At 57.3% G+C, this 57671-nt stretch carries 58 protein-coding genes and 1 rRNA gene (1 of these 59 running past the window's edge); 41 read left to right on the top strand and 18 right to left on the bottom strand.

Features of this window, described 5'->3' with window-relative positions; genetic code table 11:
* The 4 genes from BM029_RS11175 to BM029_RS11160 all read left to right on the top strand — a co-directional run.
* Positions 1-347 carry the 3' portion of a crossover junction endodeoxyribonuclease RuvC gene (locus BM029_RS11175; protein ID WP_092436099.1) on the top strand. The gene continues 112 nt to the left of window position 1, outside the view, so 347 of the gene's 459 nt are visible here — the last part of the coding sequence; its start codon lies off the left edge, out of view; its stop codon occupies positions 345-347.
* A 1-nt stretch (position 348) separates the two neighbouring features.
* Entirely contained in the window at positions 349-564 is a 216-nt protein-coding gene (locus BM029_RS11170; protein WP_092435996.1) for a GIY-YIG nuclease family protein, read from the top strand.
* The gene (locus BM029_RS11165) at positions 557-955 is read left to right on the top strand and encodes a DUF6362 family protein (RefSeq protein ID WP_092435994.1); all 399 of its coding nucleotides are present in this window, start codon (positions 557-559) and stop codon (positions 953-955) included. Before BM029_RS11170 ends, BM029_RS11165 begins: the two co-directional genes overlap by 8 nt.
* Before the next feature lie 185 nt (positions 956-1140).
* Complete coding sequence (locus BM029_RS11160; protein ID WP_092435992.1) at positions 1141-2376, top strand: site-specific DNA-methyltransferase; 1236 nt, start codon at positions 1141-1143, stop codon at positions 2374-2376.
* Between the two features lie 87 nt (positions 2377-2463).
* Here BM029_RS11160 and BM029_RS11155 read toward each other — a convergent pair whose 3' ends face one another.
* Positions 2464-3129 (bottom strand): uracil-DNA glycosylase family protein, encoded by a 666-nt coding sequence (locus tag BM029_RS11155; protein ID WP_092435991.1) that lies wholly within the window; start codon positions 3127-3129, stop codon positions 2464-2466.
* Between the two features lie 319 nt (positions 3130-3448).
* Between BM029_RS11155 and BM029_RS11150 the strand changes: the two genes are divergently transcribed.
* The 28 genes from BM029_RS11150 (at position 3449) to BM029_RS11020 (ending at position 25176) form a co-directional block, all read left to right on the top strand.
* A complete protein-coding gene (locus tag BM029_RS11150) occupies positions 3449-3769 on the top strand; it encodes an HNH endonuclease (RefSeq protein WP_170851051.1) in 321 nt (106 codons plus the stop codon).
* A 182-nt stretch (positions 3770-3951) separates the two neighbouring features.
* The gene (locus BM029_RS11145; RefSeq protein WP_092435988.1) at positions 3952-4416 is read left to right on the top strand and encodes a phage terminase small subunit P27 family; all 465 of its coding nucleotides are present in this window, start codon (positions 3952-3954) and stop codon (positions 4414-4416) included.
* Entirely contained in the window at positions 4416-5348 is a 933-nt protein-coding gene (locus BM029_RS26595; protein WP_371329111.1) for a terminase large subunit, read from the top strand. Before BM029_RS11145 ends, BM029_RS26595 begins: the two co-directional genes overlap by 1 nt.
* Positions 5349-6128: a terminase TerL endonuclease subunit gene (locus tag BM029_RS26590; protein WP_371329110.1), complete on the top strand. Its 780-nt coding sequence runs from the start codon at positions 5349-5351 to the stop codon at positions 6126-6128.
* Complete coding sequence (locus BM029_RS11135; RefSeq protein ID WP_092435986.1) at positions 6128-7384, top strand: phage portal protein; 1257 nt, start codon at positions 6128-6130, stop codon at positions 7382-7384. The genes BM029_RS26590 and BM029_RS11135 overlap by 1 nt, the downstream gene beginning before the upstream one ends.
* Before the next feature lie 31 nt (positions 7385-7415).
* Positions 7416-8342, top strand: coding sequence for a S49 family peptidase (locus BM029_RS11130; RefSeq protein WP_092435984.1), 927 nt, complete (start codon positions 7416-7418; stop codon positions 8340-8342).
* A gap of 105 nt (positions 8343-8447) precedes the next feature.
* Entirely contained in the window at positions 8448-9749 is a 1302-nt protein-coding gene (locus BM029_RS11125; RefSeq protein WP_092435982.1) for a phage major capsid protein, read from the top strand.
* A gap of 30 nt (positions 9750-9779) precedes the next feature.
* Entirely contained in the window at positions 9780-10229 is a 450-nt protein-coding gene (locus tag BM029_RS11120) for a hypothetical protein (RefSeq protein WP_092435980.1), read from the top strand.
* Between the two features lie 11 nt (positions 10230-10240).
* Positions 10241-10864, top strand: a complete 624-nt coding sequence (locus tag BM029_RS11115) for a head-tail connector protein (RefSeq protein ID WP_092435978.1) — start codon at positions 10241-10243, stop codon at positions 10862-10864.
* Positions 10861-11211: a phage head closure protein gene (locus BM029_RS11110; protein ID WP_092435976.1), complete on the top strand. Its 351-nt coding sequence runs from the start codon at positions 10861-10863 to the stop codon at positions 11209-11211. Before BM029_RS11115 ends, BM029_RS11110 begins: the two co-directional genes overlap by 4 nt.
* Entirely contained in the window at positions 11204-11677 is a 474-nt protein-coding gene (locus BM029_RS11105) for an HK97-gp10 family putative phage morphogenesis protein (RefSeq protein ID WP_170851050.1), read from the top strand. The genes BM029_RS11110 and BM029_RS11105 overlap by 8 nt, the downstream gene beginning before the upstream one ends.
* Positions 11674-12024, top strand: a complete 351-nt coding sequence (locus BM029_RS11100; protein ID WP_092435972.1) for a tail completion protein gp17 — start codon at positions 11674-11676, stop codon at positions 12022-12024. The genes BM029_RS11105 and BM029_RS11100 overlap by 4 nt, the downstream gene beginning before the upstream one ends.
* A gap of 67 nt (positions 12025-12091) precedes the next feature.
* A complete protein-coding gene (locus BM029_RS11095) occupies positions 12092-12730 on the top strand; it encodes a phage tail tube protein (RefSeq protein WP_092435970.1) in 639 nt (212 codons plus the stop codon).
* Between the two features lie 2 nt (positions 12731-12732).
* A complete protein-coding gene (locus tag BM029_RS11090; protein ID WP_092435968.1) occupies positions 12733-13092 on the top strand; it encodes a hypothetical protein in 360 nt (119 codons plus the stop codon).
* A 32-nt stretch (positions 13093-13124) separates the two neighbouring features.
* Positions 13125-13442 carry a phage tail assembly protein T gene (locus BM029_RS11085; protein ID WP_092435966.1) on the top strand — a complete coding sequence of 106 codons (318 nt, stop codon included), beginning with the start codon at positions 13125-13127 and terminating at the stop codon, positions 13440-13442.
* Positions 13443-13471: 29 nt separating this feature from the next.
* Entirely contained in the window at positions 13472-15889 is a 2418-nt protein-coding gene (locus BM029_RS11080; protein WP_092435963.1) for a phage tail tape measure C-terminal domain-containing protein, read from the top strand.
* The gene (locus BM029_RS11075; RefSeq protein WP_170851049.1) at positions 15889-16515 is read left to right on the top strand and encodes a DUF2460 domain-containing protein; all 627 of its coding nucleotides are present in this window, start codon (positions 15889-15891) and stop codon (positions 16513-16515) included. Before BM029_RS11080 ends, BM029_RS11075 begins: the two co-directional genes overlap by 1 nt.
* Positions 16512-17354 (top strand): DUF2163 domain-containing protein, encoded by an 843-nt coding sequence (locus tag BM029_RS11070; protein WP_092435959.1) that lies wholly within the window; start codon positions 16512-16514, stop codon positions 17352-17354. Before BM029_RS11075 ends, BM029_RS11070 begins: the two co-directional genes overlap by 4 nt.
* Entirely contained in the window at positions 17351-17782 is a 432-nt protein-coding gene (locus BM029_RS11065) for an NlpC/P60 family protein (RefSeq protein ID WP_092435958.1), read from the top strand. The genes BM029_RS11070 and BM029_RS11065 overlap by 4 nt, the downstream gene beginning before the upstream one ends.
* Positions 17779-20229 carry a phage tail protein gene (locus tag BM029_RS11060; RefSeq protein WP_092435956.1) on the top strand — a complete coding sequence of 817 codons (2451 nt, stop codon included), beginning with the start codon at positions 17779-17781 and terminating at the stop codon, positions 20227-20229. The genes BM029_RS11065 and BM029_RS11060 overlap by 4 nt, the downstream gene beginning before the upstream one ends.
* Entirely contained in the window at positions 20226-21134 is a 909-nt protein-coding gene (locus tag BM029_RS11055; RefSeq protein WP_092435954.1) for a GTA baseplate fiber-binding domain-containing protein, read from the top strand. The genes BM029_RS11060 and BM029_RS11055 overlap by 4 nt, the downstream gene beginning before the upstream one ends.
* 13 nt (positions 21135-21147) lie before the next feature.
* The gene (locus tag BM029_RS11050) at positions 21148-21846 is read left to right on the top strand and encodes a hypothetical protein (protein ID WP_092435952.1); all 699 of its coding nucleotides are present in this window, start codon (positions 21148-21150) and stop codon (positions 21844-21846) included.
* A gap of 2 nt (positions 21847-21848) precedes the next feature.
* Complete coding sequence (locus BM029_RS11045; protein WP_092435950.1) at positions 21849-22103, top strand: hypothetical protein; 255 nt, start codon at positions 21849-21851, stop codon at positions 22101-22103.
* Positions 22104-22115: 12 nt separating this feature from the next.
* Positions 22116-23162, top strand: a complete 1047-nt coding sequence (locus BM029_RS11040; RefSeq protein ID WP_092435948.1) for a hypothetical protein — start codon at positions 22116-22118, stop codon at positions 23160-23162.
* Between the two features lie 155 nt (positions 23163-23317).
* Positions 23318-23617 (top strand): DUF6127 family protein, encoded by a 300-nt coding sequence (locus BM029_RS11035; protein WP_092435946.1) that lies wholly within the window; start codon positions 23318-23320, stop codon positions 23615-23617.
* Entirely contained in the window at positions 23614-24090 is a 477-nt protein-coding gene (locus BM029_RS11030; RefSeq protein WP_092435944.1) for a hypothetical protein, read from the top strand. Before BM029_RS11035 ends, BM029_RS11030 begins: the two co-directional genes overlap by 4 nt.
* Positions 24090-24542: a lysozyme gene (locus tag BM029_RS11025; RefSeq protein ID WP_092435942.1), complete on the top strand. Its 453-nt coding sequence runs from the start codon at positions 24090-24092 to the stop codon at positions 24540-24542. Before BM029_RS11030 ends, BM029_RS11025 begins: the two co-directional genes overlap by 1 nt.
* Before the next feature lie 151 nt (positions 24543-24693).
* Positions 24694-25176, top strand: a complete 483-nt coding sequence (locus tag BM029_RS11020; RefSeq protein WP_092435940.1) for a DUF488 domain-containing protein — start codon at positions 24694-24696, stop codon at positions 25174-25176.
* Here the strand turns inward: BM029_RS11020 and BM029_RS11015 are convergent.
* From BM029_RS11015 to BM029_RS10960, 12 genes are all read right to left on the bottom strand, one after another.
* Complete coding sequence (locus BM029_RS11015; protein ID WP_092435937.1) at positions 25130-25960, bottom strand: hypothetical protein; 831 nt, start codon at positions 25958-25960, stop codon at positions 25130-25132. The genes BM029_RS11020 and BM029_RS11015 overlap by 47 nt on opposite strands.
* A gap of 74 nt (positions 25961-26034) precedes the next feature.
* Positions 26035-26466, bottom strand: a complete 432-nt coding sequence (locus BM029_RS11010) for a hypothetical protein (protein ID WP_092435935.1) — start codon at positions 26464-26466, stop codon at positions 26035-26037.
* 93 nt (positions 26467-26559) lie between these two features.
* Positions 26560-29331, bottom strand: coding sequence for a DEAD/DEAH box helicase (locus BM029_RS11005; protein ID WP_092435933.1), 2772 nt, complete (start codon positions 29329-29331; stop codon positions 26560-26562).
* Positions 29332-29338: 7 nt separating this feature from the next.
* Entirely contained in the window at positions 29339-29839 is a 501-nt protein-coding gene (locus tag BM029_RS11000; protein WP_092435931.1) for a hypothetical protein, read from the bottom strand.
* On the bottom strand, positions 29836-33045 hold the full coding sequence (locus BM029_RS10995; protein ID WP_092435928.1) for a DUF1156 domain-containing protein: 3210 nt from the start codon (positions 33043-33045) through the stop codon (positions 29836-29838). Before BM029_RS10995 ends, BM029_RS11000 begins: the two co-directional genes overlap by 4 nt.
* 12 nt (positions 33046-33057) lie before the next feature.
* Positions 33058-34047, bottom strand: a complete 990-nt coding sequence (locus BM029_RS10990) for a hypothetical protein (RefSeq protein WP_092435926.1) — start codon at positions 34045-34047, stop codon at positions 33058-33060.
* A complete protein-coding gene (locus BM029_RS10985) occupies positions 34047-36872 on the bottom strand; it encodes a DUF499 domain-containing protein (RefSeq protein WP_092435923.1) in 2826 nt (941 codons plus the stop codon). The genes BM029_RS10990 and BM029_RS10985 overlap by 1 nt, the downstream gene beginning before the upstream one ends.
* A complete protein-coding gene (locus BM029_RS10980) occupies positions 36872-37126 on the bottom strand; it encodes a methylation-associated defense system helix-turn-helix domain-containing protein MAD1 (RefSeq protein ID WP_092436097.1) in 255 nt (84 codons plus the stop codon). Before BM029_RS10980 ends, BM029_RS10985 begins: the two co-directional genes overlap by 1 nt.
* Before the next feature lie 400 nt (positions 37127-37526).
* On the bottom strand, positions 37527-38405 hold the full coding sequence (locus BM029_RS10975) for a plasmid partitioning protein RepB C-terminal domain-containing protein (protein ID WP_092435921.1): 879 nt from the start codon (positions 38403-38405) through the stop codon (positions 37527-37529).
* Entirely contained in the window at positions 38402-39304 is a 903-nt protein-coding gene (locus tag BM029_RS10970) for a ParB/RepB/Spo0J family partition protein (protein WP_092435919.1), read from the bottom strand. Before BM029_RS10970 ends, BM029_RS10975 begins: the two co-directional genes overlap by 4 nt.
* Positions 39301-40866 carry a recombinase family protein gene (locus BM029_RS10965; RefSeq protein WP_092435917.1) on the bottom strand — a complete coding sequence of 522 codons (1566 nt, stop codon included), beginning with the start codon at positions 40864-40866 and terminating at the stop codon, positions 39301-39303. The genes BM029_RS10970 and BM029_RS10965 overlap by 4 nt, the downstream gene beginning before the upstream one ends.
* Before the next feature lie 168 nt (positions 40867-41034).
* Positions 41035-41502, bottom strand: coding sequence for a hypothetical protein (locus BM029_RS10960; protein WP_092435915.1), 468 nt, complete (start codon positions 41500-41502; stop codon positions 41035-41037).
* Positions 41503-41783: 281 nt separating this feature from the next.
* On the opposite strand from BM029_RS10960, the gene BM029_RS10955 reads away from it, so the two are divergent.
* Both BM029_RS10955 and BM029_RS26095 read left to right on the top strand, forming a co-directional pair.
* Positions 41784-42200, top strand: a complete 417-nt coding sequence (locus BM029_RS10955) for a DUF6884 domain-containing protein (RefSeq protein WP_211482468.1) — start codon at positions 41784-41786, stop codon at positions 42198-42200.
* A gap of 166 nt (positions 42201-42366) precedes the next feature.
* Entirely contained in the window at positions 42367-43536 is a 1170-nt protein-coding gene (locus BM029_RS26095; protein WP_211482467.1) for an HNH endonuclease, read from the top strand.
* A 1385-nt stretch (positions 43537-44921) separates the two neighbouring features.
* Here BM029_RS26095 and BM029_RS10940 read toward each other — a convergent pair.
* Positions 44922-45524, bottom strand: a complete 603-nt coding sequence (locus BM029_RS10940) for a DUF2726 domain-containing protein (RefSeq protein ID WP_092435911.1) — start codon at positions 45522-45524, stop codon at positions 44922-44924.
* Between the two features lie 801 nt (positions 45525-46325).
* Here BM029_RS10940 and BM029_RS26585 point away from each other — a divergent pair.
* From BM029_RS26585 to BM029_RS10920, 3 genes are all read left to right on the top strand, one after another.
* Complete coding sequence (locus tag BM029_RS26585; RefSeq protein WP_092435907.1) at positions 46326-46511, top strand: hypothetical protein; 186 nt, start codon at positions 46326-46328, stop codon at positions 46509-46511.
* Positions 46512-46765: 254 nt separating this feature from the next.
* Positions 46766-47968 carry an ammonium transporter gene (locus BM029_RS10925; protein WP_092435905.1) on the top strand — a complete coding sequence of 401 codons (1203 nt, stop codon included), beginning with the start codon at positions 46766-46768 and terminating at the stop codon, positions 47966-47968.
* A gap of 222 nt (positions 47969-48190) precedes the next feature.
* Positions 48191-50314, top strand: a complete 2124-nt coding sequence (locus BM029_RS10920) for a putative bifunctional diguanylate cyclase/phosphodiesterase (protein WP_092435903.1) — start codon at positions 48191-48193, stop codon at positions 50312-50314.
* A gap of 38 nt (positions 50315-50352) precedes the next feature.
* Here the strand turns inward: BM029_RS10920 and BM029_RS10915 are convergent, their stop codons facing one another.
* On the bottom strand, positions 50353-51144 hold the full coding sequence (locus tag BM029_RS10915) for a flagellar brake protein (RefSeq protein WP_092435901.1): 792 nt from the start codon (positions 51142-51144) through the stop codon (positions 50353-50355).
* Between the two features lie 226 nt (positions 51145-51370).
* Entirely contained in the window at positions 51371-52660 is a 1290-nt protein-coding gene (locus tag BM029_RS10910; RefSeq protein WP_244545005.1) for a GGDEF domain-containing protein, read from the bottom strand.
* 174 nt (positions 52661-52834) lie between these two features.
* On the opposite strand from BM029_RS10910, the gene BM029_RS10905 reads away from it, so the two are divergent.
* From BM029_RS10905 to BM029_RS10895, 3 genes are all read left to right on the top strand, one after another.
* Entirely contained in the window at positions 52835-53650 is an 816-nt protein-coding gene (locus BM029_RS10905) for a transporter substrate-binding domain-containing protein (protein ID WP_092435897.1), read from the top strand.
* A gap of 170 nt (positions 53651-53820) precedes the next feature.
* Positions 53821-55185, top strand: a complete 1365-nt coding sequence (chrA, locus tag BM029_RS10900; RefSeq protein ID WP_092435895.1) for a chromate efflux transporter — start codon at positions 53821-53823, stop codon at positions 55183-55185.
* Positions 55186-55253: 68 nt separating this feature from the next.
* Positions 55254-55580 (top strand): barstar family protein, encoded by a 327-nt coding sequence (locus tag BM029_RS10895; protein WP_092435893.1) that lies wholly within the window; start codon positions 55254-55256, stop codon positions 55578-55580.
* 18 nt (positions 55581-55598) lie between these two features.
* Here BM029_RS10895 and BM029_RS10890 read toward each other — a convergent pair whose 3' ends face one another.
* A complete protein-coding gene (locus tag BM029_RS10890; protein ID WP_092435891.1) occupies positions 55599-56054 on the bottom strand; it encodes a GNAT family N-acetyltransferase in 456 nt (151 codons plus the stop codon).
* A 157-nt stretch (positions 56055-56211) separates the two neighbouring features.
* Between BM029_RS10890 and BM029_RS10885 the strand changes: the two genes are divergently transcribed.
* On the top strand, positions 56212-57057 hold the full coding sequence (locus BM029_RS10885) for a patatin-like phospholipase family protein (protein WP_092435889.1): 846 nt from the start codon (positions 56212-56214) through the stop codon (positions 57055-57057).
* 309 nt (positions 57058-57366) lie between these two features.
* On the opposite strand, the gene rrf is transcribed toward BM029_RS10885, so the two are convergent.
* Positions 57367-57479 (bottom strand): 5S ribosomal RNA (gene rrf, locus BM029_RS10880).
* Between the last annotated feature and the right edge of the window lie 192 nt (positions 57480-57671).

Raw genomic sequence — 57671 nt, 5'->3', positions numbered from 1 at the left:
GTGGTATGCGCTACCTACGATTCAAGCGTTGGCTATCGGAAATCAAGGTGGCTGCGAACGACATCCATGCTGTGTACTTCGAGGAAGTGCGTCGTCATGCCGGCGTAGATGCCGCCCATGTCTATGGCGGTTTGATGGCCACGCTTACCGCCTGGTGCGAGCACCACAACATTCCGTACCAGGGCGTGCCGGTCGGCACGATCAAAAAGCACGCCACCGGCAAAGGCAATGCCGGTAAGGAGGATGTAATTGTCGCCATGCGCGCCAAGGGTCATCCGGTGACGGATGACAACGAAGCGGACGCCCTGGCCTTGCTGCACTGGGCCATCGAAACGCAGGAGGCCTGACATGAAAATTCCAGCGCAACCCTACCGCTGCCCCTTGGGCCGCCTGCACCCTCTATCCATCAATCTCGATGCGATCAAGCAAAACGGCTGGCAGCAGCAACGTATCCTGGTGGTGTCAGAAACCGATGATCGGCTCGATTTCGTCGAGCGTGATTTCATCCGCCGCCTGGGTCAACGGCTGTACGGAACAACCAGCGGCGGAGGACGGCATGAATGATTGGACGATCGAAGCTGTGGCGGAACGGCTTGGCGATGCTGACCAGACAGCAAGACGACTACCACCTGTTCGGGTTCAGGGCTATTTCAACGTATGGCCGCCGTTTGTGCGTACCGTGTACGAGCGCATGGCAGGTGAGCATGCCCCACCCCAGCGATTTCCACCGAGCCCCAAGGATATCGACCGCATGTTGGAAACGATGGCCTGGATGCAGTGGCTTGAGGAAGAGCAGCGTCATCTGGTGTGGATGCGTGCCCAGCGCTATCCATGGTCAGACATCGCCAAACGCAATGGCTGCGTGATCCGCACGGCACAGCGCCGATGGCGATCCGCTCTGTCGGTGGTATGCGGAAAACTGAATCAGTCAGGAATAATTGCGGGTAGTGGATAGGACTTGCGCGCCATAGCTGTTGGGTGAGGAGGATTGCGAAAGTAGCGACGTTTTGAAGGTGTCGCGTTTCCCCAGATTTTTGCTATATTTCTGGCTATGGTTGCGAGAGATGTGCCTCGCATCGAATCACATTCAACAGCCCGCGACGAGCTTTGCTTCTCGCGGGTTTTTTTGTTCGGATCCCCATGCATGCTTTGCAAATCGAGTACCGCCCGATCGAGTCGCTGATCCCCTATGCCCGTAATGCAAGGAGTCACAGCGATGAACAAGTGGCGCAGATCGCAGCCTCGATCACCGAGTTTGGCTGGACCAACCCCATCTTGATCGATGGCGAGCGTGGTGTCATTGCGGGACACGGACGTTTGCTGGCAGCTCGCAAGTTGGCTTTGAAGGAGGCGCCGGTCATCGAGCTGTCGCATCTGACTGCAATCCAAAAGAAGGCCTACATCCTTGCTGACAATCGCCTAGCGGAAAACGCCGGATGGGACCAGGAACTGCTGCGCCTCGAGTTAGGTGAACTCAAACTCGCCGATGTCGACCTTGAATTGCTGGGATTTGGCACCGACGAGCTGGATGCCCTGCTCGCAGCTGACAACACCGAAGGCAAGACCGATGAGGACAAAGTACCCGGTGTCCCTGAGACACCGGTGTCCCGCGCTGGTGATCTGTGGTTGCTGGGTGACCACAAGGTGCTCTGCGGCGACGCGACCAATGCCGATGATTTCCACGCCCTGCTGGGCGATGAGCTGGTCGACATGACGTTCACGGATCCACCATACAACGTCAACTATGCCAACACAGCCAAAGACAAAATGCGCGGCACAAACCGCCCTATCCTGAACGACAACATGGGCGAAGGCTTCGGCGCCTTCTTGCAAGCGGCGTGCCAGAATATTCTGAATGTGACCAAGGGTGGCGTCTACATCGCCATGAGTTCCAGCGAACTTGACACGCTGCAACTGGCCTTCCGGTCGGCCGGCGGCAAGTGGTCAACCTTTGTTATCTGGGCCAAGAACACCTTCACGCTCGGGCGGGCCGACTACCAGCGCCAGTACGAGCCGATTCTCTACGGCTGGCGTGACGGTGCCGAACACTACTGGTGCGGCGCGCGCGATCAAGGCGATGTGTGGTTTATCAAAAAGCCGCACAAGAACGATTTGCATCCGACCATGAAGCCAGTTGAACTGGTTGAAAAGGCAGTGAGGAACAGCAGCAAAAGCCGCGACCTTGTGCTCGACCCGTTTGGCGGATCAGGCAGCACTTTGATCGCCTGTGAAAAATCCGGGCGTCGGGCGCGCCTGATTGAGTTGGATCCGAAATATGTGGACGTGATCGTACGTCGTTGGCAGGAGTTCACGGGCCAGGAGGCGAAACGTGCCAGTGACGGCGTGAAATTTGTGGATCGGGCTACATCTGAATAAGACGAAACTTATTCAATCTACACTCCTCGGCCATTGCGAACATTGCCCATTGGATCACCATCCGCTATAGCCACTTGGTCATATAAATCAAAGACATGAAGCGATATACTTACTCACAGCATCCAAATGCCGGGGTGCCCATGCAGCCCAAGCATTGTACTGTGGCTGTGCGAGGGAGCGAATAGAAATGAATTCGGTCTCGACGCCACTGAAAAGCAGATTTATCTTGCAAATGCCCTGCCCCTCCTCGTCATAAGGTCGCGGCACAGCGATCCCAAACTGTTTCTCGAACTCGTCACATGTACCTTTTCCATGGAGAACCACGATTTTCGGACGAATAGCCTGGGCCAAGGATTGAAAAATGCGACCTCCGACCATGGCACCCAGCCGATGCTCCCTCTTCCTCAGGTCCGCGGCCATTCCCGTCGAATAGCAGACGACATTCGTTTCCAGAACTTCAGTTACCCCCGCAGCAGCGAGGCGCGCCGTGAATCCGTCAATGTTGGGTCGAGAGCGCGAGGGCTTAGGATACAGCTCATCGTAGAGTCCTCGGCAGGATTCGCCATCGCGATTAAACAGAGCATCCATGTGCCGCGTGTGTGAAATTGCCTCGACGGGATACTGCTTGGCCTGATTCGCGCCGACAATGAACACCCTAGCCGCTTGCGGGTCACGTAGGCTGGTCATCCAAGGTCTCGGATATTGGCCGGCAAGCGGTTGAGTCAGGTCCGAGATGAGCAATTCAAAAGACATGGTTTTCGTGTTGGTCACTGAGATAGGACATCGGATTATACGGCCGGGGCCGACATCTAGTTAACTTTGGCTTACTGGAATTATGTCAGCGCGTATCTTTTGTCGGAGACAGTCGCCACGTCGCAGAGGTTGGCTGCGGCAAGCTGGAGGATCAGGCAACGCGGTATACGTGCACAGCATGAGCCTGCCAACCGCGCCCCGTGAACGCTTCATTCAAGCAAAAAGCCAAGCTTGTGCTTGCGAATCGTTGCTAATCGATTGAACAAAAACTGATATGCCCCGCTCCGCCCCTACACCGTGCCGGCACCCTGGTTGTGGCATGGTGCTAGCGAAGCCCGGCTACTGCGACAAGCACCGTGGCGCAGCGTATCGTGACTACGGTCGCACCCGCCGTAGCTTCGATATCGAACGCGGCTTCTATCAGTCGGCGACCTGGCGTGCGGTGCGTGCTGCATTCCTGCGCCAGCACCCGGTGTGCGTGCGTTGTGCGGGGCGTGGGCGCGTTGTTGCGGCGGTGGTGGCAGACCACGTCCAGCCGTTGAAGGACGGCGGTGCACGGTTTGACTGGACCAACCTGCAGGCGCTGTGCGTGGCCTGCCACAACAGCAAAACCGCTGGCGAGACCGCCCGGCGTCGCTGACCTCCCCCATAGGGGGATCGAATCTCTGGAGTCGCGAGCCCGCGATGCGTGCGCCAGCACAGATTTTTGCGCGTGCAAATTGAAATACTTTTTTTGGTGAGGATGCCAATTGAACACAGACTCTTGCACGCTGGCCATCGCGGCGGACGATCCGATCCTGCGCCCCCTCCCTGTGAGCGGCCATGGCCGGACGTAAACCGCTGCCGGTGGCGGTCAAGAAGATCAAAGGGACGTTACAGAAATGCCGGACCAATCCGCACGAGCCACGGCCTGCCGGCGCTCTGTGCACGGCACCCGAGTACATGTCGGACAGTGCCAAAGAAGCCTGGGATTACGCAGTGGCCAATTCGCCGCCCGGATTGCTGTCTGCGCTCGACGGCGCGGTGCTGGAGCGCTGGGCCAACTGCTCGGGCCTGTACCGCGAGGCGCTGTCCAAAATCAACCGTGCCGGCGTGTCTGGGATGATCATCAAGACGCCCAGCGGCATCCTGCGGCGCTCGCCATTGATGGACGTGATCCGGGACCTGGCGTTGGAGATGAAGGGCTACGAGTCGGAGATGGGTTTTACCCCGGCTTCACGATCGCGGATTTCGATGCCTGCGGATGCCCCAAAAGATAACGACCCCTGGTCGGAGATTGCTGGCTGATGACGTCACGCAGCTATGTCGCCACCGCGCGCCAGTATGCCAAGGATGTCGTGTCCGGCAAAGTACTGACCTGCAAGTGGGTGCGCGCGGCGTGCCAGCGCCAACTGGATGATCTGGACCAGTTCAAGGGCAAGGATAGTCCGTACCGCTTCAATCCGAAGCTGACGGACAAGTTGGGCCGCAGTTTCCACCCAGCCGACAATCTGTGCGCGTTCATCGAACGCCTGCCGCACGTCAAGGGACCGCTGGCCGGGGAACCGATCCATCTGGAGCCCTGGCAGGTGTTCATCCTGACCACCGTCTTTGGCTGGATCAAAACGGATGGCAAGCGCCGGTTTCGCCGGGCCTACATCGAGGTTCCGCGCGGCAACGCCAAGTCCACGCTGTCCTCCGCGCTAGCGCTGTACATGCTGGCCGCCGACGGTGAAGGCGGAGCCGAGGTGTATTCGCTGGCCACCACCCGTGACCAGGCCCGGATTGTGTTTGGCGATGCGCAAACCATGGCGCGGCAGTCAGCCGGGTTTCGCAGCCGCTTTGGGGTGGGAGTCGGCGCGCACAACATGCATGTGATGACCAGCGGCTCCAAGTTCGAAGCGCTGTCGGCAGAGGGATCGACACTCGATGGCTTGAATATCCACTTCGGCTGCGTTGACGAGTTGCATGCCCACAAGACCCGCACCGTCTATGACGTGGTGGAAACCGGGACCGGCAAGCGCGACAACTCGCTTCTCTGGGTAATCACGACGGCAGGCAGCAACCGCTCCGGCATTTGCTACGAGATCCGCACCTTCGTGACACGGCTGCTTGATGGCGTGTTCGAGGATGACAGCCAGTTCGGCATCGTCTACGGGCTCAATGACGGGGATGACTGGACTCTGGAATCGTCGCTGATCAAGGCCAATCCCAACTGGGGCATCTCGGTGCGCCCATAAGTGCTGGCGCCGCTGCAAGCCAAGGCCATGCAGATGCCCAGCGCTGTAAACAACTTCAAGACTAAGCACTTGAATGAGTGGGTCAACGCGGACACCGCGTGGATGGACATGCGGTCTTGGGACCGCTGTGCCGACTCATCTCTGGACCTAGACACCTATGTCGGCCAGTCCTGCTGGATCGGGTTGGATCTGGCCAGCAAGACCGACATTGCTGCCTTGCTGCTGGTTTTCGCGCATCCGGAGATCGATGGTGCCTTTGCCGTGTTCGGACGCTACTACCTGCCGGAGGACACGGTGCATGCCAACGGCAACAGTCAGTACCCGGGTTGGATGGGCTCTGGCCGGCTGACGGTCACCCCGGGCAATGTGATCGATTTCAGTTGGATCGAGGCCGATCTGATCGAGTTTGCCTCGCGCTTTGCTGTGCAGGCTGTGGCATTCGATCCGTTCCAGGCCACACAACTTTCGACCCGGATGATGAGCGAGGGCCTGCCCATGATCGAAGTTCGTCCCACGGTCCTGAATTTTAGCGAGCCGATGAAAACCCTCGAAGCCCTGGTCTTGCAAGGAAAGCTAATTCACGACGGCTGCCCTGTGCTGGGCTGGATGGCCAGTAACGTGGTGGCGCATCTAGACGCGAAGGACAACATCTACCCCCGCAAGGAGCGCCCGGAAAACAAGATCGACGGCATCGTGGCGCTGATCATGGGCCTGTCGCGTGCCATCACCCCTGGCACCAGCGTCGTGTTGGGTTCCGACTATGAACTGGTGATGCTCTAATGGGCATGTTCAGTTTCCTGGACCGCTTTCGCGCTTCATCCGGAGACCGCTCGCCCTGGGGCGATTTCTGGTTCGAGCCGGTCACGATGCGCACGTCCAGCGGCATGCGCGTGTCAGCCGACAACGCCCTGCGGGTGGCGGCGGTGTACGCCAGCGTGCGCATCCTGGCAGAGACCATGGCGTCCTTGCCCTTTGTTCTCTACCGCCAGCGCGCCGATGGCGGCAAGGAAAGGGTCACGGACCACTGGCTGTATCGATTGCTGGCCAAACACCCGAATCGATACCAGAACCCGTATGAGTGGCGTGAAATGCTGCAGGGCCATCTGGCACTGCGCGGCAACGCCTACAACCGGATTGTGGCCAACAGCCGGGGCGAGATTCAAGAATTGGTGCCGATCCACCCAGACCGGATCAAGATGGAATTGACACCCGCCGGCGATTACCGCTACCGCGTGATGGATCGACTCGGCGAGGAATCCATCGTGCCGCGCGGCGAGATATGGCATCTACGCGGCCTGTCCTCGGACGGCCTGATGGGCATGAGTCCAATCGACCTGGCGCGTGAGAGCCTGGGCATGGCCTTGGCCGCGCAGGACTACGGCGCACGATTCTTCGCCAACGACGCCAAGCCCACCGGCGGCTGGATCGAGTTTCCGGGTTCGTTCAAGGACACCGAGGCCAAGAAGGTGTTCCGCGAGTCCTATCAGGCAGCGCAGTCCGGTGCAAACCGGGGCAAGGTGCTGGTCCTCGAAAACGGCATGAAGTTCCACGAAGTGGGCGTCACCAACAAGGACGCCCAGTTCCTGGAGCTGCGCAAGTTCCAGATCACGGATATTGCCCGGCTGTTTCGGGTGCCGCCGCACATGATTGCGGACCTGGAGCGCGCGACGTTCTCGAACATCGAGCAGCAAAGCCTCGAGTTCGTGATGCACACCATGACGCCATGGGCCGAGCGCTGGGAAGCCAGCATCGAGTCCGAGCTGCTGTTCGATGGTGACGATCTGGAAGTGGAGTTTGATTTTTCCAATCTGATGCGGGGTGACGCCGCTAGCCGGTCGTCCTACTACCAGAGCGGCATCCAGAACGGCTGGCTCACCCGCAACGAGGCGCGTATCGCCGAAAACCTCAATCCGCTCGATGGTCTGGACGCGCCACTGCGACCACTGAACATGGTCGAGGAAGGCGCGGCCGAGAATCTGGCGGTCGATACCGGACAGACCGAGCCGCCAGCGCAGGGATCCACGGAGCCGGACTGACCGCACCACTGATTTTACTTGGGATGACACCATGAACCATCAATTGCTGATCGCTGAATTTCTGGCGACACCCTGGGCGCTGATGCCCGAACGCTTAAATGCGGTCACTGCAGTGATGGCGCGCTGGTCGCAGAACGTGCCTGCCAGCACGGATGTACTCGCAGGCATCGATGCCGATCGTGCGGTCCGAGAAGCCCGTCGCCAAGCGGCCACTGCAGTATCGAGTGGTGGCATCGCAGTCCTGCCGCTGTATGGCGTTGTCACGCAGCGCGGCAATATGGTCGACGACGTATCGGGGCCCGGCAGCGTTAGCACCCAGCAGTTTGCGTCCACCTTGCGTCAGGCACTGGCCGACGACACCGTGAGCCAGATCCTGATCGACATCGACAGCCCGGGCGGCAGTGTCTACGGCGTGTCTGAGTTGGCCGATGAGATCACACAAGCCCGCTCACAGAAGCCTGTGGTGGCCATTGCCAACAGCCTGGCAGCGTCGGCCGCGTACTGGATCGGCTGCTCTGCCTCGGAGTTCTACGTGTCGCCGGGTGGCGAGGTCGGATCCGTCGGTGTGTGGCAGGCCCATTTCGACCACTCGCAGGCCATGGCTGCCGAAGGCGTCAAGCCGACATTGATCTCGGCCGGCAAGTACAAGGTGGAGGGCAATCCGTATGCGCCGCTGGACGAGGATGCCCAAGGTTTCATGCAGTCCCGCGTGGACGACTACTACGCCAGCTTCACCAAGGCGGTCGCGCGTGGTCGTGGTGTGCCGATCGCCCAAGTGCGCGACGGCATGGGCCAGGGCCGCGTGCTCGGAGCGGACGCTGCGCTGGCGCAGAACATGGTCGATGGTATTGCAACGTTCGATGACGTCATCAGGAAGATGCGCCGCGATGCCAAGGCAATAGTCAAGCCCAAAGCAAACCGCCTCGCCCATGCACAAAGAGCACTCGACATTCTGTAATCCGGCCGGGCTCCGTTGAGCTGCGCCAATCGCTGACACGACCCGTTGGTCGTACCCAAACCACAACCACCTTCGGGTGGTTTTTTCATTTCTGGAGAACCATTCATGAGTAAGCAACTGCGCGAGCTTCAGGCTCGCAAGTCCACCTTGGTCAAAGAGGCACGCAGTCTCACGGATCGCGTCGCCGCCGATGGGCGCGACATGACCGACGAAGAAGTGACCGCCTTCGATGCACTGCGCACGCGTATCGATGCCGCCTCTGCTGCAATCGATCGCGAAGCCGCATTGATCGCTGACGAGGCGCGCATCGGTGTCAGCAGTGCTATTGGCCCGATCGTCACCGATAACCGCGAAGCGGATCCCAAGCGCGGCTTCGGGTCCCTAGGCGAATTCATGCAGGCCGTCTACCAGGCCGATAAGCCCGGCCAGTCGACCGACGCTCGGCTGCTGCTGGGCGGAGTCGGTGCCTCCGCACCCGGCAACTTCAGCAACGAGGCTGCTGGCCAAGATGGTGGTTTCCTGGTGCCGCCGCAGTTCTCGCAAGAGATCTTCAAGCTGTCCCTCGGTGAAGATTCGCTCCTGCCGCTGACTGACAACGTTGAAATCAGCGGCAACAGCATGGCCTTCCCCAAGGATGAGACCACGCCCTGGGGCACGAATGGTATCCGCGCCTACTGGCAGGGCGAAGCCACTTCCGCCGTGGCGAGCAAGCCCGTGCTGGGTCTGGCCACGCTGCGCCTGAAGAAGTTGATGGCACTGGTGCCTACCACTGACGAGTTGCTGGACGATGCCAATGCGCTGACCACCTACCTCCCGGAAAAGGTGGCTCTCTCGATCCGCTGGAAAACCAATGAGTCGATCCTGTTCGGCGCCGGCAATGGTGTGCCGGTCGGGGCGCTTAGCGCCGGTGCCACGGTGACGGTCGCCAAGGAATCGGGTCAGGCCACGCAGACGCTAGTGCCGCAAAATCTCGCCAAGATGATCGCGCGTCTGCCGGCGGGCTCGTTTGCCAATGCGGTCTGGATCGTCAACAACGATGTGCTGCCGGCGCTGTTCACGCTGACGCTGGGCAATTACCCGATCTACCTGCCCACCGGCCTGCCGGTCGGCGGCTTGCAGGTGTCGCCCTACGGCACCTTGCTCGGGCGTCCGGTGTTCGTCTCTCAGCACGCGAACACCTTCTCCAGCCAGGGCGACATCCTGCTCGTTGACCTCAAGTATTACCAGACCATCACCAAGGCCGGTGGGTTGCAGACCGCGACCTCGATGCACCTGTATTTCGATGCCGACCTGACAGCGTTTCGCACGACCTTCCGCATGGACGGCCAATCGAAGATCACCGCTGCGATCTCGCCCGCCAAGGGCAGCACCACGATGTCGCCCTTCATCCAACTGGGCGCGCGCTGATCCGCCGCCTGACTCTCAAGGAGTAATCCAATGTTTCTCAATGCAAAAGGCAGCGAACTGCTCGCCGTCCTCGCCACCATCGATCCTGCCAGTCAGGCCGCTGGCGCCGCCACCACTGGCTGGATCTCGGTGGCCAACCATCACGGTCTGCTGGCCGTCATCCAGTCCGGGGCGCTGGGCACCAACGCCACGCTGGACGCCAAATTGCAGCAGGCCATCGACAGTGCCGGTACCGGCGCCAAGGACATCAACGGCAAGGCGATCACGCAGCTCACGCAAGCTGCCAGCGGCTCCAACAAGCAGGCGCTGATCAACCTGAGGCCGGAGGAGCTCGATACGGTGAATGGCTTTGGCTTCGTGCGCCTGTCGCTCACCGTCGGTGTGGCAGCCAGCCTCGCTGCGGCACAAGTGCTCGGGGTCAACCCGCGCTTTGCCCCGGCTGATGCGGGTAATCAGGCCGCCGTGGCGCAAGTGCTGTGATCGGCTGATCCATGCCCTTGCAACTAGTCACCCCACCTGCCGAGGAGCCGGTGTCGATGCTTGAGGCCAAACTTCACCTGAGGGTGGATTTTGCGGATGACGACGCGTTGATCACGGCGCTGATCTCTGCCGCACGGCAGGCGGCAGAGACGCTGACCGGCAGGCAGATCATCACCGCGCGCTGGAAGATGGTACTCGACAGCTTTCCGGGACCGAGCCTGATGGGCGTGCCCAACGGCGAGGTATTTTCCTTGCCCGGGCACGCCATCCTGCTGCCCAAATGCCCGGTGCAGTCGGTGGTAAGCATCGGGTATTTAGACATGGCCAGCGTGCTGCAAACCATGCCCGCGACCGACTACACCGTGGAGTCTGCCTGTGAGCCGGCCCGCATCACGCCGGTATTTGGTCGGATCTGGCCGATCTGCCTGCCGCAGATCGGTGCCGTGTCCGTCACGTTTGATGCCGGATATGGCGATGCCGCGAGCGTTCCAGAAGGCATCAAGATCTGGATCAAGCTGCGCGTGGGCAGTCTCTATGCCCATCGCGAGGAAGTCGCCCTGATCAATCGCGGCAAGATCGAGCCATTGCCCTTCATCGATGGCTTGCTCGATCCATTCAAGGTGGTGACGGCATGACCTCGGTACGGGCAGGCCAACTGTCCCGCCGCCTGCGCATCCAGAGTCGCAGCAGCGTACAGGACAGCTTTGGTCAGCAGCAGTTGATCTGGACGGATCTGATCACGGTCTGGGCCGATATCCAGCCATTGGCGGGGCGTGAACTGGAAAGCGCACAACGGATGGTCAGCGAAGTGTCCCATCAGATCATTGTGCGCTTTCAGCCACTCTTCTCCGATACGCGCGTCGTCGCCGAGTACCGCGCCCTCTACAAGGGGCGAATTTTCAATATCCAGGCCTGCATGAACGAGGACGAGCGCAATGCGGTCGTCACTTTGCTGGCCAGCGAGGGGCTTAATGATGGCTGAGCTTCAGAATATCTCGGGCCTGAAAGAGCTTCAGGCCGCCATGAAGGAGTTGCCCGCCAACATTGCCCGAAACGTGCTGCGCGGCGCGGTCAACGCCGGCGCAACCGTCATTCGGGAAGAGGCCAAGACCCGCGCACCGCAGCCCTCGGGGCCACCCATCAAGGATCAACCGCCGCCCGGCACCTTAAAGCGGGCTCTGTACCAAAAGCAGATCCGGGAAAAGTCCAGCGCTGTGCTGCAAACGTTTTTCGTCGGTGTACGCCAAGGCAGGAGCGCCAAAAAGACCAAAAAGGGACGCATCGACGCCTGGTATGCACGCTTCGTTGAATTCGGCACCAGCAAGATGGTCGCCAAACCCTTCATGCGACCGGCATTTGAAGCCAAGAAGATGGCTGCCGTTGATGCCATCAAGGATTACCTGCTCAAACGCATTCCCGACGAGGTCGACAAGGCGCGCAAGAAATGACGATCCAAGAGCAACTCTTCGCGCTGCTAAGCAACGCCACGCCGGCCGCTGAACGTGTTTATCCCCTGATCGCGCCCGACGCGGTGGCCCGACCGTATGTGATTTTTCAACGCGTATCTGCCAACACAGAAAACATCCTGTATGGCAGTTCCGGCCTCATCAACACCCGGATTCAGCTGGATGTGTATGCAACCACTTACGCCCAGGCGCAGGACATCGCGGCCGCGATCGATGGACTGATGGCGGCCTGGAATGTGCAAAACGTATCGGTCCTGTCACAGGACTTCTATGAGCCTGACGCCAAGCTGCACCGCGCCTCGATCGACTACTCGATCTGGCATCCCTGAATTGACCTACAGCCCGCATTTCATCATCCACCCGCTTCGGCGGGTTTTTTATTTCTGAAGGAAACCCATGTCCTCCTCTGCAATCTCTGCTCAAGGCAGCGTGCTGGCAATCGGCACCGGTGCCGGCGCCGCCAAAACGCTCACCGCGATCGCGCTCGGCAACCCGACCATCCTAACCAGTACGGCCCATGGCTTCGCCAATGGCGACGTCGTCACCTTGGCTGGTTTCACAGGCACCGACGCCGCCACGCTAAATGGCCAGACCGTGAGTGCGCGCAACATCACTGCCAATACCTTTGCCGTCAACATCGACACCACCGGCAAGACCATCACCGCCGCAGGAAGTGCCACTTCCACGACCTTCACCAACATCGCCAATGTTCGCACGTTCAGCGGTTTTGACGGCTCGGCGTCCGAGATCGATGTCACCAACCTCGACAGCATCGCGAAAGAATTCCGGCTTGGCCTGACCGATCCCGGCCAGTTCACGTTCGAGATCGATTACGACAGTGACAACGCCGGCCATATTGCGCTACGCGCCAGGCAGATCTCCGGCACCCTGAGCAATTTCAAGCTGACGCTGCCTAACGCGACCGTCATCACCTTCTCGGCCTATGTCAAAAAATTCAGCCTGGGCGGTGGCGTCGATGCGGTTGCTAAAACCGCCGTGGACCTGCGCATCTCTGGCGCAGTCGGAGGATTGTAATCATGCTGCTGACTAAAGATCAAATCCTCGAAGCCGCCGACCTCCACAGCGAGGCCGTCGATGTCCCCGAATGGGGCGGCTCCGTGCTGGTGCGCACCATGACCGGCTTTGATCGCGATGCGTTCGAGACCAGCATGATTACCGTGTCCACCGACGGCTCGCGCAAGCCAGACATGACCAATTTACGGGCCAAGCTGGTCGCCCTGACCCTCGTCGATGAGGCCAACAACCGGCTGTTTGATGTGACCGACATCCCGCGCCTGGCGCTAAAATCGGCGGCGGCGCTGGAGCGGGTTTTCGATGTGGCCCAGCGCATCAATGGCATCGGCGCCGCTGCACAAGACGACGCGATAAAAAACTGACGGGCCAGCCCGAGCGGCGGTTTTATTTCCGCTTGGCGCTGGCGCTGGGCAAGACCGTGCGCCAACTGCTCACAGAAATCAACAGTGCGGAGCTGACCGAATGGCGCGCCTATTCGGTGCTTGAGCCATTTGGCGAGCAGCTGGCCGACCAGCGCCACGGTATCGCGCTGTCGGCGCTGGCCAATTTGCACCGCGATCCCCAGCGCAGGCGCGAGCCCTATCGGCCCGAGGATTTCATTCCCTGGCATCAGTCTCACCGCGTAGTCAGAACTGAGAGCGATGGCACGCTGCTGGCAGACCCAGAGGCGCAATCGCGGCTCATCAAACAGTTGTTCAACCGCGACAGCTGACTTCATCCATCTACGTACGGAGTTTTTACATGGCCGCATTGGGTTCTGTTGTCGTCGAGCTATCCGCCAACCTTGCCAAGTTCCAGTCTGACATGGGCAAGGCCGCGCAGATCGCGGAAGACCGCATGAAGCAAATTGACAAAGCCGTCGGCCTGGTCAAGACCGGACTTGGCGCAATTGGGCTGGGCTTTGCGCTTGGGGCAACCGTTGACAAAGTCAAAGAGAAAATCGAAGGTGCCATTGCCTCAGCAGCCGGTTTGCAGCAGCTGTCCGAACGCACGGGTGCCGCCGTCGAGTCCCTGTCCGGCTTGGCCGCTGTGGCCAAGCTGTCGGGTACCGACATGGATTCGCTGGCAGGCGGATTGCAAAAACTCAGTAAAGCGATTGTCGATGCCCAGAATGGTGGCGCGAAAACGACCGCCGCCTTCAATGCCATCGGCATCGCAGTCGATGACCTGAAGGGCAAAGGTCCTGATCAGGTTTTCAAGCTGATCGCTGACCGCATGGCGACTTACCAGGATGGTGTCGAGAAAACCGTCATTGCCCAAACGCTGCTCGGCAAAGCCGGCGCCAACCTATTACCGGTGATGACGGACTTGGCGAAGGTCGGCGACCTGCAGGTCAAAGTTACCAAGGAGCAGGCAGAGGCGGCCGATGAGCTGGAGAAAAACCAGCTGCGTCTGAAGGCGTCGACCGATGCGATCTTCAAGAAAATCGGCCTGGAACTGGTCCCGGTTCTCAATGCCTTCACCAAGGCATTGCTCGAATCCCAGAACGCCAACGACGGCGTGCGCAAATCAATTGACGGTCTGGCCAAGGATGGCTCCATTCGCGATTGGGCCGAAGGGGCGGCGAAGGTGGTGGGCTTCGTGGTGGATGCTTTTGATGGAGTGTCGCGTGCGGTCCAAATCACCGGTAAAACAATCGGCGCAGCGGCGGCACAAGCGGTACTTCTTGGTCAGGGCGAAATCAAAGCCGCCTCGCAGGTGGGAAAAGAGTTGTACAAGGATATCGACGATATCCTCCAAAAGCAGCTTTTCAGTACCCGTCTGGCCAAGCAACTCGAAGACGCGCGCAAGCAGAATCATGAAACTGCACCCAGAGGCCGGATTGACACATCCAAGTTAGGCAATGCCAACGCCGGGCCCAAGGACGATCCCGCCAAAAAGCTGCTCGAGGGCCAGCTCAAAGCCCAGGAAGACATCATTGCTGCCGAAAAAACGCAGCTGCAAACGCGTGAGCAGTACCTGGATTTTTACCGCAATCTCGAATATTTCTCGCTGCGAGAGGCTGAGCAGAAAAAGCAAGCCCTGCTGACAGACAACCTGCAAGTGGTGCAGGCGGCCTACGACAAAGAGATTGCAGCCATCCAGGCCTATGTCAATCAGGCGGAAAAAGAGGTTGAACGGCAAGACGGCCGCAACAAAATTGCCGAGGCCAAGAAAAAGCGCGCCGCTGCCGAGATCGAAGTCAACAAACAACTCGGTGATTCGCAAAACCGTCTGCTGGCAGTTCAGCGGCAATTCGACCTGGCCACAACCGAACGCACCCGGACCGACAGCATTGCCAATGAGCAGGCACTGTTTCAGATCGACCTGATGGGGAGAAACACTCTCGAAGTCGAGAAGCTCACCGCTGCACGAAAAATCCAGATGGACTTGGAAGAGCGGATTTATCGCCTGAAGAAACTCGATCCCGAGGCCGATACCTCCGCAGCCGTCGCGCAGGCAGCCCTACAAACGGCCGCCGCCACGTCCATCATCGAGCTGTCCTACAACCGGCAGCGTGATGCGATATTTGGCGCTTCCGAAGCGGTTCGCAAATACCAGGAGGATGCCACCAACAGCGCCTTGCATATTGAAAATGCGATGACCCGTGCCTTCCAGGGTATGGAGGACGCACTCGTCACCTTCGTCACCACCGGCAAGCTCAGTTTCAAAAACCTGGCCGACTCAATTGTGGCCGACATCACCCGCATCATCATCAAGCAACAGATCGCCGCTGCGATCGGTGGTGGCGGCAACGGGGGAGGCAGTGGCTGGCTCACCAACCTGGCCGGCATGGCGGCGGGCGCCCTGTTCGGGACGTCTGGAACTGCTGCGGTGGCCAGCTCGATGGGTGGCGATGCGTTGGACAACATGATGAATCTCACCAATGCCTTCGGCACCGCGCCGGGGCGCGCTCTCGGCGGCCCCGTCTCATCGGGCGGACTCTACGAAGTCAACGAGAGCGGCCAGCCCGAGTTGCTGGCGTCGGGCGGCAAGCAGTATTTGATGATGGGCAGCCAAGGCGGCACCGTCACGCCGCAAGCAGCCTCGGCCGCACGCGGGGACACCTACGTCACCGTACAGGTCACGCCGCCCGCTGGCTCGTCCCGAGAAACCGCGCAGCAATGGGGCGCCACGGCCGGCCGCCAACTGCAGCATGCCTTGCGAAGGAATGGCTGATGGCCATCACCGTATTTGGCGACGTGATCCTGTCCAGCAGCGTGCTGGCGGCCGGCGTGAAGGGTAAAAACCTGCGCCTCAATGCTCGCGTGCCCACCGATAACGGCTACGAGTCCATCAACATCATCTGGACCCAGACGCTGCGCCAGTACACGCTGGGCCTGGTGCCATTGTGCCTGGAGCAGTGGCAGGCCATTGAGACGCTGCACGAAATCACCGAGGGTGGCGCCTACGGCCTGCTGTTGCAAGATCCCAAGGACAGCACCGTCAGCGACGGCGTCATGACGCTCGTGAGCGCTGGCGTTTATCAACTCCACAAGCGCTATCTGCACGCCGCATCGGCACGGTTCAAGACCCGCAAGATCACCCGGCCCCAAGCCGCTGGCTTTGTGCCCACGGTGGCCAGCATGCCATTGGCACCAACCAGCTACACGCTGGATGTGACCACCGGCCGCATCGCCATCCCGTCCGCACCTGCGGTCGGCACCCTGGCCTGGAGCGGGCCGTTTTACGTGCCGGTGCATTTCATCGACGACGTGATTGATTGGGACCTGGTGATGTCAGGTCCGGCCGAGCAGCGCCTGGTGGCCGGTCCTTCCGTAGTACTGCAGGAGATTCGGGAATGAAAACGATGTCTGCCGCCCTCAAGGCACACTACGCGCTGGGCACCACCACGCTGACGACCTGCTGGAAAGCCACGCTGACCAATGGCACGGTGGTGGCCGCTACCTCGCTGGACCAGGACATCGTTTTTGGCGGCGTCACCTATCTGGCAACATCTAGCTATTCCCCCACCAACATCGACAGCACGGCCGAGCTAAACCCCGACAACTTGGAGGTGACCGGCTTTCTGGCCTCCCCCGCCATCACCGATGCCGATGTGCAGTCCGGTCGTTGGGACTATGCCGCCATCGAGCTGTTCGAGGTCAATTACGCCGACCTGAGCATGGGCAAGAACGTGCTGCGCTCCGGCACACTGGGCGAGGTAAGGGCCGGCCGCGCCACCTTCAATGCGGAGCTGCGCGGACTGACGCAGGCTTACTCCCGCACCATCGTTCGGCTGACCACCAAGGACTGCACGGCTGACCTGGGCGACGAGCGATGCAAAAAATCGCTGGCCGCGTTCACGGTAGTCGGTGCCGTGGGCAGCGTGAGCGGTAATCGTGTCATTAACGATGCGGCACGCACAGAGGCCACCGGCTGGTTCACAGCCGGCAAGCTGACATTTACCAGCGGCATGAACACCGGTCTGGCCATGGAAGTGAAAAACAGCGTCGCCGGACAGCTAGAGCTGCACGAAGTGATGCCTTTCCCCATTGCGGTGGGCGACACCTACAGCGTCTATGCCGGGTGCACGAAGCGGTTTGCCGAGGACTGCATCGCCAAGTTTGCCAACGGCGTCAATTTTCGTGGTTTTCCACACTTGCCTGGCAGCAGCATTTACAAGGTCGGCGGCGTGGCATGAGGCGCGAAGAGATCGTGGCCATTGCCCGCGAAACGCTGGGCACACCTTATCAGCACCAGCAACGCATCAATGGCCTGGCGCTCGACTGCGCTGGGGTGCCGGTGTTTGTGGCACAGCGTCTGGGCATCTCCATTGAGGACGTGGTGAACTACGGCCGACTTCCCGTTCCCGCTGAAATGCGCGCCGCGCTCGACAAAAACCTGGTACGTGTGGCAAAGGCCGCCATGCAACCTGGCGATGTAGCGTGGATTCGGTTTGAGCACGCGCCGCAGCACTTTGCCATCGTCGGCGATTATCCCTACGGTGGCTTTTCGCTGATCCATGCCTATAACGGCTCGGGCCTAAACTGTGTGGTGGAGCACCGGCTGGACGCGTCGTGGATGGCACGCATCGTAGGCGTCTGGCGCTTCCCGGAAGCTGGTCCATGAGCGGCGCACTGATTGGCGGCGTCATCGGGGCCGCCATTGGCTTCATGGCCGGCTCGCCCCAGCTGGGATGGATGATTGGATCCATGGTGGGCGGTACGCTGATGCCTGGCTCCCTACCGGACCAGCAAGGGCCACGCCTGAGCGATCTGCACCCTCAGGCGTCTGAGTACGGCAGGCCCATTCCACTAGTCTATGGCACCGTGGGCATAGGCGGCAACGTCATCTGGGCCAGCGACCTGATCGAGGTTGCGACGACCACCGAACAAGGCGGCAAAGGCGGGCCGTCGCAGAGCACGACGACCTACGCGTATTACGCCAATTTCGCCATTGCCATTTGCGAAGGCGAGCGTGACGTCGGGCGGCTGTGGGCCGGGCCCGAAAAGCGACTGATCTACGATGGCGTGACTCTGGAAGGTAGCGGCTCGGTTCGCATTTACACCGGTGCAGAAGATCAGTTGCCCGACCCGTTGATCGAGAGTTTTTTGGGCATCGGTCATGTTCCGGCTTACAGGGGCATTACCTACGTGGTTTTCGACCATTTCCCACTAGAAAAGGACGGCAACCGCATCCCCTTCATTACGGCAGAAGTCGGTACCACCTCGGGAACCGTTGATCGCGCGCCGGTCTATCTCGGCGAGTCCGCCCTGATTGAGTCCTACACCCCTGGACTGGCTGCTGTTGACCCAAAAACCGGCTTGATCTGGTCAATGCAACATGCCTTCCTGGCTGCCGTGGTGGAAGTGCGCATCAACAGCGATGTGACAAAGACGCAAGTTAAATCATTTTCCATTCCCACGCTAGCCCATCCCTATTCCAATGCGACCATCACCTATGTGCCAGGAACGTCGGTGACCAACTGGCCGGCCATCATGGTCGCCACTGGCTATGGCGCTCCCGTCAACCTGATGGTCATTACAGGCGCGAGCTTCGGGTCGTTCACGGACAGCTTTCTGTTGTTCGATGCCGATGCACAGGTTTATATGGGTCAAATCGAGGGGACATACCATGGCACTGGCGACCTCAATGCCAGCGCGTATGACCCGCTGAATAATGTGTTGCTTGGCTTTAGGTCCAACGCATGGATGGTCATAGACCCGCTCTCGGCACCCCCCTTGTCGAGCGACATTCATCTCGGGGTATCGCTTGGGACCGTCTGGGTCGATGAGGTGTTGATCACGCGTCACCACATTGCGGCCCTGGTCTATGGCAGCTATACCAAATGCGTGCTGCACCGATTGAGCGACTACGGCTTTTATGCGCAGGTAGACATTCCGTACGTGGGCGGCGAGAACGGCCAGGGATTCTATGACCCAGATCGTGATCGGATCGTCATTGTGCATGGCGCTGGTGCCTTCACGATCTCCGTGACGGTCGTCGACATCGCCACGGCCAGTGCATCGGAGCATACCTTTTCGCCATCGGCTGATGCGGACACGTCGCCCTCCCCCGCCTATGGCGTGAAGACCGGCATCTACGCAGGCGGGAAATATGTGTTCGGCGCGAATGGCGGCGGCGGTGCTTCCCTCGGCACAACGCTATATGCAGTGAATCCAGACTCATTTGTCACGGAACACACATTCACCTATGAACCCTACGCCGCCTTCCAGCTGACATCGCCCTTGCTGGTACCTGTCGGCAATAAACCGTATTTGTTCAGTTTCGATGCCAAGCATGTCAAAAGGCTGTATTTCAAGCCTTCAAGTATGGGTGGCACGATCTTGGCGAACGTAGTGGCCGATCTGTCCGATAAAGCGGGATTGAACAGCAGTCAATATGACGTCACATCCTTGACCGACATGGTCGATGGTTATGCGATTGCCCGGCAGACCACAGTGCGCGCTGCCATTGATGCATTACGGCCGGCCTATTATTTCGACGGTGTGGAGTCCTCTGGTCTGGTCAAGTACGTTAAGCGCGGCGGCACTCTCGCAGCAGTGATTCCTGATGACGATTTGGCGGCGCATGAGGCCGGGCAGACTGCATCGGACGCGCTGCTCACCACGCGCCAGATGGAAGTCGAGTTGCCGCGTATCCTGAACGTGAATTACCTGCTGGCTGCGACCGACTATTCCAGCGCCACCAAGCTGTCAAAGCGACTGATCGGCGCTAGTGGCACTGAGCAGACCATGGAGTTACCAATGGTCCTGAGCGACACCAAGGCGCAGCAGATTGCCGATGTGAATTTGCATGTCGCATGGGTGCATCGCCTGACCTACAGTTTCAGCCTGCCGAAAAAATATGCTTTCCTCGAACCGACCGATATCGTGGGAGTGAAGGGCCGCACCATGCTCATGAGCAAAATTTCAGCATCTCCCAAGGGCGTGTTCAAGTGTGAGGCAGTGGCAGACGACGCCAATTACTACGTGCCGAACGTGGTGATGACGGAAACACCCGACAGTGGAAAAATCGTGTTCGTTCCTGGGGACACCAGACTGGAGCTGCTATGAACATCAATATGCTGCGGGACATCGACAATGATGCCGGCTTTTATGCCACGGCTTGCGGGGTCAAAAAGGGATGGGCGGGGGCAGCGCTGTTCCGCTCAGATGACGCGGGCGCGACCTACAACATGATAGCGTCGCTCACTGGCAATGCGACTCTGGGCACGGTGGCGAGGGCGCTTGGCGACTTCCATGGCGGTAACATCCCGGACGAACTCAACACGATCACTGTCTCATTGGTCCACGGCACGCTATCGTCAGTCCCCTACTCCAGCTTCATCGGCGGTGCGCAGGTGGCAGTGGTCGGCGCGGAGATCATTTATTTTCGTGACGCCACGCTCAATGGTGACGGCAGCTACACGCTCCAGGGCTTGTTGCGCGGACGGCGCGGCTCCGAATACGCCATGGGTACGCATGGGGCAGCAGAGCGATTCGTGCTGCTCAATCCTGCCACGGTGACGCGCATAGTGGCCAGCACAGCCGACATCGGCGTAGCACGCTTGTACAAGGCAGTAACGTTTGGCTCCACCTTGGCAGCCACACTTGAACATAACTTCACCAATGCCGGGGCGGGCTTAAAGCCTTATGCCTGCGTCCTGGTGGGCGGAGGGCGCAACGCGGCGGGCGATGTCACCCTTTCCTGGGTGCGGCGCGGACGCCTGTCTGGAGAATGGCGCGATGCAGTGGACGTGCCGCTGGGAGAGAACAGCGAAGTCTACGACATGGAGATTTGGGATAGTGCACGCACCACGCTCAAACGCACGTTCAGCAGTCTGAGCAGCACGAGCACGACCTACGCCGCTGCGCAACAGATCGCCGACTTTGGCAGTGCGCAGGCGACGCTATATTTTTCAGTCTACCAATTGAGCGCCGTGGTCGGCCGGGGTTACGAAGCGCGCGCCACCATTTGACAACAGGGACACCATGAGTCACTCCACCACCCTCCTGGATTTGCTGTCCAGCAGCCAGGCCCAAAAAGAGGTCACGGCCAACAGCCTGCTCGACGCGGCCAGCCCGGCCATGCTGTTTGGGCGTCGCGCCCCCACCACCGCTGCACTGACCTGGGGTTACTACGGCGGCACCGTGCTGGTCAGCGGCTTGCCGACGCAAATCGGCAATGGCACCGTGGCCCTGACCGCCAGTGCCACCAACTATGTCGAGGCCACCAGCTCGGGCGTGGTCAGCGCCAACACTGCCGGCTTCACCGTCGGACGTACAGCACTGTACACCGTGATCACCGGCGCCGCGACCGTGAACAGTTACACCGACCAGCGCACCGTCGGCGGTGGCAGCATCGGCACACCTGCCAAGCGCATCGCCGCGCCGACGTGGTCCGCTACCATAACGCTCGATTGGTCCAGCTATGACGTGTACCGCATCACGCTTAGCGGTGCCACCACCTTCACGTTCACGGGTGCCACCGACGGGCAAAACTGTATGCTTGAACTGCTGCAGGACGGCGCCGGCAGCCGCCTCGTTACCTGGCCTGCCACGACGCGTTTTTCTGCCGATCTGCCCGCACCAACGCTCACGACCATCGCCTCCAAGATGGACCGCATCGGGTTTCAGGCCAATGCCGGCCTGAACAAGTACGATTGCGTGGCAGTGGTCAAGGGATACTGAGCATGGCAGCGACTTCCAAGCTGACGGCCTACGTCATTACCGGCGGCATCCCGAATGGCGCAACGATTTCAAAATTGACAGCGTATGCCATCAAAGGCGGTGCGCCCAACGGGGCGACGGTTTCAAAACTCGCAACCTACGCGATCACAGGCGGCACGCCCAATGGCGCAACGGTTTCCAAGCTGACGGCCTACGCCATTATCCATACTGCCATTGGCCCAATCTCGGCAGCCAGCAGCAACTTCCTAATGTTTTAAAAAGAGGAACACATGACCATCTTATTTGCCGGCGGCGAGGACGCCGACTTCAATCGCCTGGGCGGAGTGAGCGTCGATACGGTCACAAGTGCCGCACGCCGACCAGCCAATGCGCGTTGCTCTCTCAAGGTGGCGTCGTCTGCTAGAGGAGACGGATGGCAAGCAGTTCTGTCTGTGCCATCCTCTTCGTTCTGGTTGACCGCACAAGGGTACATCCTTGACACGCTCAATACGGTTTCTGCATCCGCGTCGCAGTTGATGGCATTCCAGGATTCGGCGGGGGTTCGGCGACTGGCTCTGGTTCCGCAGCTCAATTCCTATTCAACGTTAGGGTCACTTCACTGGCAGCTGGTCAAGCTAAATGCCGCCGGAACGCAGACGATATTGGCCACGTCCAGCAGTGGCATTACTGGCAATGTGTTGAGCAAGTTTGACGTGTTTATCAATTATGCGGTGGCCGGGCAGGTACAAGTGTATTCGGGTGGCACCAAGATCATCGACTACAGCGGTGATGTGACGACCGACAGCGCCACCGCGCTGGCGAGCGTGGTACTTGGCGAACCATTGGCGGAAGATAGCGGAAACAGCATCTACGGCATTACCTCGACCTATTGGTCAGAAGTCATTGCCGCCACTACGGACACGCGCGCCATGTCGCTGGCGACCCTACCGCCCGCTGCCGCAGGCAACGCCTTCGCATGGACGGGGGCTGCGACCGATATCAGCGAAATCACTTTGGATGACACCACACAGATCATCAGCCTGACGGCAGGACAAATTGCCGAGACCACCGTCACATCCACATCCCTCGCAGGCACGCCAGGTATTGTGGCACTGGTGCTCAACGCCCGTGCCCAAAAAGGCGGGACCGGACCACAGAACGTTGACCTCATGGTGCGAACCGGGGGCACCGATTATGCGTCAGCGGACATTGCCTTGCCGGTTTCGCTTAGCCGCATCAGCAACGTATGGAGTACCAATCCTGCAACCGGCAGCGCCTGGACCGCCAGCGACCTGACAGCAGCCGGCTTCAATGTCGGCATCAAGTCGGTTACGTGACATTGCCATGTCCCGCCTTGGTGCGAACCAGACGGGTATCTGTCTGAAGCTGGAGCTAATCGAAATTTGATCAGCCGCCGCTGCCCAACTAATCAACCTGAAACCCGCCCTGATGTTTGCGCATCGGGCGGGTTTCGCATTTCTGGAGCTTGCCCATGACTGACTCTGACAAACCCGCCCTGGCCGAAAACATGCTTCTCGTGCGCCGCGAAGACTTCGACGAATTATTGAGCCGGGCCGCCGAACGCGGCGCCGAGCGCGTACTGGCCCATCTTGGCCTCGAAAACGGCCGCGCGGCCCGCGACATCGGAGAGCTGCGCTCGCTCCTCGAAGCTTGGCGCGACGCACGCCGCACGGCGTGGCAGACCACGGTCAAAGTCATCACCACCGGGATTTTGGCTGCGCTTCTGGTTGGTGCGGCCATCAAGCTCAAGCTGATGGGAGGCCCGCAATGATCGAGACCCTGCTTGGCGGCCTGCTCGGAGGCGCCTTCCGCCTGGCGCCTGAACTTCTCAAGTGGCTCGACCGCAAAGGTGAGCGCGGCCACGAACTGGCGATGCAAGATAAGGCGCTGGAATTTGAAAAACTGCGTGGCGCGCAGCGGATGGACGAAATCGGTGCCAGTGCCGAGGCCGCTTGGAACACTGGAGCCATCGAAACCCTGCGCGATGCGGTGCGCACACAAGGCGAGAAAACCGGCGTGCGCTGGGCCGATGCGCTATCGTCCAGTGTGCGCCCCGTAATCACCTACTGGTTCATGGCGCTGTACTGCGCTGCCAAGACCGTGGCGTTCGCTGCGGCTGTCACTGCTGGTGCTGGTTGGGGAACTGCCATCCTGCACGCCTGGACTGATGCCGATCAAGCGCTGTGGGCCGGGGTGCTGAATTTCTGGTTCTTGGGCCGTGTGTTTGATCGAGTGCGGTCGTGATGGCGCCAAAAACGGCCATCGAACTGGCCAAGCGCTTCGAGGGCTTTGAAAGGCGTGTGAAGCGCGGAACGGAGATTGCCGCCGTCCCGTACGTGTGTCCCGCAGGATTCTGGACGATTGGCTACGGCCACCTTTGTGTACACGATCACCCGCCAATCACTCAGGACGAGGCCGAAGCCTATCTGGCACAAGATCTCGTGAAAGCGTTGAACTCCACGCTGCGTTACTGCCCGGTGCTGGCCACCGAGCCGGAGGGGCGGCTCGCGGCCATCGTGGATTTCACGTTCAACCTCGGGACGGGGCGTCTGCAGACGTCGACGCTGCGACGGCGGATCAACCAGCGGGACTGGAGTGCCGCCGGGCAGGAACTGCACCGGTGGGTCTATGGCGGTGGAAAAATCTTACCGGGACTGGTGACTCGGCGACAGGCAGAAGTCGTTCTGCTGCGGTAAGCCTGCACCGAAATACACCGTGCTGGCACACTGGAACGTGATGCGATGTTTTGTTGTCAACAAGACGACGGAAATGACAAACCCTTGATGATATCAGGGCTCGTCAGCAACGCGAACCTCCGTTAAAATGGCGGGATAGAGAGGCTACTCAATGAATGTTTTCACCATAGGCTACGAAGGACTTGATATTGACGCGTTTATGTCGCTGCTCGCCGAGCACGGCATTGACACGATTGTCGACGTCCGCGAGCTACCGCTGTCTCGCAAAGTCGGCTTCTCGAAGAAGGCGCTCGCGAATGTACTGAACCTCTCAGGGCGCGAGTACGTCCATATGGTTGATCTGGGTTGTCCAAAACTAGTTCGTAATCGCTACCGCGAGGATGGGAACTGGAAGCGTTACACTGAAGGGTTCATGAAATACCTCAAGACGCAAGACGATGCCATCGCAGAGCTCTCAGCATTGGCTGCGTCGGCGAACTGTGCACTTCTTTGCTACGAGGCTGACTCGAACTTTTGCCATCGCTCGATGGTGGCCAATGCAGTCAAGGAATACTGCGGTGCGCGTGTCATGCACATCAAGGCTTCAGCTAAAAAAGCGAGCTCTGTAGCGTCACCTCAACTGGCTTTCGCCTAGGTGGGTAAATCAGGCTAATGATCAGCCACTGATCTTGGAACCGGTGCTGATTGCCCATCAGGAACATCAAGTCTTTTCCTGTTAAATCCTCTTCGAGTTTGGCTCGGAAAGGCTTTTCCCATTCAATGCCATGACTCTGGCGGCAATGCCAGAACAGCACACCCGCTTCCCAATCGACGATTTTGTGCTTGAACACCTTGTCGCCCTCCGGCGTTTCACAGGTGTATCGGTAGTAGAAATCGAATGGCACCTTCCGAAGCGTCTGGGCCATTTTCTTGACCTCGGTGTCGCTGAAAAGCTGCCCCTGCATCTCGTAGCGCAGTAACTTCTCGCGCTCCTCGTCCGTCCATTCAGCGGCCCTTGCCTCAACGACTTCCAGCGTCAACACCTGCTTTGGTCGCATCAGCGCCAACGACAGCCCCGTTTCGGTTCGGGTAGCTTCGAGATCATCGAAACTCGTGAACGTTGGTAGCTTTTCGATCCACGGCCACCGGGCATCCCATTGCTTTTTCGTATCGATCACATCACGGCAGGTGATCGTGTCGACGTAGAGCTTGTGGCTTTCAGTCCGATGATCTTTGTTAGCCTTCTCGACGCGCACTTCGACCCATTGCCATTTCTTGAATTTCTGGCCTTCCTCAATTAAGCGGAATGGCACAGGATACAAGCGGCGCATCGCACCGTGCTCGTTGATACCAGCGACGCACGACGTTTCAACGTGCTGTGCGCTGGGCGACGGGTACGTCTTAGCCAGAATCAAGATGCGTTCGATTTGCGATGCCATCGGTTTTCCTTCCTTCGGTCGTTGCAGACGAGGGGGCTCTACCCCTCGCTGTTGTTCACCAGAACAGCACCCTTTTATAAAAACTCCGCCATTAGTCGCAGAACACGCTTAAATTCGTCGTCCGCACCACCACCACCTTGCCGAGTGCCGCCCAAAGTAGCAGTCGTGTTGCGTTGAAACGTGTCATAGCTGTATCCGTAAGCAGCACGACCAAATGTCCCCGCTTGCGCAGCAATCCACGTTGTCAAGTCGGTTTGCACTCGGCGATTACCCGCCACGTCGAATGGTAAAGTGGGATCTGCATTTCGTATCGTAGCAATGTGCTCAGGAAAGGCCTCAAGAAACTCTTGGCAAACGCCAATCGCTTGAGTTACATGCCCACGGGTACCGTCAGACTGACCAATACCTTTCTGAAGAATCCCCCAACAAAGGTGACTGAACTGTCCATATTCTTTCACCTCAGCCAAGCATTTTTTGTAGAACCATTCTTTAGATTTAAGGGCCATGGATTTTTCCTTTAGTGAAGAAGAAAGCCCGCATCGCGAAGACGTGGGCTTGCCAATAACTCCGAAAGCGGAGAGAAACTATATGAGCATCGATTAGATCGGTAACACCTCTACATACCCAATTAGGTCTGCCGAGTAACTTCCACCCCCATTCGCAGCCCCTTTGTGCTTGATTTCTCGTTGCAGCGTCGGTTCTACGATCCGGGAAAAAATGTCAAGCCGTTGCTCCGGCGAAAACTTCGGTGTGGTGGTTGGTCCCTGCAAGTAGTGTTCGCATTGGCGCTCCACCGACGGCACTCGAGTGCCATCCACTTTGGCCGCAATCGGCTGCACCACTACACGGCGCTCGCCGTTTCCGGCAGATGTCTCTACCAGCCAAAACGACAATAGCACTGGCGCTTCAACATCGGCTGCAACCGCGATACCGAGCTCTTCCGGTGGCACACTGCGCCAGCGGCCAAGCTCTTCCTGCACCAACGGATGATCCAGACCCATCAACTCCACGTCGTCGCGGCTTGTGGCTGTGTCGCGACTCAACGTGAAACGTGCGCGGCGGGCACCATCAACTGTTACGAGGTCATAGGTTTCATCATCCACTTTGACCATCCGCTGCTGCCTATCTGCCACCGCCGCAGAAATGAAGCGGACCAGTCGATCCAATCCCGAGGACACGTCGGAAAATGGTTTGTAGTCGTCGAGACTAAAGCCATTGAGATCTTGGAACAGGTCGAATACCACCTGTCGCGCTTCGCGCGAATTTGACAAAGCTGCCTCAAGCTCCACCTGCGTGCGTTTCAGCTCGGGGTCAGACAACGCTTCCTGGTACAGCCGGTCATAGTTGAGTCGCTCTGACAACTGACCAAGAATCTGAGCGCGCAGGTCTTCTGCCACATTGCCTTGGTCGTCGACCTTGCCCACCGTTCGTGCGATCTCGGTCAGCTTTTCATCGAGCAACAAGAAGATGCGGCCCTCGATGGTGTCCGACAAGACGAGGTTGTAGACCTGCGCTGTGTGGTTTTGCCCGTAGCGGTGGATGCGCCCGATGCGCTGTTCCACATCCATCGGGTTCCACGGCAGATCAAAATTGAACAGGATGCGAGCGAACTGCAGATTGATACCTTCCCGGCCGGCTGCGGTACAGACGAGCACACGTGGGCCATCCTTCAGACGGAAGCGACGTTCTGCCGCAACTTTGGCTCCGTGGTCGCCGCCACGCAATACCGCCACACCCTGCCCAGGAAAAGTCTGTTCGATTTCACGGGCGATCAAATCCACCGTGCCAAGGTAGGTGGCGAACACCACGATTTTCTCGTTTGGGTTTTGTCGCCACAGCGTCCCCAGCCCATCGAGCAGCTTCTGTGCCTTGGTTTCGCGTTGCTGCGGAAACACCGCCAACAATTCACCGATGCGCAAGCGCTCCTCCGGCAAATGAAGCTCAACCACGGCCGATGCAGCTTCCTCGCCATGGCTTGCAGAATACTCGCTGCCATAGGGGTCGGAGGCCATCTCCAGTGCTTCCTCGTCTAGCTTCTTCACCAACCGGTACTTGAGATCAGCCAACACGCGGTCGACCTCGCTGCGACCGATACTGTCGCGTGAAAGGTTGAATTCTTGGTGGATCAGCTCGCGCGCTTCATCCGTCAGCCGCTCACGACCCTCGATGTCGAGATCTTTGTCGCGCAGAAACGCTTCGTGCAGCGTCAGCATCAGCAGGCGCCTCTTGAGCGTGCGCCGAACGGCGGCAAAGCTTGATGCGGCAATTTTTTGGAAGATGGCCATCAGGAAACCAAGGGCTTGGCCTTTGCCTCCCTGACGGCGCGCGAGATTGAATCCGTCTTCCAGATACTCGCGCAGCTTCTCGTAGAAGCGACGCTCCTCCTCGCCCATCACGAACGATTCAGTGTGCACCCAGCGACGGGCAAACAGCGGAGATCCATCCGGCTGACAAGCGTCTGCCTTGGTACGCCGGTACATCACCGTGTTCAAACGGTGACGGTTCTCCAGCATCTCCTCAGGACTACTAAATAGCGTGGGGTTCAACAACTGCACCAACATCCAAAACTGAAAATGGTTGCCTTGGTGCGGCGTGGCCGAGAGCAACAACAGATCGCGCGAATGATCTTTCAGTGCCTCGGCCAGTTTGTAATTCTCGGTTTTCCTGATCTTGCCGCCGGTGCGATAGGCGGTGAGGTGGTGCGCTTCGTCGAACACCACCAGGTCCCAGCGCGGTGCATCCAGCAGGCGTTTGATACGCGCCGGGCGCTTGAGGGTGTCGATGCTCGTGATAAGTCGGTCGTGTTTGGCGAAAGCATTGGTCTTGCGATCGGTGATGTCGCCCTCGGAACCGAATACCTCGAAGTCGAGGTTGAAAACCTCGTTTAACTCACGATGCCAGTTGTTCACCAGACCAGCAGGCACCACCATCAGTGCCCGTGTGAGTTCACCCCGGCTCGCCAGTTCGCGCAGGATGAGCGCAGTCTCGATAGTCTTGCCAAGCCCCACTTCATCCGCGATCAGGTAGCGGCGAGGTGATGCGGTCGCGATCCGGTGGGTCAACACCACCTGGTGTGGCAATAGATCGATCTTGGCAGACGTAAGCGCCGAGGCACTCTCCATTACCGGCAGCGCGTGAGCCTCATAGGACAACCAAGCCTTTCGCGCCCGATCCACGCCACCGTCGACCGCATGCAGAATGCGCTCGGTGCGCGAACGTTCCAGGCGGATCGACGCGAGCGGAACTCGACGCTCACCGACACCAAAGAAAGCGCGAAGGTAGCCGTCGTGCTCGCCATCAAGAACGACACCCTGACCAAACTCCGTATGGGTGATCCGTTCTCCTGGGGTAAATTGAGGTTGATCCGTCATCGAAGCCTCAGGTGATCCGTAGGTGAAAAAGTCCAGCGGCCTTTGCCCCTTCGCGGAGTATGATTTCCTGCGGATATTCGTGCGCTTCGCCCCACAAAACTCGACCAAAATCGATGTTTTCGTTGGCATTTGGGTGAGCACAGCGCCAGCTCACGGCGTCTGTAGCAGAGTTAGAGGCAATCCGGCCAGCACCAGATGGCAACCAAAACACCAGAGCCGCTTGCCCGTCGTAAAATTCTTGGAAGGACAGGATGGCGTCCTTCATCTCCGCGCCCAGCCAATTTTCTGCATCGGCAGGTGAAAGCAAATCCAAGCAGCCATCCAGGCCCGCCACCACAAGAGTATTGTTGTTATTGCTGGGCAGATCTTCGAGCCAATGTCCGGTTGCCTGAACGAATTGGCGCAAGCTCCACGCCTCGCTGGCCTTGCACACTTGGGCCAGAGCCTCGGCATCCCACAACCAGCTCGTACCGCGTCGTTGCCATACGGTGTCTCGTAACTGTTTCATAGCTCATACTCCTCAAACAGCGATCCCTGCAGTGATTTGGGAGCCTGTGTTGCGGCCCAGCTATTGAAAATCGACACCGCGCGAGACGCAGCATTTCGGGTCGATGAATTGGCACCGCGTTTGGATAGCCATTCAAGCAGCGGTTTCAATGCCACATGCGGCTTGAAGTTATCGTTCTTCAAAGTGTCTGCCGCATTGATGCCGCTGCCGTCAAAGCACGCTCCTATCAGTACGATTGCCTGATCCAGATCGGCTGTGAGTTTGCGTTTGTGCTTGCCTTGCCAATCGCGCGCAAAGTCGAGGGGATCGACTAGAGTGAACACCTTATTTTTTTCGCTGCACCAGCCGCGTTGTTCGAATTCGTCCGGCGCGCTGCCAGAACCCTTCATAAATTTCTGCATCTGGTCGCGAGCAACCTCGGTCTTGCCGTCAAAAATGCGCAGGAACTGGCGCGAGACCGGCTCCGCATTCACCGGTGGAGGTTCCTGTCCACCTTTGCTGTCCTCATCGATCAGCTGGTTGATACCGACCAGCGCTTCCTTCACCGTGATCGCACGTCCCTCGTCAACGTAGACCTTGCCATAGTGGCGTGAAAAATATTCGAGCGCTTTGCCACGCCGGATTACCTGGATGTCCGCGGCGGGCAGGCCTTCCTTGGCGTGGTTCTCCAGCATCGCTTGCAACTGGCGCACGTCGGCCAGTACCTCACGACGCATGCGGCCCCAGCTGACCGCCTTTGGCTCTTCGGTACGCTTGCGGCAGACGTGGATGATGTCGTATTCAATGGTCTTAGAGCCGAATTCGCCTTCGCCCTTGGTCTCATCCGAGCGAATAGGATAAGTCGCCTCTAGGTAGTAACCGGCATCGAACAACGACTCCAGCACTGCTACCCAAGGCTCGTCCTCGCTGTGATGGAAGGTAAAGGCAAGGATACCACCCGGTTTCAAAATACGGTGCGCTTCTCGCCAGCATTGCGTGAGCAACCGTTGATAAAAACCATCAGCGTCTTCAGGTTCGCGCGCCCGATTGGCCACAACCTCCATCGCTTTCGGCGTGAACTCCGCGCCAAAGACATCGGGGTATTTCGATTTCAGGACAAGGCGAAGCCAAACATAAAAGAAATCAGATAGCTCTGAATAGTGCAGCAGTCCGCCAAAGGGTGGATCAGTTATCACAAGATCAAGCGAGCCGTCCTTCAACTGGGCAAGCTCGGTTGATGACCCTTGGAAAATCGTTGCAGGAACAAGCGGATCACCAGGTAGAACCTTTTCGCTCTTGCCCGTGCATTCAGCACCAAGTAATGGATTCAATCGCCGCAATGCCTCGACGCTGACTGTATCCCAAGGATTTTTAGCCCAATCGCGCCCTTCGATAATCCCTTCAACGCAAGACGCCCAGTTACCCCTCCCGAGATTTGCGAATACGCAGTTTTCAACTACTGTCGATTTCGGATGGTAATTATTGTTCGCAAACATTGGCTCAAGCTTGTCGGCCTTGACATTCCAGAGCGTGAAAAGACTTTGATTTCTGAGATATTGCTGGAATGCACCAAGAACGTACTCGCGTGACTCCCATGAGTATCCGTCCAGCGTGACGATAGCTTTGAGGAGTTGCGCATGGACTAGTAGCTGGCGGGGGCTGAACATCGTCCACCAGTGCGTGAATCCGTGATTCGGCACACCGCCTTGGAGATGATGGGTCATGAACCCATATGGCAGTTCGCTTTTGGGCCAATACGGGGAGAGATCTGCGTCCTTACGCGCATCCCATTCATTCTGGGCGGCGTCATACTGCGCAGCGATTTTTTCGTCAAAGGCCGCGAAGAAGCGCCCGTTATAAGCATCGCCTTTGTCAGCAGCCTTTGGTGCGTAGCCCTGAATGGCATATCCGGCCGTTGGACCTGTCTTACCCGATGCCTTCACTGTGTCCAAAACATCTTGCACCGTTCCGCACGCGCCGCACGCGTAGTTCGATTTCTTTGGAACTGTCCCGCCTTCCTTGCCGGTCCTAAAAGTGGTCTTCGTCTCCCGGCACGTCACTTCATCTGGCAATACACCTCTAACTTCCAGAAGGCGAATTTTCTTGGCACGTTCTTGATTCCAGCGAGCAGTTGATATTGCATCGTCTTGCGCCGATCCGCCAAACGGCTGACCGTTGGCGTCCTGCTTTGGGCTGCCTGAAAGCCACTGCGGATGCACCAGCAGCGACAGTTCAACTTTCTTATTCTTTCCCTTCCCCAATTTGACCATTGCTGCATGGCTACAGTGGGGGCAAACAACTCCGCGTTTCGGATCGATCACTGAATATGGGTACTCATCCGGTGCTACATAGAGCGGCACATCGGGAGCCATGCGAGCTGGGACGTCTTCGACGTGGAAATCCTTACCGCATTTACTGCATGTGTGCTCCCAATGCTTGACGGTCAAAGTCTTCACGGCAATCACCGGGCTGGTCATAATCGGCGTGCGGTGGCCACAACCCGTGACCTGACATGGGCCGTGCTTGACCCAGAAGGTGTAAATGATTTCAGGGCCTTCGTAGCTGTATTCGCGGCGTTGTTCAATTGTCAGACTTAGGGGATCAAAGTCTGACTCCATCACATGCTTGGTTGGCACGTGGGTCCATTTTCCTTTCTCGCCATTTGGGCCGTCGCAGTAGTAGTACGGCATGATCTGCGGCTTGACCTCGGCCTCGATGGCGGCAAGCAGGCGCTTCACTTCATCGAGATCGACGTTGGCGAGTTCCTGCTTGACGACGAACCACGCGACAGGGTTCAGGTCGTTTCCGTACATCTGCATACCTAGACGCGAGCCCTCGACCAAAGTAGTGCCGCCACCCATGAAAATATCAGCCACCTTTAGGTGCTTAAATGCGCCTTTTTTCTGGTGGTTGGCGTAGTAGTTGTCCCACACCAACTTGGCTGCGTGCGATTTGTCTTCGGGAGCCTTCGTAGCCGCTGCGATCAACATCGAGCGGAATACGCTCGAACGTCGCCGAGCCCACCACTTCGACATTTGGTAGATCGGCTTACCGGCGTTCCCTTCGATGATGGCCACTTGATTGACGGGCAAGATCGGAAAATCGACCTCTAGGCATGTCTTGGGGCGGTTCGAGTCATTGAAGTCGACAGTGTCCATCGCGACGGCCTTGCCTGCGCCTACCACTTTGGCGACTTCTTGCGCCAATTGTTCTTTTTTAGTTGCCATGCAGCGCGTTCCTTATTTCGTGATTTCGACGAACGGCGACAACACCTCGAGCAGCGAGAGGCCGCCATGCGTCATCGTTGGGTACCCGCCTTGGCTCTTCCACTTCCAGCGGCCAACGGCCAGAAGGTGAGCACCGTGAGGGCTATTAATTTGCATCGCGACGGGTGGCACGAAAGGGCCGGTCTCACCAGCGCCAGCCTTGCTGCGCCCACTGGCGAAGGTCTTCTTTAGAAACTGACTGACCTCGCCATCGGCATCGGGGAAGTAGCCTGTGGCGGCGTAACCATGGTCGGACGTGATTACCAGCCGACGTCCTGTCGCCAAGCGTTCGACGAAGGTCCAGAAATCGTCGCTACCCAATTGCTCGGTCGCGTCTCGTGTCAGGGTGTCGAGGCCTTGGCCTGCGCCAGCGCCGTCGTGTACCTTGCTGTCCGGCCAGTGGTGCCAGAACACCCAGTTGGGCGCGGCATCGATCAGACCTGCGCAATCCTTCCACGCCATGTCGACGCACTCGGTGTGTGCCGGTTGGAGGCTATGGGCCAGACCGCCGCCGTTGTTTTGAAGCTGACTGCGGCTGCCGAAGCCCAGCGCGCGGGCAAACTCGTTTGTCTCACCCGGCAATTCGGACGCGTTAGCGGTGACCTCGTGCAGGGTAAAGCCACGTTCCTTCGCGCCTTGTAGAAGCCAAGGTAGTTCGCGTAGCGAGAGGCCGTCGAGGATCAGCACTGCTTTGGCGCTGTAAGGCTCGTTCCACCAACGCACCAGCCGATCCGAGGTGCGCTCGACGGTATCACCGAAGGCTTGCCACAGATCCCATCCGCTGGTGGACAGGAAGTGATCAAGCGTGCCAATCTCGCGGTCGCGCTTGGTAACCTCACTCGGGGCGTTGCCTGCAGCCAGCGGCTTCGCAGCGATCTCGACTGCCTTGTTGATGATGACGCGCCACGCGTCTTCAGGCGCGCCCTTGGTCAGGCGGTGTAGGACTCCGGCGTCGAGCGTCATCAGTTGTCTTCCTTTTCAAGGGCGATCTCGAAAGTCATGCCATCAGGCAGTTTCTTGAGTAGTTCCTTCACCTGCGCGCCCGTGGCTGCAGACACTTTGATCGTTACCTCGGTGTTGATTTCGCCGACGATCTTCAATGCATCAACGAGCCTGCTATTGCTCGTACCGGAAGCATTGATTTGAATCTCGTGAAGGCGAGTCGCAGCATTTACGCCCCATCCCTCAAGTCTGCCGATAAGGTTCAGCGCCGAGGTGGCCGGGTTACTCAGGCTCACGCGCGGCTTACCGTCGACACTGGTCGACTCACCGCCAAAAATCCCACCACCGATCGGGGGGGGTGTTGTGTATCCGCCGGGTGCGGTGCCGCCACCTGTAGGTGACGCCGGTGGTGTTACCCCGCTATCAAATAGGCCACCACCATTGGGATCTCCGGCAGGCGGCGTGGGTAGTGTAGTGCCACCCGTTGTCGGCACTGCAGACGGTTCCAATAGGAAGACTTCGTCAAGCTGGCGTCCGGTGTAGGAGAGCTTTGGACGCAGGCGCTTCCACGCCGTTTCCTCATCCTCGCCGGGCTGGGCTTGCAGGAATTCCATGCCGCGCAGGTTGATTGCGACCCTGCCGCGCGCGCAAAGACGAAGGATGCGCTCCTTCATCGATGTCTCGCCTAGCCACGGAATGCAGTCCTGTCCAGCTGGTCGCGGTTCTTGCAATTCGCGCAGCAGCTTCCCGACTGGCGAGTTGTCGCCAGCGGCCTCCAGAACGAGATCTTCAAAGTCCTCTGGCACGAACAGATCGTTGACCAAGGCTTCCTCGATTCCTTCGGGGATCTGCGCGCCTTGCTTCTTCAAGCTCTCGATACTGAATTCGCACTGGCTCGGGTCGCCGAAATTCCAGCGATGCAACACGGCAAAACGGTCAAAGCGCTTCTTCAGGATTTCGCGCAGCTCGCCCTGATATTTGGTGTGCAGTTTCTTATACTCAGGATTCTGGCCGCTCCATTCCTGCGCCTTCATTTCGGCGCGGGCGAGGATCAGAAGATCGCGGTCTTGGAAAGCATTCGAAAAGCCCGAGCGCGGTAGCAGGAAGCGAACGGTGTTACGACGCTTCTGCAGATGGTCTTTCACCCATCGACCCAGGCGCTCATTGAGCTTGTCCGGCTCCTCCGGTAATACGAGGATTGGCAGGCGGTCATCCCACCGGTCGGGCTGCTCGGTTTCGTCGAGCGGCGACCACGGGTCAGACGGCCAGGATTTCGGGAGTGCAATGACGCGGAAGGTCTTGGCAACCTCTTCAGTACCGCCAATGACGTAACGTATTTCCTTGGCGAGTTGGGCAAGGTCAGAGCCATCAGAGAACAGCTTGTCGTTACGCGCACAGGCCATCAGTTTGGCCTGTGGGTTCTCTTCCTCGCGGAAGACGAGACGGAAGCCGTCTTGATGGATGTTGAAGCTGTTCTCGACGACCGTGGCCAGTTCAACTTGGAAGGCGTTGTCGTCAATAGCCTTGGCTCGCGTGATGTCGGCCTGCAGTGTCACGGGCTCTGCACCGGCAAGGTTGCCCACAGCAATCGAGCGCAACCACAACGCCCCAACGATTTCCTGCAGGTGAGGTGCAAGGCTTGCATGGTTAGGCACGGCTTCGGTCACCGAGATAATGTTCTGCTGTGCCTTGGCGCGCAGCGTGCGGTGGTGCTCGTTCGATACTGAATCCAACAACGCACCGATCCCCGACGCATCGTCATCGAGGCGGAAGTCAGCAGCAGTAAGTACCGGAACGGCCTCGCCGCGACTCTTGTAGAGGTTAGCTAGGATGCGAATCATGTCACGCGTTTCCTGTGCGTCAGTCGCTATCAACACCTGCTCTTCTAGTAAACGTAGCAGATGCGGTGCATATGGCCAGGACTCAACAAATTCGCTTCGTTTCCGTTCTTGCTCTGAGGTTGGAATATCCATCAGGCGGAAATATTCCGCGATGTGTTTGGCCACCAGCGATTCGACGGTGGTACTAGAAATCTGTAGACGGTTGTCGAATAATCGATGCAGCAACATCCGCCGACGATCCTGCTGGATACGTTCAGCATTGCCCCCAGCCTTGAAATCAATAGCGACCGGATTGACACGATGTACCTGCTGGTAAGCGTCGCTGCCACCGTTGCGCACTGAAATGACGAGCACCAGTAGTTCAGGGTGCTCTTTGGCGATCTCCGACAAGATCTGAATGAAGTTGAACGCCCAGTTTTTCCACGGGTACTGCTTAGTGTTTGTCAGGCCGTCGTACCACGTCTGGAATTCATCCAGCAGCAGCATCGTGGGCGTGTGCTGCAACAGCTCAAGGATCAGCTTATCTGAAGGGATGTCGGTCTTCGCCGCTCCCATGCCTTCCCACTTGCCCTTGATGTAGGTGCCGTGGGGATGGCGTTCAAGCAGAAGATCCCACAGAAATTTGTAGCGCTGGCGGTGCAGGCTTTCGCCGATCACGAGCATCTCGCTGCGGAGCGCGATCTTGCTAATCTGCGGATCGCCAAGCGTGGTCGCCCAGGAATTCAGCCAAGCGCCGGTCGATGTTGCATCGTTCACTGCGTGGTAGAGAGCTGCCATCAAGTGCGACTTACCGAGACCGCGCTCGCCAATCACCACTACCGGTCGCCCCTGGTTCGGGCCAACGGCCTCGATACCTTTCAGCAGATCGTGCGTGGGATACGTGATATCCAGAAAATCCTGCGCTGCAATCTGAGTCGCGCCGGTATTTGATTCGTTGGACAGCTCAATGGCCGTCCCCTTGAGACGTTTACCCCGAAATTCTTCTCTTAGTGTCAGTCCAAGCATTACTTTCGCTCCCCATCATTAATTTGGCTCTTGCCCGTGTATTCCTCTTCACGGCTCGGGTCGAGCGCCTCCATAGACTGCTGCTTGATCCAGCTGTCTATGTCTGCGCGCGAGAACCGCCACGTCCCTCCAACCTTGAAGGCCGGGATTCTTTTGGCGGCAGCCAATCTGTAGATCGTTCGCTCGGTGACCTTCAGATAGTCCGCGACCTGCTTAATTGTGAGGATCTGGCCCTCGCTGGTACTTGTTGACATGGTGATGACCAAATTAGGACAAACGACGACAGGATAGTGCAAAATTTTCAAGGCAGCAACTGTAAATGGCTGGATTTGGTAGGATTCGGGAACATTGCGTAGGGCCAGGGGGCATTGGATGAGCCTGCGCTATGCGCGGAGCCAGGGAGATCACGGCGCCGAGGGCACTCAACCAACGTGAGAACGCGAAATTGGGGGAGCGACGCCGGAATCACATTGATGTTTGACTAGCCTACTGACCGAGAAGTCACCAATCAAGTACGCAGCGCCCCAAAGCAAAGCGCTCTTCAGGGGAAAACGTCCAAACTCTCGATTTCATGCCCCTATGGGGACATGTTACTATCTATCTCAATATGCGGACGCGGTTTGGTTTCCCGCTTCCCCAACCAAGATTTCCTCATCAATCAAGCGACACCGTTTGCACGATTACCTCGAACTCGGCCAGCACGTCAGGCTGGCGCTGTTTCAGGTAACGGGCGACGGACTTGTTTTCCAGGAGCCGGGCTAGGTAGCCCTTGGCCAGCACTAGATTCAAAACGTCCTGCCCGTAGGTCTGCTCGACCATTTTGTACTGCCCTTGTAAATTGCTCATCTCGCGCTCCATTTTTGCCATCTGCTCCTGGGTCAGGCCCGTCAACTTCGCTGGCTTTTTCCCCTCGACCAGCATTTCCGTGGGGGTTGCGACCAACATCGCTTCGGCATAGGCGACAGTGACAGTGTTGGCCGAAACCATCAATTCAACACATTCGACCTGGCGCGTGGGCTTCATTTTGCGCAACACCCGGGAAATGTCGGTGGCGAAGTGACGGTCCTTCAGCAGTTCACCGGCCTCCGGACAGATCCCCTCGAGCAGTGTCGCCTTCCGCGTGATCGTGCGCGTATCGACGCTGAGCGCCTTCGCCAGTCGTTCCGGCGTAACCCCACGTTGAATTGCACGCCGGATCATATAGTGCTCCTGGATCGTGGACAGGCGGTTGATTCGACTGTTGTACGTGTAGCTCTCATCATCTGTAGCAACCAAGCACTGCACCTCGCCAAAGCTCAACTCCCGTAACGCGATGACGCGAATGTGGCCATCAAGCAGGATGTGCTGGCCCGTCTTGGGATCCGCCTGCCCCACTGACAAGGGCTCGATCAGTCCGATTTCCTGAATTGAAGAGCGGATCTGCATGAATTTTTTGGATGTGGCCACGCCCATCGGCGTTTTGCGAGACGGCAGGATTTTGTCGATGGGTACTATCAGCGGCTCAAGATCGAATCCGAGAGATACCTTGGTCATGCTGCTCGCCCTCCTGACAAGATACGTTCAGCGAGGTATTTCGGCAGGGTATCCAGGCCCTCCGCACGCAACAGGGTGGTGAAATTCTCGTCGGCCAGCAGTTCGCGCATGGCACTGACGACAAACAGCAGACGCTGCTGGGCGATCTCCGCCTTTTTCACCATCTGCTTTTGACGATCGACTTCCTTTTGATAGGTCCTGACCAAACTAGACGTCGTGACGTCTGGCAACTTACGTGGCGTTCCACGTTGAACAGAACGGCCCAGTGTTTGCCGGCGTTCGATGACGCGCCGAGCTTGGATCAGTCGATTGCCGCGCAGTTTGCCGGATTCATAGGCATCCTGTAGCGCGGCCTGAATGGCTTTGTCGTCATCCCCCGCACCGCAAATGGTCAGAGCAGCGTTCAGGGGGATGCGTCCCTTTTCTACCGCCACCAGCAGGCGTTCCTCGCCGTTTTTCAAAAGCAATAGGATGCCGTTGACGTACTCAGCGGTCAGTCCGGTCTTTTGGGCAATGATCTTTTTGTCATATCCCTGGTCGCGGAGTTGCTCGATGCCGACGAGCAATTCCAGCGGACGGTATTGACGGCGGGCTATGTTCTCAGCCAAACTCATGATGTACGCGTTCTCATCGCTGACTGTCACCACCAAGGCCGGAATGGTATTCTCACCCAAGGATCGGAACGCTTTCATACGACCTTCGCCGCAAATCAACATGTAGCGCTCAGTGCCATCTGGTCCGGCGCGCGGGGTGACGGTGATCGGCTTTTTCAGCCCGATCGTCTGGATGTTGCCGACAATCTCATCGAATACCCCCTTGTTGCGCTCCCGGGGATTGAGGACATCGATTAGATCGATCGGGATCATTCGCATCTCTCCAGACTCCATCTTTTCCGTCATGCTGCTCTCCTGACGCGTATCCGCTCTGCCATCCCGTACAGGTAGTCCAAGCTGTCAAATCGATAGCTCTCAAACTCGATCGGGTTACGTTCTGCCAGATTGATGCGGGGCTGCCCGAAGTCCAGCCGCGGCAATAGGTAATAGTCCAGCGCTGCCTGATTGGCTTGGTCCAGTCTGACTGCCACGGTAATGTCCGGCACCAAACTGGTGTCGAACCGAACCTTCCAGTGATGCCGGCCACTCTCCGGTGTCTGGCAGCGCGCCAGCACCAGCGAGATGCTGAATTCGTCGTTGATCCGAAGAAGATCCGTGGCGGGGTCGCGCCGGAGCGATCCACCCACCATGGCGATCTGGCTTTCAGTCTGATTGACGATCTCGGGATGGAAGCGGCGCAAGAACTTGTTGGTTTCCAGGTATCGGTAGTCGCGATCAGGTGTGAAACCCACCATTTGATAGGCACGGACCAGACTGCCGAACCTGTGCGAGTAGATAGAGGTCGATGGCATACCCTCGGTTTCATTAATAACCAGACCGGACAGAAAGCCCCGGTTTTGGTACAGATTGCGCAGGCGCTCGATCAATTCATCATTAGTGTAACGGTACGCCCTGGCCCGCACGATGCCCTGTGCCGTGTAGAACACGTCGGGTGGCACGATCGGCTCGAAGGCCCCCTCCTTCTTGATCCACATATCGGGCGTGTTTTCCACGCGCAGCTTCTTGAGCTTGAACGAAATCCGGTTGTAGACGTTGTTGCCGATGTACTTTTCGTTGGTCAGCACCTCGTGCACCGTACCGCGCGTCCACTCCCGGTCAAGGTCGGTATGCACCGCCATGCCATTTAGACGCCCGGCGATCTCTGACTCCACAAGGCCATCATTGATGAACCAGTGGTACATCAGGTTCACGGTGCGAACTTCATCTTCCGGGCCGGGCATGAGGATAACGCGGTCGGTCTGCAGGCTCTTGTGCTCACCACGCGTCAACTCGGCCTTGATGGCGCCATTCTGGTCAATAAGGATTCGGCGCAGCCCATACCCGGCGGGCCCACCTTGGCGGTAGCCGAGCTCAATCAGTCGGCACTGCCCCGCGAATACTTTGGCGGACAACTCTCGACTATACTCGCCGGCCATGGCCCGTTTGACACCCTTGACGATCGTGGATACTGGGGAGCCGTCATTTTCAAACTGCTCGGCGCAGTAGGCGACCTGAATGCCGGCACGTCGGCACCGATACTCGTAATAGGCGCTCTCGTCGGCATCTTGGAAGCGGCCCCAGCGACTGACGTCGTAGACTAGGATGATCGTAAAGTCCGCCGAACCACTTTCAACGTCTTTGATCAGTTTCTGCAAAGACGCTCGGCCATCAATGCGCAGGCCGCTTTTGCCGGCATCTGCGTAGGTCCTGACGATCTCGATGCCGCGCGCGGCGGCGTACTCCCGGATCTTGTCAGATTGATTTTCGGTAGAGTACTGCTGGTGCTCGGTCGACATCCGAACATACTCAACCGCCCTGAGTTGCGGCGGCGGCTCCCCGCCAACATCGCTTGGTTCGTCTTGTTGCATGATCCCGATCGCCCCAGTCAATTGGAATTTCTGCTCTCGGAATTTCACCTACCACATGGCGATTGCCATCAAGGCAAACTCCTGCCTAGAAACCAGGAGCTCAAAATCGAGGTCGCGCGTGACGTGTCGAGAGTGCATGTGTGCGATACGGTAGCACCATGTATCGAATCATCGAACACGTCCTCTCTTTGCAATTTTTACGTCTGGCACGCACTGGCACGCGTGTGCAGTTATTTCGACTGTCCAGACGTCCATCTTTGCAATTGCACCGGTCGTGACCATACTGAGACGATATATCCCTGATGGCAGAGGCATTTCTGGCGTTGACGCGTCCATCTTTGCAATTGGGTCGCTAGGGGTGCTGGCGTTACGCCCACGTTGCAACGCACGATTTCGTTCGGCATACTCTGGGTGCGTGATGCGGTATTCGCGCCAGTAGCCTGGATTGCGCTGGTTCCACGCCTGCTGTGCTCGTGCCTGGTTATCTTGGTAGTCCGGATCGCTCTGACGCTTGAGCAGTTGCCAGCGTCGGCGGCGCTCGCGTTGGCAATCCTTGTTTTCGCAATAGCACTGCAGTGGTACCTGAGGGCGTGGCTGAAATACCTGGCCGCATGCTGAGCAATGCTTGATCTTCATGAAATTTCTCCATGCACAAATCGTGCATGAAGAGTGCGCGACAATACATGTAAATGAAAATTTCAGAGGCATGCGGTTACGTCTGCGCCGGGCCAAGTCAGAAGAAAAATGCACGTGGGCCGCAACTACGGCGTCATTCGGGGGTCGGCGTCGTGGTACCCTTGATAAGTAAAAAATACCTGCTGACATTAACCACATCGATGATTGATATTGTGATCTTGGCAGTGTCGAAATGCTTTTGGTCATCAATAGACCGGAACAGCGCCTTGAGTAATTAGAAAATGAAGAAAATCATCCTAATTTCATGCGTGCGCAAGAAACTATCCTACAGAGCCAAATCGCAAGATATTTACATCAGCCCCCTGTTTCAGCTAAATCTGGAGTTTGCCAGGAAACTAAAGCCAGACGCAATTTACATCCTCTCGGCCAAATATGGTTTACTCGATTTGGACACTGAAATCGAGCCCTACGACCTCACGCTCAACAATATGCCTTCTTGCCAGGTGCAGGCCTGGGCGCAGCGGGTTCTGGAGCAATTTAAAGATCGTGCTGAGCCTAGAAAAGATCATTTTGTGTTCCTGGCGGGGCAGAAATACCGGAAATTCTTGGAGCCGCACCTTGCATCCTTCGAGGTACCCATGAAAGGACTCACTATCGGAAAGCAGCTGCAGTATTTGGGCAAGCGAATCCATGAGTGAGATTTACGCCAGATTGCACCGCTTATTCCAAGGGCTGCCAGAGGTGGCCCCATTTGTAATCCCGGTCGCGGCTCGGTTGAATGAATCTTGCCGATAGATGGCACGTTCAAGATGCATCAAAGTCGCGTGCTTAGCTTATTGATTGAAAACCTAATGGCCAAATACCATGTCCTTAAATGACATCCAAAACCCGGCTTCTGTCCTTGCAGCAGTGGTAGAGTTCAAGGACATCGGCCGTGAGGCGTTTCTTCAGAAATACGGCTTTGGTTCTGCCCGTGAGTACTATCTCATGGTCGACGGGCAGCGTTTTGACTCCAAGGCAATTCTCGGCGCGGCACATGGCTACGAATTTCCGGGTCTTGGCCCCCTCCCTGCCGACGAATTCAGCGGCGGCGCGGCAACAGTTGAGCGCAAGTTGCGGCAGCTAGGTTTCACGGTTGAGCGTGGATCCGGTGACGCTGACGATTGGGCTGGAAATCCCGGACAGGAGATGGCGTCGAAATTATTCATTTCAGGCTCGATTTATACTCGGGACGACCTGAAGCGCATCCTTTCCACGCAAGATGCGACGATCAACACCGGCGTTTTCCGTCCTGCGGGTTTTTCATCCGTGCTGCTCTTTGTCACCAAGGACAAAACTCAAGATCGTACCCAATACGCTGATCATCTCGATGGCGAAACGTTGCATTGGCAGGGGCAAAGTAGAGGTAGAACCGATCCAATCATAATTGAGCATCAGCGACGTGGTTTGGAATTACTGGTGTTCTATCGCGAGCAAAAATATGAGCATGACGGCGCGGGCTTTCGGTACGAGGGGTGTTTTAAATATGTATCGCATTCAGGAAAGGAGCCCACTGACTTCACTCTGCGGCGTGTGGCGACTGATCTTGACCTGGCGAGAGCAGAAGTTGAGGTCGCCGGTGACTTCGATCCGTCCAACGTTGAAGACGCTCGCAAAAAAATGATGGCGGCGATTGTCCGGCGGCAAGGTCAGCCGGCTTTTCGGCGTGAACTCTTGCGCGCCTATAGCGGGCGCTGCGCGGTGACAGGTTGCCAGGTCACAGAAGCACTTGAAGCCGCACACATCATGCCGTATCGCGGCCCGCATACAAACCACATCAGCAACGGCCTTTTGCTGCGTGCCGATTTGCACACACTCTTCGATCTTGGACTAATCGCAGTCGATCAACAGTCCATGTCACTCATTGTGGCCCCGGCGCTGCGCACCACGGACTATGAGCAGTGGCATGGCAAAGCGGTTACACTACCGGCCATTCCCTCCGATCACCCAAATGCAGACGCGTTGAGATTACATCGTGAAGCAACCGGTCTATGAGCTACTTGTCGCGGCGACTGGCGAAACCGGTCGCCGACCGGCAATCCGCCAGTCATGGCCCAAAGCTAACTTCGGCGCGTTTGACGTCTTAGGGGACGTCAAGTGACAGCGCGTTTAATCGGGACCGTCAGCGAGGTTTCTGCCGCGATTGACGGCTTCTCCACAGCCTACCATAACGACTTTGCTTTGCTGCGAGACTTTGGTCGGATGTATATCCATAGCCAGTCTACCGCTAACGTTTCCGCGTTGTCAGAGGCCCTTAGAGAGGTTCTCGCTAATTGGGGCGCAGGTCGTCGCAAAGCTCCAGCGCTTCGAAGCGTCGACTCATTTAAGATATCGCTTAATGCACCTGCGCTGCATAGGGACCTCGCGTTGCTTCATGCCCTCCCGCTTTCCAGCCTAACACTAGTTGGCAATCAACCCAGCCTGGCAAACTCATCGACGCCAGCCGTGACTGTTGCGGCTTTCGATGCCTGCCTGTTTCGAACACTTGCAGCTCTGTCAACCGGCCTCTTTAACGGAAACACGAACGTCACTTACCCAATGAAAGCTGCGCTCCTGATTGCAGGAGTGATGCCCGCATTCGATAGCCAAGTGAGGCGAGGTTTGCAACGCGGCGGATTCATAGGGATGAACAAGACTCAGCACCTCTTGCCAAGGAACGCTCTGTACGCGGGCGGTATGAAGGTAGCCCGCCTACCATTTCTTCTCGGGCAGTGTTGGTCAGCCTACGCGGCGCAGTTTGCAGCGGGTCTATCAGGAAGCAATCACAGGGCACTCAGTGTCGAACCCGGGCGCGTGTTTGACGTTCTTTTCTTCATGCAGGGTAACCCTCAACAGCCCATCCTAATCCAGCACCATGGCGCGAATAAGTGGTATGAAATGCCGTAGTCATCGGCGAGGAAGGCATCGAACCCGAGCAATTCAACAACGGTCTGCTACCAGCGCTCAGATTCAAATAACAAAGGTGTGTCGGCGTCACCGTTTACGCCGCTTTAAATAAAGGTTCTCTATGACTATGCAAGTGATGCCAATACCAAAAGACGGATCATGTCCGTCAGGCTATTCCCCTCAAGGGAACATGTGTGTCCCGAACGCAAACGCGAAGCCTGCAATTCCTAAAAATGGTTCTTGCCCTTCTGGCTGGAGCCCTCAAGGCAATTATTGTGTTGCCAACAACACTAATCCGAAGAATGTAATTCCAAAAAATGGTTCTTGCCCTTCTGGCTACAGCCCCCAAGGAAACTATTGCGTACAACATTGAATTGAAGTGAGCGATGTCCATCTTGGTCTCCTTGCGAATGAGTTGGCAGAAGCCCATGAACGCGTTGTTCCGCCCACGAGTCAAGTCATGCCTATAGGCGCGCCTTGCTCAGGAATGTCGTTCAATTCGTAGCTGGTACTGCGACCATCGTTATCTCCGCTTTTTCCAGTTTTCGCGCCATGTTGAAAAGTTGCTGCTCAAGGATTTTGATTTTCTTCTCTTGGGTGTTTTCAACTGCTGTTTTTGTTCGTGTCGGTTCGGGGATAGCTGGAAATTCGTTTTGGATTTTGGTGATTGAGACTAGGGGAGTTGCAGGCCAACGAATGAGTTTGATTCCGGCGACTTCCATAGCGTTGTTTTTTCTTGCATCAGCTTTTGTTCGTTTGGTTTTTGCGTGTGACTTGTCGTCAATTTCGATACCTGCAATGACATCAAAGTCGTTATTGCAAATAACGAAATCAAGGCTTTTCCCGCTGATTGTTAGGTGTGATGGGCCTTCAGCTTCAATGCAACGTGATAGCTCAACCTGTGTAAATACGCGATATCCGGGCAGAGCGTCAATTAGTTGTTGGTACACCTTTTTTTCGTTGTCTGAAAGCAGTTGTCGTTTTTTGTATTCGTACTCAGTTTTTGTAATCGTTGACTTGCCTTTTTTTACCGCCGCAGCGGCGAAAACGGCCAACACGATCATGACAACGATGATTACAGCAATGATTTTTAGCATTAATTGCTCCTGATGAATTTTTTGCAACTTTACCACTTCTAGCCAAAAGGTAAACAGACATGCCTTCTACAGATCGCCTCCGCTTAGCTCACCTTTTTCACAATCAGGTTTTCGAAACGGATCACGAATGCGTACTAACGTCACTCAAGGCGCACGCCATTCCACCTTTTGTCGCACTGAGCGTAGAGTGGTGACGGACGCGGGTTCGATTCCCATTTTGAACCGGACCGACATCCAATTACCATCGCAATGCTATATCCAAATGACATCGTCAGCGCAAGAGCGATTGCCCCTGAATTGCGAAACTCTCAGTATTCCGCTCCGGTTCGTGGCACTCCGAAACCACTGTACTAGCGGCGGAGGACACCGGGTGCAATCCCTCCACCACCAATAACAAAGGTCATCCTTCAGGATGGCCTTTTTTATTGGTATTGATGCTCCGGAGATCGAATCCGTGTCCGGTACGGACGCGGGGCGAAGACAGGGTTTCGGCAAGCATGCTTGCCGCTGTCTGAGCGGTTTTCGCTTGCAAGCGAAAACCCGGGGGGATTCCCGCCGCCTCCAATACAAAAGGTCGCCCACAGGGTGGCCTTTTGTATTGGTACTGATGCCCCGGAGATCGAACCCGTGCCAGCGTCAAGATTGCCGAAGCCTCCTACACCGCCGTGGTAGCCAACTATCGCCAAACGGCACTGGTCGCGATGCAGGAAGTCGAAGACGGGATAGACGGCCTGGCGGTGCTCGGCCGCGCCGGCAAGCAGGCTGAAGCCAGCGTGCATAGCTCGCAGCGCGTGCTGGGGCTTGCCAACGACCCGCTACACCGGCGGTCTCGACACCCATCTGGCTGTGATCACGGCGCAGCAAACACTGTTGACCAACCAGCGCCAGGTAGTCCAGATCAACGGCCAGTTGTTGCTGACGTCGGTCTATCTGGTCAAGGCGCTGGGTGGCGACTGGCAGGCTGACGCGGTGCAAGCCACCAGGTAAGAGTCTGCTCCCGGCACCTCTGCCACCACTATCGCTACCACCACCACGAAGATTTGAAGCAGCGCGGCGGGAATCATGCATGCACCATGAAGTTGCATACGCGCCGCACAATTAGTGTGCAATACGCTATGGCATCAAATTTTTATCAGATATTTCTCTTTAAATACAACAGCTTACAAATCTCACCAAAATGGAATGATTTTTGCTTGTGCACAGCGACGCGAATTTTTTGCACAACTATTGGGAGATTTTTCTTGGACGATCATAAAAACGGTGCCGATGCCTTGTTCATCTTGCTAGGCGCTATCATGATTTTGGCAATGCATGCCGGTTTTGCCTTTTTGGAATTGGGCACGGTGCGCAAGAAAAATCAGGTCAATGCGCTGGTTAAAATCCTGGCCGATTTTGCGGTTTCGACTATCGTTTATTTTTTCGTCGGTTACACCGTTGCTTATGGCGTCGATTTTTTTCGCGGTGCCGAACAACTTGCCGCCAAAAGCGGTTTCGAACTGGTCAAATTTTTCTTTTTACTCACCTTCGCCGCCGCCATTCCAGCCATCATTTCGGGCGGCATTGCCGAACGTGCGAAATTTTACCCGCAGCTGCTAGCCACCGCGGTGTTGGTCGGCCTGGTTTATCCGCTATTCGAAGGCATCGCCTGGAACCATCACTTCGGCTTCCAGGCTTGGCTGCAATCCACCTTCGGCGCCGAGTTTCACGACTTCGCCGGCTCGATCGTGGTGCACGCTATGGGCGGCTGGATTGCACTGCCCGCAGTGCTGCTGCTAGGTGCGCGGCGTGGCCGCTACACCAAGGACGGTGCGGTGGCGGCGCATCCACCATCGAATATCCCGTTCCTCGCACTGGGCGCCTGGATCTTGACGGTCGGCTGGTTCGGATTCAACGTCATGAGCGCGCAAACACTGGACAAGATGAATGGCCTGGTGGCGCTCAACTCACTGATGGCCATGGCAGGCGGCACTTTGGTAGCTCTGCTTCTCGGCAAGAATGATCCGGGTTTTATCTACAACGGTCCACTGGCGGGGCTGGTGGCGATCTGCGCCGGGTCCGATTTGATGCACCCGCTGGGGGCGCTGTTCACCGGTGGCGCTGCCGGCGCCATTTTTGTCTGGATGTTCACGCTGACACAAAACAAATGGAAAATCGACGACGTCCTCGGCGTATGGCCGCTGCATGGTTTATGCGGAGTCTGGGGCGGGCTGGCGGCCGGCATTTTCGGACTCAAGGCGATGGGCGGCCTGGGCGGCGTGTCTTTCATGTCGCAACTGTGCGGCACATTGCTGGGTATAGCCATCGCCAGCGCCGGCGGCTGGATAGTTTACGGCTTGCTGAAAAAATTCATCGGCATCCGGCTCGATGCTGAACAAGAGTTCGAAGGTGCCGATCTTTCGATCCACAAAATATCTTCGACCGCTGAACGCGAAACCAGCTGGTAGATGGAATGATCTCCATCCCCTAAATTTTCAACGCCGTCTGCCGTTATACAAAGAATGGCGAACTGGCCGACAGGATAGTCGGCGCCCGGACGCCTTTCAGGTTTAGCGAGAGAAACAGGAGCACTGCGTCATCCGGATCCAGATGCTTTTTAGGGGGAAATATATGAACAGTCATATCGAGGCGGTCGAGTTCGCTGGCCTGTTACGGCCGGCGTTACGATCGTGAATGGCGCCTACAACCCTTTACTGGTGTTCCTGTCGCTCGCCACGGCATCGCTTGCTTCGTATACGGCGCTGGAACTCGCTGGCCGGATCTCATCCCTGCCAGACGGGAGATCACGACTGCCGTGGCTGATCGGCGGCGCTGTGGTCATGGGGATCGGCATATGGTCAATGCATTTCATCGGCATGCTGGCCTTCTCACTGCCGATTCGGCTTGGTTACGATTTTGGCATCACGGCAATTTCGGTTTTGCTTGCGAGTGCGGCATCCTTCCTTGCCCTGACCACGGTAAACCGCGGACACCTCTCTGCATTACGTATCAGCGTAGGTGGTATCGCGATGGGTCTCGGCATAGCCGGCATGCATTACACCGGTATGGCAGCCATGCAGATGTCGCCGCCGATTCGTTATACGGTGTGGATTGTGGCAGCCTCGATCGCCATTGCCATCGTCGCCTCCATTGCGGCGTTATGGATCGCTTTTACGCTGCGCGCCTCGGAGGAACAGAATATCGTCCTCAAACGGCTAGCCGCAGCCTTGGTTATGGGACTGGCGATCACCGGTATGCACTATACCGGCATGAGTGCCGCAAACTTCGAGACCGGCAGCATCTGTCTGTCGGTCGGCAAACTTGACCCGGACTGGCTGGCGATGATCGTGTCGGTGGCGTCTCTGACCGTATTGATCGGGACGCTGATATTTCTCGGCTGGCACACCAGCAGCCTGGCCAACTCTCTCAGGCGGGCGAACGTCACGTTGCAGCACCTGGGCACGCACGACGCGTTGACCAACCTGCCCAACCGGGTTCTGCTGGCCAATCGCGTCCAGCTCGCGATCGACGCCTTCTCACCTAGCGGCTCGACATTCGCGGTCCTGTTCCTGGACCTTGATGGCTTCAAGACGATCAATGACTCGCTCGGTCACGCCGTCGGCGACGAGCTACTCAAGATGTGCGCGCAACGGTTGCGTGAAAACGTACGCAAGGACGACGTGGTAGCCCGTGTCGGCGGCGATGAGTTTGTGATCGTCCTCAATGGACCGATCGAACCGTCCGCTGCTGAACACATCGCGGCCTGCCTGGTGCGCGTGGTCTGCGAGGAGGCCATCATCCACAACGTGCGGTTGCGGGTAAGCACAAGCATTGGCATCGCCTTGTTTCCACGAGATGGCCGCAGCACAGAGGGCTTACTTCACAGCGCCGATTCTGCGATGTATAACGCCAAGCAGAGCGGGCGCAACATGTATCGCTTTTTCGAGGTAGCCATGCATGGCAATGCGACCCGGACACTGACGCTGCAGCGGGATCTTCAGCAGGCGTTGGAGGACGGCCACCTGAGCGTCGCGTTCCAACCTAAATTCAACATGGTCGAACAGTCGATGACCGGCGCGGAAGCACTGATCCGCTGGATCCACCCCGAGCTTGGCAATATTCCGCCGCTTGAGTTTATTCCGATTGCGGAACGCTCGGGGCAGATCATCCAGATCGGCGAGTGGGTGATCAAAGAAGTGTGCCGATGCATCGCACTGTGGAAAGCGGAAGGACTGGCGCCGATCCAGATCGCCATCAACCTTTCGCCGGTCCAGTTTAACGTACCTGACCTGGTCGAGCGGATCGGGGCCATTGTGCGCGCGGCGCATGTCTCGCCCCAGTACCTCATGTTCGAGATCACCGAAACCGCGGCCATGCAGAATGCCGAGAGGACCACGGAAACCCTGCACAAATTCCGCGCTAGCGGTTTCCAGATGGCGATTGACGATTTCGGCACCGGTCATTCCAGCCTCGCCTACCTGCGGCAGTTCCAGGTTAGCCAGGTGAAGGTAGACCAGTCGTTTACCAAGGAACTGGATTTGCATGAACTTGAAGGGGGCGCATTGATTTCGGCGATCGTTACGCTCTCGCATGCACTGCACATGAACGTTGTCGCCGAGGGTGTCGAGACGGAAGCCCAACTGGTCAAGCTTACCGCTCTCGGTTGCGATCAGGCACAGGGGTTTCTACTGGCGAAACCGCTGCCGGCGGAAGCGTTTCAGCAATTCCAGCGTGCGCTCGACCGTGCCTTGGCGGAAAGTGAGTTGTTCGCGGCGTCTGCCGGGAGGTCGATTGAGATCCCGATCCCGAATTAACAATTCACAATTAACAACTAATAATCAACAGCCAATAATCAACGCCGGTTTCGACTCAGTTCCAGAAAGGTAATCAAGCGTTGCAAACTCGCCTCCTTGGCTTTCGGCAAACTCAAAAAACGGCAACCGAAGTGATAAATCGGATTGTTGAAAGTCTGGCTGTTGTGAACGAAGGTAATTCTCAGCTCTGATTGCATCACGCCGAGATCACGATAATCAAAGGTCGCATCGGTCAAGGTCATCCCGATTGCCAGATCACCTGTGCTGGCATCGGTGGAGCGTAACCGGATACCCGTCAGAGACAGATCGACAATGTCGAAACTTATGCGTCTCTTGTCAGGCAAGGTGGCGGTGCAGATGTACGGATTAGCGATGGGGGTTTCGACACGAAAATTTTCACGTCGCTGTATGCGATACAGATTTTTGGGAAGCTGTGATTTGAACGCTGGCAAATCTTCATGCAGATGCGGCTGTGGCCGGCCGCAAACGAATTGGATGTGCACACCCGATTGCATGCCCGAAAACAAATTTTCTTCCGCGTCCTGCAAACGCTGGTTTTCTGCTTCGCTAGCGCCGTAATCGTAAACGAAGGTTCCAGCGCGTTCGTCTACCGCCAGGATACGTGTGACGATACGTTCGCCATGTCTCCCAAACGTGACATTCAGGAACTCCATTTGGCGCACGAACTTGCGCAGCACGTTCGCGATCTCCTTCGGATACGAGATCCGAAAATCCTCAAGCGCAGCCAACGATGCTGTCAGCGTTGAAGGCCGGTACGTCTCCACCCCTGCTTCTAACTCTGTTTCTGATAACAGATTGGTTGTTGTCATTTTATTTCCAATATCTATCAAAATCGCATCCCGGCATAAGGATGCCGTAGATTGTGAGAATTGTTGGAAATATTTGCAAATTTAGAGGAACTTTTTTAGAAGAGATGCCATCCAGCAATTCTTGCAACCGGTGCGGGCATAGGATGACTGCCACTAGCCCATCCGCCGGGCACGGCGCGGGCTGCTTACTTGGTCTTGTCACGCACGAGTCGCAGAATTCAAAAATTTATTCAGCTGTTTCAGCATGCAATAGCTGCAAATCCTGCGCATCGAATGTGCGCGACCGGCCTTCGACCTTCGCGCTGTATAGCGCCACGTCGGCACGCCGCAACATAGCTTCGAGCGTATCGTCGTCGGACCTGCGTATGGCGATGCCGGCGCTGTAGCTCAGCTCATGGCCGAGTTCGCGCACCGTCGCCTCAGCCAGGTAGGCACGCATGCGCTGGTCGAATGTCTTTGCGGCTGAGTGATTGGCATAATTCAACAGTACGACGAACTCTTCCCCGCCGTACCGGCCGACGATATCGCCGATGCGTACTGCCGCCTGGAGCGCCCTGGCGAAAAACTGCAGTGCGCGATCACCGGCCTCGTGCCCGCGGCTGTCGTTGATCTGTTTAAAATGGTCGAGGTCCAGCATCAGCACGGCAAGCGGCTGGTCGTATCGCACGCTGTTTTCCAGTTCGACGTTGGATTGCACCAGCCATGCGCGCCGGTTGAGCACGCCCGTCAAGCCATCAACTGTCGCCAAACGCTCAAGCGCACGCGCTGCCTCGTCGCGATGCGCCAGCAGGATCCCTGTCAGGGACAGCACGGCAGTGGCGTTGGCGACCAGAGCGAACGCAATATTCACCGGGTGCGGAGTGAGGAACGCCGGAAACTGCTCGGTAAAAAAGGTGCCCAGCACGCCGCGCCAGGCGGTCACCACCATTTGTGCAAGCAGGGCGACAACCAGCAACCAGCGCCATCTGCCCACAGGCACCAGCGGCGCGCGCCAAAGCGTCATCGCCACCAAAGCCATCTGGAGCGCTAGCAGGCCATTGGCCCAGCCCACCCGAAACGCATAACTTGAGAAGCCAATCCCATAACCCAGGGTCAGCACGATGGCAATGATCGTCGGCGCACGGGCATGTCCCTTGCGACCGCACCACAGGTCGAATGCTGTAGCGTTGAGCGCCAGGCCGCCGGCGATGCCAGCCATCGACAGCGTAGACAATGAGCGGTCAGTCCATGAACCGGCCTCGACCAGTCCGGAGAGCAGCAACAGGACCCAACCTGTCGCCTGTAGAAAGATGCCGAGCTGCGCCCGGCGCGCCGCCGCGTTGACCTTGCCCATCACGGCAGGCAATGCGATCGCCATCGTCAGCATGCTGACGGTGAGGGCGAAAAGCAGAGAGGCGATGTCGGTGGGCATGGTGGCGTGGCAAGGTGCGGCAAGGACCGCTTCCGTTTCACGAAGTTTAACGAAACGGGCTGTGGCGTCAAGGCCGATTAGGCTACCGTAACCTTTACGTGCCACCTCAGTATTCACAAGAAAGAAACACTGAAGCAACAGCACGACACAATTCCCGATTATTCCGTATACAAACTTTCCGCACAGACATAGAATCCTTTGCCTGGCGAGCGCTGCCATTGCGTCGCTAGTCGCTGAAAATAGATATGGGTTCGTTCAATTAATTCTGGGAGTCTTCTTGTGAAGCGTTACGCCGGTGTGTTTGCATGCATTCTTGTCTATTCCGTTGCCTTGGCTGGCACCCTGCTTCCTGCCAGGGAAAGCCGCGCCGATGCACTGGAAGATGTGCAAAACCGGCGCGCGATTCGCGTCGCCGTGCCGAAGGATACGCCGCCATTCGGCTCAACCAATCAATACAAGGCGCTGGAAGGATTTGATGTGTCGATCGCCAGGATGATATCGCTGGAACTGGGGGTCAAGCTGGATATGGTGCCCCTGGACAGCGGCGAGCGTATCCCTGCGCTGTTGAACCGGCATGTCGACCTGGTCATTTCCAGCTTGGGTAAAAATGCGGAACGCCAGAAGCAGATTGATTTTTCACAAGCTTATGCACCGTTTTATCTGGGCGTGTTCGGCGCACCGAATGTCAGTGTCAGGAATGCTGCTGAATTGGCTGGCAAGAGCATCGCCGTACTCAAAGGCTCGATCGAAGACGGCGAATTGAGCAAGGTTGCGCCAGCCTCGACCAATATCAAACGCTTCGCCACCGAACCGGAGGCCGTCAAATCCTATTTGCAGGGTGAATCCACATTGCTGGCTGCGGGTAATGTCCTGATCTCCGCCTTTAGCAAAGAGCAGGTAGAAGCAAGCCAGCTGAAAATCGTGCTGAAGGACTCGCCCTGCTTTATCGGCGTGAATAAAAACGAACCTGCGTTGCTCGCTAAGATCAACGCCATGCTGAGCCGCATCAAGCAAAACGGCATGCTCAATGTCAATGCCCAGCGCTGGTTCAAGGCGCCATTGCCCGACAGCGTATTGCATAGCGCTATCGAGTAAGACCGCCGGGCCGGGTTGCATAGGATTTGAAAAGGGACTCCACAATCGGAGTCCCTTTTTCTTTTGCAGGTTTTGTGGGATAAGCTTGCATATCAAGCACATCAAGCTCGTGTGCAGTTGGCGTCACGACGACTGCCACAACCCTTTACCGATACTTACAAAGCCAGGCAATGAATCAATCTGAGATTCCATCGACAGAACGCGCTGAAACCTTGCCGTCTCCGGTCAGCTTTCACGAAGCATTCATGTTTTGGCTGAAGCTGGGCTTTATCAGTTTCGGTGGACCTGCCGGACAAATTTCCATCATGCACCAGGAACTGGTAGAGAATCGACGCTGGATTTCGGAGCGGCGGTTTCTCCACGCGCTCAACTACTGCATGGTTCTGCCCGGCCCGGAAGCGCAGCAGCTTGCCACTTACATAGGCTGGCTGATGCACCGTTCACGGGGCGGCATCGCGGCCGGCGTCTTATTCGTGTTGCCCTCGCTGCTGATTCTGATTGCCTTGTCCTGGATGTATATCGCGTTTGGCAATTTGCCTCTGGTCGCGGGCCTGTTCTATGGCATCAAACCGGCGGTGACCGCCATCGTGCTGCAAGCGGCACACCGGATCGGCTCGCGCGCGCTCAAGAACAATACGTTATGGGCGATTGCCGCCGCATCGTTCGTCGCCATCTTCGCTTTGGACCTGCCGTTCCCCGCCATCATCGCCGCGGCTGCCCTGATCGGCTACATCGGCGGCCGCATCGCGCCCGACCGCTTCAAGACGGGAGGCGCGCACGGCAACGCAGACCAATCGTTTGGACCGGCGCTGATCGACGACGACACGCCGACACCGGAACATGCGCAATTCCGCTGGCGCAGCCTGGTGCGCATAATCGCCATCGGTTTGCTGTTGTGGCTGATCCCGATGGGCTTGCTGACAGCGTTCCAAGGCTGGCATGCTACCTTGACACAGATGGGTTGGTTCTTCACCAAGGCCGCCATGCTGACTTTCGGCGGCGCTTATGCGGTGCTGCCATATGTATATCAAGGCGCTATCGAACACTACGGCTGGCTGACACCGACGCAAATGATCGATGGCCTGGCGCTTGGCGAGACCACCCCCGGACCGCTGATCATGGTGGTGGCCTTTGTCGGCTTTGTGGGTGGTTACGTGAAAGCCATATTCGGGCCGGACAGTCTGTTTCTTGCCGGCGCCACTGCGGCTGCGCTGGTGACCTGGTTCACCTTCTTGCCATCGTTCCTGTTTATCCTGGCTGGCGGCCCTTTGATCGAAGCTACCCACCATGACCTGAAATTCACAGCTCCGCTCACTGCGATTACTGCCGCCGTGGTGGGCGTGATTTTGAATCTGGCGGTGTTCTTCGGTTATCACGTGCTCTGGCCGCAAGGCTTGGGCGGCACATTTGACTGGATATCCGCATTGATCGCATTAGCCGCCGCTATCGCACTGTTCCGTTTCAAGCGGAATGTGATTCACGTAATTGCGGTGTGTGCGATCATCGGCTTGATCCTGAAGATGTGGGTACTGTGAAGCTATAAGATGAGTGCAGATGTGATAAATTCGGCCCACGATATTGACTATAAGCAGGAGAAAACATTATGCCAAGCGCCCGCCTGAATGGCGAAATCATTACCGACTGGGATAGCTTTCATACCGAATGCGCGGAGGTATTCGGTTTTCCCGAGTTCTATGGACGCAACATGAACGCCTGGATCGATTGTCTCAGCTATTTGCGCGATGAAGACGGCATGAGCAAGTTCCGGCTGCAGGAAAACGAGGTGCTGGAGATTGAGGTATTGCACAGCGAAAAACTGCGCCAGCAAGCCGCTGAAATCATCGAAGAATTGGAATTTTGCGTCACCGCGATCAATGAACGTTACGAGGATTATGGCGAAAAGCCGGCGCTGAAATTGACACTGCGCTGACACTACGGTGAAGTAAGGCTAGCGTGCCGGTCGGAGGTAATAAATGTCCCATTCCTCTTCTGCGAGAAATTCAAAACCGTTGCGCTGGTAGAAACGATTGGAATCACTTCCCCTCAGGGCACCTACGCGCAGCGGCATCGACTGGTCATCCGCTTCCTTGCATATTCGCGCGAGCACCGCTGCCCCAATCCCCTGCCCTTGATTACCGGGACGGATATAGAGGTGATCCAGCAACAGTTGGTCCTGAGCTGGTTTGACTGCAACAAAACCGACTTTCAGTCCGTTCAATATCACGTGCCGCGTATGTGACGCTGAAAAATTGGCGCGGAACCGTTCTCTCGCCCGAACCGGATCAAAACGGCCGACGCGTTCAAGGCTCTCGCGCATGGCGGCTATGCGCAATGCAACCAACTCTTCGAAATCAGATTCAACTGCCTGGACCAGCGTGACGAGTGGTCGGTTCGATGCGGACATGTGCGCCTTCAGAATGTTCGTTTGATTGATCGGACAATTTTATCTGAATCCCTGAACTCTGAATCGCCTCTCCCCTGATCGCTGGCGCGCCGATGCTCGCTGGAGTACGCTATACACATCGCCATGTACCGCCTATGGCTGTTCACAGGTTGCCACTATGGAAAAGACCGCGTTTGTATTTGCTGGTGGTGGAAGTCTCGGTGCAATTGAAGCCGGCATGTTGCGAGAATTGATCGCGTCAGGTGTGCGCCCCGATTTCCTGGTCGGCGCCTCTGCAGGTGCTATCAATAGTGTGTTTTTTGCCTATCAGCCGCATACCGCTGGCGCAATGCGCCTGGAATTCCTGTGGCGCGGCATTCGTCGCCAGCAAATATTGCCCTGGTCATTTCTTTCGGTTCTTGGTGCTGCACGCCGCACGCATCTGGTCAATCCGGCTAGGCTGCGCAGCCTTCTTTATGAACATTACGGCAACCGCACATTAGAAGATGCCGATCTTCCGGTTCATGTGGTCGCCACCGAGATGAAGACCGGCAATGAAATTGTTATTTCCTCCGGCTCGGCTGTCGATGCGGTGCTGGCAAGCACGGCTATTCCGGGTGTCTTTCCGCCGGTCCCTCTAAACGGAAACATGCTGATTGACGGCGGTGTAGCCAACAACACACCTATTTCCAGTGCGATACGGCTTGGGGCAACACGCGTCATCGTACTCGCTACCGGTTTCACCTGCGCCGAGCGACGACAACCGAAAGGCGCGCTTGAGCACGCCATGAGTGCGCTCAATCTGCTGGTAGCACGGCAATTGATATCTGATCTGGAACGTTGGGCATCGCATGCTGCGATAGCTGTGGTTGCTCCGCTATGTCCGCTGGACGTCTCGCCGTACGATTATAGCCAGTGCGGTTTGCTGATAGACCGCGCGGCAGCGGAAACCCGTCGCTGGCTGGCGGCCGGCGGGCTGGATAGTCGCGACATCCCAGGAGGACTCAGGCCCCATTCGCACTGACCGGGATTAGTCAGAGACTGGCGATATAGTGGCCAGTAATATCAAGATCTTAGCTGACTGGCTTTTTTATGTCCGTAAAAATCGCGTATGAACTTCGTAGGGTGGGCACAGATGCCCACGCGGAATTCACTTGGTGCGGATGTGTATTTCGGTATCGCGTGAGTTTGCGCTCCGGTTATTGCGGTCACGCGTGGGCAGAATGCCCACCCTACTTTCTTTCTATTGTTGAGGTGTTTCGCAGTTTTTTGCAAACCGCTTCCCCAAAGCAAAAACCCTCTGAACGTTTGTTCAGAGGGTTTTTTAATAAAAGCCTGACGATGACCTACTTTCACACTGGTTGCAGCACTATCATCGGCGCAAAGTCGTTTCACGGTCCTGTTCGGGATGGGAAGGGGTGGTACCAACTCGCTATGGTCATCAGGCATAACTTGTAACCGCTGTTCGTTCTCCAGGTGGAGCAACGCACAACGCAATCTAGAAGAAGTAGTTTTTTAACCCGACCTCACCAGGGTGGGTGAGGTCGGTTGGGTATGAATGTCCAAACGGTGTGTTGAGCACCTTGGCAAACAAATAAGCTCATCATATAACCTGCTAAGGTTATAGGGACAAGCCTC

Source organism: Collimonas sp. OK607 (genome assembly GCF_900111995.1).
Lineage (GTDB): Bacteria > Pseudomonadota > Gammaproteobacteria > Burkholderiales > Burkholderiaceae_D > Collimonas.
This window is presented reverse-complemented; position numbering and strand designations above follow the sequence as displayed.

Bases quoted from the DNA above. Each gene is read 5' to 3' on its own strand.
- BM029_RS11170 (WP_092435996.1), top strand. From the start codon at position 349: ATGAAAATTCCAGCGCAACCCTACCGCTGCCCCTTGGGCCGCCTGCAC.
- BM029_RS11165 (WP_092435994.1), top strand. From the start codon at position 557: ATGAATGATTGGACGATCGAAGCTGTGGCGGAACGGCTTGGCGATGCT.
- BM029_RS11160 (WP_092435992.1), top strand. From the start codon at position 1,141: ATGCATGCTTTGCAAATCGAGTACCGCCCGATCGAGTCGCTGATCCCC.
- BM029_RS11155 (WP_092435991.1), bottom strand. From the start codon at position 3,129: ATGTCTTTTGAATTGCTCATCTCGGACCTGACTCAACCGCTTGCCGGC.
- BM029_RS11150 (WP_170851051.1), top strand. From the start codon at position 3,449: ATGGTGCTAGCGAAGCCCGGCTACTGCGACAAGCACCGTGGCGCAGCG.
- BM029_RS11145 (WP_092435988.1), top strand. From the start codon at position 3,952: ATGGCCGGACGTAAACCGCTGCCGGTGGCGGTCAAGAAGATCAAAGGG.
- BM029_RS26595 (WP_371329111.1), top strand. From the start codon at position 4,416: ATGACGTCACGCAGCTATGTCGCCACCGCGCGCCAGTATGCCAAGGAT.
- BM029_RS11135 (WP_092435986.1), top strand. From the start codon at position 6,128: ATGGGCATGTTCAGTTTCCTGGACCGCTTTCGCGCTTCATCCGGAGAC.
- BM029_RS11130 (WP_092435984.1), top strand. From the start codon at position 7,416: ATGAACCATCAATTGCTGATCGCTGAATTTCTGGCGACACCCTGGGCG.
- BM029_RS11125 (WP_092435982.1), top strand. From the start codon at position 8,448: ATGAGTAAGCAACTGCGCGAGCTTCAGGCTCGCAAGTCCACCTTGGTC.
- BM029_RS11120 (WP_092435980.1), top strand. From the start codon at position 9,780: ATGTTTCTCAATGCAAAAGGCAGCGAACTGCTCGCCGTCCTCGCCACC.
- BM029_RS11115 (WP_092435978.1), top strand. From the start codon at position 10,241: ATGCCCTTGCAACTAGTCACCCCACCTGCCGAGGAGCCGGTGTCGATG.
- BM029_RS11110 (WP_092435976.1), top strand. From the start codon at position 10,861: ATGACCTCGGTACGGGCAGGCCAACTGTCCCGCCGCCTGCGCATCCAG.
- BM029_RS11105 (WP_170851050.1), top strand. From the start codon at position 11,204: ATGGCTGAGCTTCAGAATATCTCGGGCCTGAAAGAGCTTCAGGCCGCC.
- BM029_RS11100 (WP_092435972.1), top strand. From the start codon at position 11,674: ATGACGATCCAAGAGCAACTCTTCGCGCTGCTAAGCAACGCCACGCCG.
- BM029_RS11095 (WP_092435970.1), top strand. From the start codon at position 12,092: ATGTCCTCCTCTGCAATCTCTGCTCAAGGCAGCGTGCTGGCAATCGGC.
- BM029_RS11090 (WP_092435968.1), top strand. From the start codon at position 12,733: ATGCTGCTGACTAAAGATCAAATCCTCGAAGCCGCCGACCTCCACAGC.
- BM029_RS11080 (WP_092435963.1), top strand. From the start codon at position 13,472: ATGGCCGCATTGGGTTCTGTTGTCGTCGAGCTATCCGCCAACCTTGCC.
- BM029_RS11075 (WP_170851049.1), top strand. From the start codon at position 15,889: ATGGCCATCACCGTATTTGGCGACGTGATCCTGTCCAGCAGCGTGCTG.
- BM029_RS11070 (WP_092435959.1), top strand. From the start codon at position 16,512: ATGAAAACGATGTCTGCCGCCCTCAAGGCACACTACGCGCTGGGCACC.
- BM029_RS11065 (WP_092435958.1), top strand. From the start codon at position 17,351: ATGAGGCGCGAAGAGATCGTGGCCATTGCCCGCGAAACGCTGGGCACA.
- BM029_RS11060 (WP_092435956.1), top strand. From the start codon at position 17,779: ATGAGCGGCGCACTGATTGGCGGCGTCATCGGGGCCGCCATTGGCTTC.
- BM029_RS11055 (WP_092435954.1), top strand. From the start codon at position 20,226: ATGAACATCAATATGCTGCGGGACATCGACAATGATGCCGGCTTTTAT.
- BM029_RS11050 (WP_092435952.1), top strand. From the start codon at position 21,148: ATGAGTCACTCCACCACCCTCCTGGATTTGCTGTCCAGCAGCCAGGCC.
- BM029_RS11045 (WP_092435950.1), top strand. From the start codon at position 21,849: ATGGCAGCGACTTCCAAGCTGACGGCCTACGTCATTACCGGCGGCATC.
- BM029_RS11040 (WP_092435948.1), top strand. From the start codon at position 22,116: ATGACCATCTTATTTGCCGGCGGCGAGGACGCCGACTTCAATCGCCTG.
- BM029_RS11035 (WP_092435946.1), top strand. From the start codon at position 23,318: ATGACTGACTCTGACAAACCCGCCCTGGCCGAAAACATGCTTCTCGTG.
- BM029_RS11030 (WP_092435944.1), top strand. From the start codon at position 23,614: ATGATCGAGACCCTGCTTGGCGGCCTGCTCGGAGGCGCCTTCCGCCTG.
- BM029_RS11025 (WP_092435942.1), top strand. From the start codon at position 24,090: ATGGCGCCAAAAACGGCCATCGAACTGGCCAAGCGCTTCGAGGGCTTT.
- BM029_RS11020 (WP_092435940.1), top strand. From the start codon at position 24,694: ATGAATGTTTTCACCATAGGCTACGAAGGACTTGATATTGACGCGTTT.
- BM029_RS11015 (WP_092435937.1), bottom strand. From the start codon at position 25,960: ATGGCATCGCAAATCGAACGCATCTTGATTCTGGCTAAGACGTACCCG.
- BM029_RS11010 (WP_092435935.1), bottom strand. From the start codon at position 26,466: ATGGCCCTTAAATCTAAAGAATGGTTCTACAAAAAATGCTTGGCTGAG.
- BM029_RS11005 (WP_092435933.1), bottom strand. From the start codon at position 29,331: ATGACGGATCAACCTCAATTTACCCCAGGAGAACGGATCACCCATACG.
- BM029_RS11000 (WP_092435931.1), bottom strand. From the start codon at position 29,839: ATGAAACAGTTACGAGACACCGTATGGCAACGACGCGGTACGAGCTGG.
- BM029_RS10995 (WP_092435928.1), bottom strand. From the start codon at position 33,045: ATGGCAACTAAAAAAGAACAATTGGCGCAAGAAGTCGCCAAAGTGGTA.
- BM029_RS10990 (WP_092435926.1), bottom strand. From the start codon at position 34,047: ATGACGCTCGACGCCGGAGTCCTACACCGCCTGACCAAGGGCGCGCCT.
- BM029_RS10985 (WP_092435923.1), bottom strand. From the start codon at position 36,872: ATGCTTGGACTGACACTAAGAGAAGAATTTCGGGGTAAACGTCTCAAG.
- BM029_RS10980 (WP_092436097.1), bottom strand. From the start codon at position 37,126: ATGTCAACAAGTACCAGCGAGGGCCAGATCCTCACAATTAAGCAGGTC.
- BM029_RS10975 (WP_092435921.1), bottom strand. From the start codon at position 38,405: ATGACCAAGGTATCTCTCGGATTCGATCTTGAGCCGCTGATAGTACCC.
- BM029_RS10970 (WP_092435919.1), bottom strand. From the start codon at position 39,304: ATGACGGAAAAGATGGAGTCTGGAGAGATGCGAATGATCCCGATCGAT.
- BM029_RS10965 (WP_092435917.1), bottom strand. From the start codon at position 40,866: ATGCAACAAGACGAACCAAGCGATGTTGGCGGGGAGCCGCCGCCGCAA.
- BM029_RS10960 (WP_092435915.1), bottom strand. From the start codon at position 41,502: ATGAAGATCAAGCATTGCTCAGCATGCGGCCAGGTATTTCAGCCACGC.
- BM029_RS10955 (WP_211482468.1), top strand. From the start codon at position 41,784: ATGAAGAAAATCATCCTAATTTCATGCGTGCGCAAGAAACTATCCTAC.
- BM029_RS26095 (WP_211482467.1), top strand. From the start codon at position 42,367: ATGTCCTTAAATGACATCCAAAACCCGGCTTCTGTCCTTGCAGCAGTG.
- BM029_RS10940 (WP_092435911.1), bottom strand. From the start codon at position 45,524: ATGCTAAAAATCATTGCTGTAATCATCGTTGTCATGATCGTGTTGGCC.
- BM029_RS10915 (WP_092435901.1), bottom strand. From the start codon at position 51,144: ATGACAACAACCAATCTGTTATCAGAAACAGAGTTAGAAGCAGGGGTG.
- chrA (WP_092435895.1), top strand. From the start codon at position 53,821: ATGAATCAATCTGAGATTCCATCGACAGAACGCGCTGAAACCTTGCCG.
- BM029_RS10895 (WP_092435893.1), top strand. From the start codon at position 55,254: ATGCCAAGCGCCCGCCTGAATGGCGAAATCATTACCGACTGGGATAGC.
- BM029_RS10890 (WP_092435891.1), bottom strand. From the start codon at position 56,054: ATGTCCGCATCGAACCGACCACTCGTCACGCTGGTCCAGGCAGTTGAA.
- BM029_RS10885 (WP_092435889.1), top strand. From the start codon at position 56,212: ATGGAAAAGACCGCGTTTGTATTTGCTGGTGGTGGAAGTCTCGGTGCA.